We start from the raw sequence: 57,671 nt of genomic DNA, 5'->3' as shown, positions 1-57,671 counted from the left end.
AGTGTGGTGGTGTGCGGACTGTGCACAGTATTTACAGTCTTCCGGGCATCTGCCGCTGCGTCCGTTGATGATCGAGCAGAGGTCTACTTTGTCTCCGATACAGGCCTTGCGGATGCGGTTTGCACCTTCGCATAATTCATCCAGATCACAGGTGAGAAAGAAGGAAAGATCATCCTCTCTTGTGATCCTGCGTCCGTCAATGATTTCCTGGGCTAAAGTAAGTGGGTTCATTTTGCTGTCTCCTCCGTATGTAATAAAGTTGTATTGGAATCAGAAAGGTACTGGATCACGACTGGACGGACACGTCTGGCAATGATGGCACCAAGGATGCTTAAAGCGATGTCACCAGGTACTGCAAGAAGGAAGCAGTAGAGGATGAGCGGCCAGATCCCGATCGGTGTGTTGATCACATAATTGCAGATCACGTAGTAGTAGATCATGCCGCAGGCATAGACGATCATAAGTCCCGCCAGGTTTGCGAGCAGGTAGCGGAAGATCGTCTTTTTCTTCAGATGTTCTGCGATACGTCCTGTCACGTAAGTTCCGAGACAGAATCCAATGATATAGCCAAAACTTGGTTTAAAGATATACCAGAGACCGCCGCCCTCAGAGAAGATCGGAAGCCCTGCAAGCCCCAGAAGCATGTAGGCAACGACAGAGATCGTTCCACGTTTCGAACCAAGCAGCAGCCCTGCAAGCATCGTAAACAGATACTGCAAAGTAAAAGGAACCACCGGCACCGGGATCTTGATAAAAGCCCCCGCCGCGATCAGCGCAGTAAAAAGACTGCAGTAGATTAAAGTTTTCGTCTTTGACATTTGTAAACCTCCAAAATCTTTATGGTTTACAATTTTAAAAGAAAGAGTACGAATTGTCAACTTAAAAAATTAAAAAGTTTACAATTGTAACAAAAAAGTATTTTTTACGCAAGGCTGGTCATATATCGAAAGAAAAACATAAAAAGCAAATGGTACCTTATGCGAGCAAATGTATTCACGCATCGGAAAATATGCTGCATGTCATATCCGATGCCAGATGGCCATTAAGAGAGAAATCAGGATTCAGTTTTGAAATGATTTTCCTTAAAGAAAGTCAGGATTTCGTAAAAAGTGGTCAAAATATGGCTGGTATTTTTCTGGAAAAGATATTATGATAAAATTCTAAGTTATATTTTACAGGAGAAAAGGTATGAGACCATCATTCAAAAGAACCATGTACGCCTGTTTCGTGGGATACATCGTGCAGGCAATCGTCAACAATTTTGTTCCATTGCTGTTCGTAACATTCCAGAAAAGCTACCAGATCCCGCTGTCAAAGATCACGCTGCTGATCACGATCAACTTTATGATCCAGCTTCTGATCGACCTTCTGTCAGCCGGATTTGTAGATAAGATCGGATATAAGGCATCGGTAACGATCGCGCATATCTGTTCGGCGATCGGTCTGTTTTTGCTGACGATCCTTCCGGAAGTCACGGCAGATCCGTTTACCGGCATTCTGATCGCAGTTGCGATCTACGCAATCGGCGGCGGACTTCTGGAGGTACTGATCAGCCCGATCATCGAGGCCTGCCCGACAGACAACAAAGAAAAAGCAATGAGCCTTCTGCATTCGTTTTATTGCTGGGGACATGTGGGAGTCGTTCTGATTTCCACGATCTTCTTCAGTACCTTCGGAATCGCAAACTGGAAGATCCTTGCACGCATCTGGGCGGTCATCCCGGTGCTCAATGGAATCATATTTCTGACTTCCCCGATCTATTCCCTGCATGAAGAAGGAGAGAAGGGACTTTCTATCAGAGAACTCTGCTCCATGAAGATCTTCTGGGTCGTGATGCTGATGATGACCTGTGCAGGAGCGAGTGAACAGGCAGTGAGCCAGTGGGCATCCACTTTTGCAGAAGAAGGACTGAAGGTCAGCAAGACGGTCGGAGACCTCGCGGGTCCGATGGCATTTGCAGTCCTGATGGGACTTGCAAGACTTCTTTATGGGAAATACGGAGAGAAGATCGATCTGAAACGTTTTATGACCTACAGCAGCATTCTCTGCGTGATCTCTTATCTCTGCATCGCTTTCGTTCCGGTTCCGATGCTCAGTCTCGTCGGCTGTGCTGTCTGCGGATTTTCCGTAGGGATTATGTGGCCGGGAACGTTCAGCATTGCGTCGGCATCCATCAGAGGCGGCGGTACCGCAATGTTTGCATTACTTGCTCTCGCAGGAGACCTCGGCTGCTCCGGCGGTCCGACACTTGCCGGTTTCGTATCCAGCAGTGTGGGTAATAATCTGAGGATGGGAATCTTCGCGGCGATCGTGTTCCCGGTGCTTCTGCTTATCGGGATTCAGATATGTAAGAAGAGTCAGAAGAATTAAAAAAAGTCTGGACATTCGAGATTTTATAAGTCTTGATGTCCAGACTTTTTTGATGCTGAAATATTACATAGAAGCAATCGCCTCACGTGCATGCTCCACAAACATCGCACGGATTCCCGGATATTCGCCAAGTCCCTTCAAAACAGGACAAACTTCAAATCCGGCTTCTTTAAACTGACAGACCCAGGAATCCGGGGAATCTCCAGCCATATCATTGTGTGCATGATCACCCGCCACGATCATAAACGGTGTCATATAGATCTTGGATGGCTGGAAAGCAGATACCTCTCTGACAAGATCCTGGATCGTTGGTTCTGCTTCCACTGTTCCGATAAAGACGTTGGAGTGTCCTGAAGTTTTAAACTTCTTATCCAGTCCTGCATAAACAACATTAACCTGATGCGTGGTTCCATGGCCCATAAGTACCAGGGCTTCCGGATCTTTCAGATCAGAAAATTCAGAATTTACAGCTTCGATCGCTTTCTGCTCATCCTCCGGTGAGGTCAGAAGAGGAGTACCGAATACAATTTTGTCAAAAGATTCTTTATAAGAAAGAACTTCTTCCTTCATAACATGATTCTCGATACCGTCCAGGATATGTGTCGGCTGCACAGCCACTTCCCGGATCCCGTCTGCGATCATCTGTTCCATGGCTTCTTTTACCGTAGGAACGATATAATTGTCCCTTTTCTTAAGAACAGAAATGATCATCTTGCTGGTCCATGCACGATAGATTCGATGATCGCCAAAAGCATCGGCAATATCCTGCTCGATCTTTTCTATGGTAGCTTTCCTGGAGGCTTCATAACTGGTTCCGAAGCTCACGACCAGGATCGCTTTATCTGTTTGCTGATTCATAAAATGCATTCTCCTAAAGGTTTATTTTCCGCGTATAAATGGATTATACAATACTGCGAAAAAAAGTTCAATTTTTTTCCAAAAACCTATTGACATTTCGGGTAAAAAGGAATAACATACTAAACATATCAAAGAGGTATGTTAATAAAAACAGACACGAATAAATAAGAAAACAGAAAGGCGGTAAACACCATGGCAAACATTTATAAAGGAACACTTGGACTGATCGGAAATACTCCACTTGTAGAAGTAACAAATGTAGAGAAGGAACTCGGACTGGAAGCAACCATCCTTGTGAAACTCGAGTACTTCAACCCGGCAGGAAGCGTCAAGGACAGAATCGCCAAAGCGATGATCGAGGATGCTGAAGCAAAAGGAATCCTCAAGGAAGGATCCGTGATCATCGAGCCGACATCCGGAAACACAGGAATCGGTCTTGCATCCATCGCAGCAGCGAAAGGATACAGAATCATCCTCACTATGCCGGAGACCATGAGTATTGAACGTAGAAACATCCTGAAAGCATACGGCGCAGAACTGGTTCTGACAGAGGGAGCCAAGGGAATGAAAGGTGCGATCGCCAAAGCAGACGAACTTGCCAAAGAAATCCCGAACAGCTACATCCCGGGACAGTTCGTAAACCCGGCAAACCCGGCAGCACACAAAGCAACCACAGGTCCTGAAATCTGGAACGACACAGACGGAAAGGTAGACATCTTCGTAGCCGGTGTCGGCACAGGCGGAACACTTACAGGAACAGGTGAATACCTCAAAGAACAGAACCCGGACATCAAGATCGTAGCAGTAGAGCCTGCAACTTCCCCGGTACTTTCCGAAGGAAAAGGCGGTCCGCACAAGATCCAGGGTATCGGAGCCGGATTCGTTCCGGAAGTCCTCAACACACAGGTTTATGATGAGATCATGCCGATCGACAACGAAGTATGCTTCACAACAGCGAAGCTTCTTGCCAAGAAAGAAGGCGTTCTCGTAGGTATCTCCTCAGGAGCAGCTCTCTACGCAGCGATCGAACTTGCCAAACGTCCGGAAAACAAAGGAAAGACGATCGTAGCACTTCTTCCGGATACAGGTGACAGATATTACTCAACAGCACTGTTTACAGAGTAAGAAATTTCATATACAATAGACAGTCGGAAGGAAGAGTTTCTTCCTTCCCCCACAAAAAATCAAAAAAACAGAAAAGAGGATCAGATTATTATGGGCGAAAAGATCACAAGAGAAAACAGAAAATTCAAATTTGAAACACTTCAGCTTCACGTAGGACAGGAACAGCCGGATCCGGTTACCGATGCAAGAGCAGTTCCGATCTACCAGACATCTTCTTATGTATTCCGTAACTGCGATCATGCAGCAGCTCGTTTCGGACTTGCAGATGCAGGTAACATCTACGGACGTCTGACAAACCCGACAGAGGACGTTTTTGAGAAGAGAATCGCAGCACTTGAAGGCGGTACAGCAGCACTTGCAGTAGCTTCCGGTGCAGCAGCAATTACATACACGATTGAGAACCTTGCACAGAACGGAGACCACATCGTAGCAGCAAAGAACATCTACGGTGGAACAACAAACCTTCTGGAGCATACCCTTCCGGCATATGGAATCACAACAACATTCGTAGACATCTTCAATCTTGAAGAAGTAGAGAATGCGATCCAGGACAACACCAAAGCACTTTACATCGAGACTCTTGGAAACCCGAACTCTGACGTTGTTGATGTTGAAGCTTGCGCTGAGATCGCTCACAGACATCAGATCCCGCTCGTTGTAGATAACACATTCGCAACACCATACCTTGTAAGACCGATCGAGTACGGTGCAGACATCGTTGTTCATTCCGCAACCAAATTCATCGGAGGACATGGAACAACAATCGGTGGTGTCATCGTAGAAGGTGGCAAATTCGACTGGGAAGCTTCCGGTAAATTCCCGTCCCTGACAGAGCCAAACCCGAGCTACCATGGAATTAGCTTCACAAAAGCATGCGGACCGGCTGCATTTGTTACAAAGATCCGTGCGATCCTTCTTCGTGACACAGGTGCAACGATCTCTCCAGTAAGCTCCTTCATCTTCCTTCAGGGTCTTGAGACACTGTCCCTGCGTGTAGAGCGTCATGTAGAGAACGCACTCAAAGTTGTTCAGTACCTGAACAATCACCCAATGGTAGAGAAAGTACATCATCCGTCCGTAACAGATGATGAGAGCCAGAAAGCTCTGTATGCAAAATACTTCCCGAATGGCGGTGGATCTATCTTCACATTCGAGATCAAGGGAGATGCACAGACAGCCAAAGACTTTATCGACAACCTGGAACTGTTCTCTCTGCTTGCAAACGTAGCAGATGTTAAATCACTGGTTATCCATCCGGCAACCACCACCCACAGCCAGTGCACAGAAGAAGAGCTTCTGGATCAGGGTATCAAACCGAACACGATCCGTCTTTCCATCGGAACGGAAAACATCGACGATATCATCCAGGATCTGGACGAAGCTTTCAAGGCAATCCAGTAATTGAAATTTTGCAAAAAAACCAGATATGGTCTCACTGCGCTGATGGACCTGGCTGCACAGCCGTCCAGCACACCGGTAGCCCTGAAAACCATAGCTGAGAGAAATGACATTTCTCTGCAGTTTCTGGAACACATATTTGCCTCGTTCCGCAGAACAGGCATAGTAAAAAGTGTCAAAGGCTCCCAGGGAGGATATAATCTGGCGAAGGCTGCTGACGAGATCACTGTTGCATCCGTGGTGGAAGCTCTCGAAGGAAGCTACCACCTCGAAGATGAGGATGTTGTGGCGGAAAACAGCTATAAAGGAATCTCAGATACGATTCAGAAGCTGGTGGTGGATACCGTCAATCAGGAACTCGATCAGATTCTGTCAAACTTGACTTTGGCACAAATGAGCGGATATTATTCCGATCATTACGAAAAACAGGAAATGTACTATATCTGAAAAACTCTGGAGGTTTGAGGCGATGCCCTGGCCTCCGGTTTTTTTTATCGACTTCAAGAGGAAATACACATATGTCTATCAAAAAGATCGCAGAAAAAGCAGGAGTATCTATCTCAACCGTTTCCAGAATCCTTAACCGTCCTGACTACAAATGTTCGATTCCCGGCCTTCGGGAAAAAGTCTGGGCGATCGCCATGGAAATGAATTACGTCCCAAACGAGGCGGCAAGAAATCTCAAAAAAGGCAGGCAGTCCAGAGACAGCCGGATCTGGTACGTCAATGTACTGATGACAAGAACTGATGAGTCAAGGACGGATCCTTTTTTCACAGAGCTTCTCCGCGTGGTGGAGAGCGAGATCCACGAGCACAACTGCATCCTCTCCAAAGTCTGGTATATGCCGCTTTTTTCCGATGACCGAAAATGCCGGCGGGAAAATCTTGACCAGATCATCCAGGGAATGTATACTGAGACGGAGGGAAAACAGGACGGCTTGATCGTGATCGGCCGATGCAATCTTGTGGCCCTTAAGAAACTAAATCAGAAATACCGGAGCGTAGTGTCAGTCAACCGTAATTCCACCAATTATGAGGTGGATGAAGTGTTGTGTGACGGCAGAAAGATCGCGGCGATGGCAGTGGAGCATCTGATCTCACTGGGGCACCGGAATATCGGGTATGTCGGAAACTGTCGAAACGAGGACCGTTACAATGGCTATCTGGACACTCTTAAGAGAAATAACCTGGATGTGATCCCGGAGTATGTCGTGGAGACGAACCAGACAGAGAAGGAAGGCTACGAAGCGATGGAGCAGTTTCTTAAGTCTGACGACTGTCCGACAGGAATCTACTGCGCCAATGACATTACGGCTGTCGGAATGCTGAAATATCTGGGACGCTGCAGGAATCTTTATTTTACGCCGTCGATCATAGCGAGTGACGATATCGAGGAAGCGCAGTACACGAAGCCGATGCTGACAACTGTAGGACTTCCGAAGGAAGAGATGGGGAAATTTGCCCTCTACCTTCTTCTCGACCGCATGAAAGGCGGACACAGCGGTGTCGTGCGTATGGAACTTTCCGGTCACCTGATGATCCGGAACAGCTGCTCCCACGTTTCCGAGAGCACCTGGAGCGATTACTGTATATAAGAAATTTTTTATTAAGGAAGAAGCATATGTGTATTAGAACGATTGAAGAATTACAGGAAGATACAAGGGAAAAACAGATCATAGACATCCGTGACAAGGCAGATTTTGACAAGGAAACCTATCCGGGGGCTGTCAACATCTACTGGGAAGAATTAGAAGAGCATATGGACGAGATCCGCAAGGACTGTCCGGTTTATCTGCTCTGTTATACCGGGCAGAAGAGTGAGGAAATTGCGCAGGAACTGAATGAACAGGGGTATGAAGTATACAGCATCAAGAACGGCTACCGCGCATGGCTCAAGATCAAACTCAGCAAAATGATGGCGGATCACAATGCGGCAGAACAGCGCACAAAGGACATCGAGCGCAGCATCATCAAGAAATTCCGCAAGCCGATCTGGAGGAGATTTACCAAGGCGATCCGTGAGTACGAGCTTGTGCAGGACGGAGACAAGATCGCAGTCTGTATCTCAGGCGGCAAGGACTCCATGCTGATGGCGAAGCTGTTTCAGGAGCTTTCCCGCCACGGCAAGAAGAACTTTGAGGTTGTTTTCCTGGTAATGAACCCGGGCTATAATGAAATCAATTATCAGACGATCAAGGATAATGCAAAGATCCTGAATGTGCCGATCACAGTTTTTGAGTCGGATATTTTTAATATCGTTGCAGCAGAAGAACAGTCACCATGCTATCTCTGCGCGAGAATGAGAAGAGGTTATCTCTACAGCAAAGCCAAAGAACTGGGCTGCAACAAGATCGCGCTCGGACACCACTATGATGATGTCATCGAGACGATCCTGATGGGAATGCTCTATGGCGCACAGGTCCAGACCATGATGCCGAAGCTTCACAGTACGAACTTTGAGGGAATGGAGCTGATCCGCCCGCTGTATCTGATCCGTGAGGCAGATATCATTCACTGGGCGAATTACAATGACCTTCATTTCATCCAGTGTGCATGCCGCTTTACAGAGCACTGTGCATCCTGCGGCGGTACTGAGAAGGGCTCCAAGCGTGCGGAGATCAAGGAACTGATCCATGAACTTGCCAAGAAGGATCCGGTCATTGAATATAATATTTTCCGAAGCGTGGAGAATGTCAACCTGAATACCGTCATCGGATACAAGCAGGATGGCGTGAGACACAATTTCCTTGACACTTACGATGAACAGAAATAAAAATATAAAATAAAAAAGACCATCAATACAGACTGCTGTAACTCCTGGCGTACAGGGGAACAGGTGCTGTGTTGGCGGTCTTTTTTGCTGCTTGATCAATGCCCGACCAGTGCCGGAGAAACATCTGTGCAAACGTTTTCTAAAAAACATATTTAAAAAGTATGTTTATTGGTATATAATGCCTTTAACGTAAAAAAAGAAAACAACAGGGAGTGGCAGAAATGACAAAGAAAAAACTGAGAAGCCTGTGTCTGGCAGCAGTACTTGGAATTGCAGTTTTTACCGGAGTCTGTTCCTACGATGCAGGGGCAGGATCCGATGTACATATTATCAATGTTTCCTACGATCCAACGAGGGAACTGTATGAATCTTATAACAAGATCTTTCAGGAACACTGGAAGGAAGAGACCGGTCAGGATGTGGACGTGATCCAGTCCCACGGCGGTTCCGGCAAACAGGCACTGGAAGTCATCAACGGCCTGCAGGCAGATGTGGTGACACTGGCACTGGAATATGATATCAATGCGATCCAGGATGCAGGAATGATCGATGAAGGATGGAAAGAAGAACTTCCGGACGACAGTGCTCCCTACACTTCCACGATCGTATTTCTGGTAAGAAAAGGCAATCCGAAAAATATTCAGGACTGGGATGATCTGATCCGTGACGATGTTGATGTGATCACACCAAACCCGAAGACTTCCGGTGGAGCCCGCTGGAACTATCTGGCAGCCTGGGCATATGCACAGAAAGCTTATAATAACCAGGAAGACAAGATGGAAGAATTTATCAAAAAATTATACCAGAATGTACTTGTTCTGGATTCCGGTGCAAGAAGCGCGACCACTTCCTTCGTGGAGAACGGACAGGGAGATGTCCTGATCGCCTGGGAAAATGAAGCATTTCTTTCTGTACAGGATGATCCGGATGAATTTGAGATCATCAACCCGAGCATCAGTGTACTGGCACAGCCGTCTGTGGCAGTGGTCGACGAAGTGGCAGAGAACCGCGGCACAGAGGACATCGCAAAAGAATATCTGAACTATCTTTATTCCGGCGATGCACAGAGGATCGCGGCAGAAAATTATTACCGCCCGGTCAACGAGGAGATCCTGAAGGAATACAGCGATGTGTTTGACCTTACGATGGAGTTAAAAACGATCGATGATTTTGGCGGCTGGCAGGAAGTGCAGGAGAAACATTTTGCAGACGGCGGGATCTTTGATCAGATCTACGGCAACTAAAATACGAGGTGAACGATTATGAAAAAAAGCAAAAAAAGAGTAATTCCGGGATTCGGACTGACCATGGGTGTGACGATCACCATGCTCAGTATCGTGGTTCTGATCCCGCTGGCTTCTCTTGTTGTGTATTCTTCGCAGCTTGGGATGAGAGAATTTTTTGAGGTCATTACAAGAAAGAGAGTCCTGTCCAGTTTCTATGTCAGCTTTATCACCGCACTGGGCGCATCCCTTGTCAACGCCATGATGGGACTGATCCTTGCGTGGGTTCTGGTACGCTATGAATTCCCGGGCAAACGGATCATGGACGGTATGATCGAACTTCCATTCGCGCTGCCGACCGCAGTTGCCGGCATCTCTTTGACTTCCCTGACATCAGACCAGGGACTCATCGGAAGTTTTTTTGCAAAATTCGGCATCAAGATCGCCTACACGAAACTTGGGATCACATTTGCACTGATCTTTGTAGGAATTCCGTTTGTCGCAAGAGCAGTGCAGCCAGTCCTTGAAAAGCTGGACGGTTCTTATGAAGAAGCAGCAAGAGTCATGGGTGCGAAGCCTGGATATATTTTTCGAAGAGTCATTCTTCCGGAACTTCTTCCTCCGCTTCTTACCGGTACAGGACTGGCGTTCGGACGCTGCCTTGGAGAATACGGAAGCGTTGTATTTATCGCAGGAAACAGACCTTACGAGACTGAGATCACACCACTCATCATCATGTCAGAACTTCAGGAATTCGATTACAAAAGCGCAACTTCGATCGCTCTCGTCATGCTGATCGCATCGTTCCTCATCCTGTTTCTGATGAATCTGATGCAGGCACGCAATTCAAAAAGACTGAGAGGAGGCAACGTCTGATGAAAAACAGAGAAAATGAATCAAAGATCGTAAAATATCTTCTGATCGGGATCAGCGTTTTATTTCTTTTTGTGATGCTGGTACTCCCGCTGTTTGTCGTAGTCACAGAAGCTCTCAAAAAAGGCTGGGAAGTCTATGTAGAAGCGGTGACAGACTCCTATACGATCGCCGCATTGATGCTGACACTGAAAGCAACCGTGATCGCAGTCGTATGCAACACCGTTCTTGGATTATGTGCAGCCTGGGCAGTCACGAGATTTCAGTTTAAGGGCAAAAAACTGCTCACGACTCTGATCGATGTTCCGGTCACAGTCTCACCAATCATTGCCGGTCTTATCTACCTTCTGATCTTTGGAAAACAGAGCATCCTTTATCCGTATCTGCAGAAGGCGAATATCCAGATCGTCTTTGCAGTTCCAGGTATCGTTCTTGCAACGGTATTTGTTACTTTTCCATTTGTGTTCCGTGAGCTTCTTCCTGTACTGGAATCCATTGGAACAGATGAAGAAGAGGCGGCCGCACTGATGGGCGCGAAAGGCTGGACGATTTTTTCCAAAATTACATTTCCACATATCAAATGGGCACTCCTGTATGGAATCGTATTATGTACAGCGAGAGCAATGGGAGAGTTCGGAGCGGTTTCCGTTCTGTCAGGACATCTTCGCGGCCTGACCAACACACTGCCGCTACATGTGGAGATCTTATTCAATGAATTTCAGTATGTGCCGGCATTTGCGGTATCTTCGATCCTGGTGATCATGGCGGTGATCCTTCTGATCATCCGCAGCGTGATGGAGCACAGAGGAAAAAAAGAGGGGGAAGTCTAAATGTACGTCGAATTAAAGGATATCAACAAAACTTTTGGAGATTATAAAGCATCCGACCATGTTTCTTTTGGAATCGAGAAAGGAAAACTGATCGGTCTTCTGGGTCCGAGTGGAAGTGGAAAGACCACGATCCTGCGTATGATCGCAGGTCTGGAGCAGCCGGACAGCGGCGAGATCATCATTGATGGAAAAGTAGTCAACGACATTCCGGCAAGTGAGCGCGGGATCGGATTCGTATTCCAGAGTTATGCGCTGTTCCGCTATATGACCGTATACGACAACGTTGCTTTTGGCCTGAAAGTCCAGAAAGCAGACAAAAAATACATCAAAAGCAGAGTTATGGAACTGATCGAGCTGGTAGGCCTTAAGGGTCTGGAAAAAAGATATCCAAGCCAGCTTTCCGGTGGGCAGAGACAGAGAGTTGCTTTTGCGAGAGCACTTGCTCCGAATCCGCAGCTTCTCCTCCTCGATGAGCCATTTGCGGCGATCGATGCCAAGATCCGTCAGGAACTCCGTACCTGGCTCAAAGATATGATCGAACAGCTGGGGATTACCAGTATCTTCGTGACGCATGACCAGGATGAGGCGATCGAGGTGGCAGATGAGATCATCATCACAAACAGAGGCCACATCGAACAGAAGGGAAGCCCGGTCGAGGTATATCAGAGTCCGGAAACTGCATTCAGCGCATCTTTCTTCGGACAGGCAGCTGTTGTAAAAGATTATCAGATGTTCAAATATTTTGAGGACATTCCAGGGGCCGAATACGCGATCATCCGTCCGGAGTTTGTCAAAGTCACCAGAAAGACAGAGGTACAGAAGTACAAAAGCTCCGCATCCGGGGCAGAAGTCGAACGAGTGGCTTTCCGTGGAAGCTATTTTGAGCTGGAAGTGAAAGTCGGAGATGTTACGCTGACGGCAAAACGAGGCCTGGATGAGCCAATGGTGCGCCAGGGCGAAAAAGTCGACGTGTTCGTGCAGAGGCTTTTTGTGATAAAAGAAAACAAGGTTTACTCACTGGAAAACAGCTCTACAAGAGAAGATTATCTTGTAATCTGATGGGATATCGCTTGAAATCCCTATAACCTTGTGGTATAATAGGTATATGGAGGGATTTACATGAAAATTTCAACAAGAGGACGCTATGCGATCCGCGTCATGCTGGATCTTGCAGAGCATAATACAGGAGAATATATTCCGTTAATGGACATTGCGAAGAGACAGGAGATCTCAGAGAAATATCTGGAATCGATAGTTTCCGTATTAAGCAAACAGAAATTTGTCAAGGCACTCAGAGGCAAGGGCGGCGGTTATCGTCTCGCCAGGACACCTTCTGAGTATACGATTGGGAGCATCTTAAGGATTACAGAGGGATCCATGGCACCGGTTGCCTGTCTGGATGATCATCCGAACCAGTGCGAGAGAGCTGCCACCTGTAAGACACTTCAGATGTGGGAGGGCTTTTATAAGCTGATCAATGAATATTTTGACGGAATCACACTGGAGGATCTTCTGGAACAGAATTCAAACATGGGAGATTACGTGATCTGACAGCCACTCTGTGGCATAAGGCAGCAGAACATATCAAAAAAGCAAGATGTGTTCTGCTGCCTTTTTTGATATGTTCCGAAAGCTGAAAATAGAAAAATGAAAAAATTTGGAAAAAACATACATTACCTATTGACATGGTATGTTTATGGGTATATAGTAATACCATCAAAACAGCAAAGGAAAACAAAGGAGCACAGGAATGAAAGAATACGGTTTTAACACAACTTTGCTTCATGGAAGCGAGGACAGCAATCCTCACGGCGCGACACAGGTTCCGATCTACCAGTCCAGTGCATTCCGTCACGATACAGCAGAGGAGCTGGAGAAGATCTTCGCAAACAAATGCGCAGGCTACTCCTACACGAGGATCAACAATCCGACGATCGAATCCTTCGAGAAGCGGATGACGAAACTGGAAGGTGGAGTCGGAAGTGTAGCGTGTTCCTCCGGAATGGCAGCACTGACCATGGCACTGATGAACATTCTTCGAAATGGTGATCATGTTGTGGCAGCGGCAGGACTTTACGGTGGAACGGTAGAACTTCTGGATGAGCTTAAGGCATACGGGATCACCACAACCTATGTTAAGGAAAACACCCCGGATGCTTTTGAAAAGGCGATCATGCCTGAGACCAGAGCCGTTTTTGCAGAGACGATCGGCAATCCGAAGCTGGATGTCACAGACATCGAGGGAGTGGCAGAGATCGCACATAAGCATGGACTTCCGTTTCTGGTTGACAACACCGTTGCAACCCCATATCTGATCCAGCCATTACGCCTCGGAGCGGATGTTGTGATTCATTCCTCATCCAAATACATAAACGGAAGCAGTGATGCGATCAGCGGAGTTCTGGTGAGCGGAGGCAAGTTTAAATGGGACCCGGAGAAATATCCGGCGATGGCAGAATTTAAGAAGTTCGGACCATTTGCCTATCTTGCAAAACTGCGGAACGGACTTTTTCGAAGCATGGGAGCCTGTCTTGCACCGCAGAATGCTTTTCTTAACAATCTGGGACTTGAAACCCTGGGACTTCGAATGCAGCGTCACTGTAGTAACGCCATGGAGCTGGCGGAGTTCCTGAACGGATTAGGACATGGCATCACCGTTTCCTATCCGGGACTTGAGGAACATCCATATCATGAGATCGCGGCGAAACAGTTCCATGGTGGGTTTGGAGCGATCATTACCTTAAGAACAGGAAGCAAGGAGAGAGCTTTCCAGATCTTAAACGAACTAAAACTTCCCTGGCTGGTATCCAATATCGGAGACACCAAGACACTGGTGATCCACCCGTCAAGCACCATCGCAGCACACCTTTCCAATGAAGAAAAAGAGCTTTCCGGTGTGTACGATGACATGATCCGGCTCAGTGTGGGAATTGAAGATATCGAGGACTTAAAGGAAGATTTCAGACGAGTGATAGAAGGAGAATAAAATGGCAAAAGTAGATTACGCAACATTAAAAAAAGGCGGTTTCATGCGCCAGAAACAGAAAAACAACTTTTCCCTGCGTCTTGCCTGTGTCGGTGGAACACTGACAGCAGAGAACCTCAAGAAGATCGCAGAGGTAGCTGAGAAATACGGTGATGGATACGTACATCTCACTTCCAGACAGGGAGTTGAGATCCCGTTCATCAAATTAAACGACATCGATGATGTGACAGCAGATCTTGCCACAGGCGGATGTAAACCAGGTGTCTGCGGACCGAGAGTAAGAACGGTAACAGCATGTCAGGGCAATGCAGTCTGTCCAAGCGGAAATATCAACAGCTACGACATCGCTGTTAAGTTAAATGAGAGATATTTCGGAAGGGAACTTCCTCATAAATTCAAATTCGGCGTAACCGGATGCCAGAACAACTGTCTCAAAGCCGAAGAAAACGATGTAGGAATCAAAGGAGCCGCACAGGTTACCTGGCAGGAAGATGCATGTATCCATTGCGGTGTCTGTGAAAAAGCCTGCCGCGAGGAAGCGATTTCCTTCAAGGACGACAAACTTGTGATCGATACCGACAAATGCAACTACTGCGGACGTTGTGCAAAATCCTGTCCGGTAGATGCATGGGATGTAAATGAAGCGTTCCTTGTATCATTTGGAGGTACTTTTGGAAACCATATCAGCAAAGGACAGGAATTCCTGCCACTGATCACTTCCGAAGAACAGCTCTTCCGCGTGACAGATGCAGCAATCCAGTTCTTCGGAGATCACGCAAAACCAGGTGAAAGATTCAAATTCACGATCGACAGAGTTGGAGAAGGTAAACTGTACGAAGTACTGAAAGGAGCTTACGATGGCTGATTATAAAATTGATGATACCGTAGATATTACAGATGTTGTGTGCCCGGTGACCTTTGTCAAGGCAAAAGTGGCACTGGAAGAACTCGATGACGGACAGATCCTCGCCGTCCGTATGAACAACGGCGAACCGGTACAGAACGTACCGCGAAGCATCAAAGAAGAAGGACATCAGATCCTGAAGCTCACCGACAACGGCGACGATACCTTCACTCTGATCGTCAGGAAAGTAGAGGACGAATGATATGGCACTCAGGATCAACGCAGAAAACTTCGAAGAAAAAGTATTAAAGGCAGACAAACCAGTCCTCGTAGACTTCTACTCCGACACCTGCATCCCATGCAAACAAATGGCCTGCATCCTCGGAGACCTCGAAGACGAAAACGAAGACGCCCTTTACATCTATAAAGTCAACGTCAACTACGACAAAGCACTCGCCGAACAATACAAAGTCATGTCCGCTCCAACCGTCATCTGTTTCGTAAACGGCGAACAGAAAGGCAAAATAGTCGGGCTCAAAGAACCAGAAGAGATTGAAGCTTTGTTTGAAGATTATATCTAATTATCATTTCACAATTATATAACTTTGATTTGATAATTAAATTCATAAATTTTGTTATAATAAAGGAGATAAGAATCATGTTTATCAAAGTAGCAGGAGAAAAGAAAGAATATCCAGAAGGACTTACCGTAAAAGAGTTAATTGAGAAAGAGGATGTGGAAACACCTCAGTATGTAACCGTAACCATCAACGACGAATTCGTAGAAAGCGGAGCTTTCGAGACAACAGAAGTCAAAGACGGCGACGAAATCGAATTCCTGTACTTCATGGGAGGAGGCGCAAGATAATGGCATTCACAAACGAACAGTTAGAACGCTATTCCCGCCACATCATCCTCAAAGAGGTTGGTGCAAAGGGACAGAAAAAACTCCTGAACGCCAGCGTCCTCATCATCGGAGCAGGCGGACTGGGAGCACCGGCAGCCATGTATCTCGCAGCAGCCGGCGTAGGAACCATCGGAATCGCAGATGCCGATGAGGTAGACCTCTCAAACCTTCAGAGACAGGTCATCCACACAACAGCCGACCTCGGCAAAGCCAAAGTAAAATCCGCCAAAGAAACCATGCAGGCGATCAATCCAGATGTCAAAGTCAATACATACCGCAAATTCATCACATCCGAGAACATCATGGATATCATCAAAGACTACGACTTCATCATTGACGGAACCGACAATTTCCCGGCAAAATTCCTGATCAACGATGCATGTGTCATGGCAGGAAAACCATTCTCCCACGCAGGGATCATCCGCTTCAAAGGCCAGCTCATGACCTACGTCCCAGGAGAAGGACCATGCTACAGATGCGTCTTCAAAGATCCGCCGCCGAAGGATGCAGTCCCAACCTGTAAACAGGCAGGCGTCATCGGAGCCATGGGCGGAGTCATCGGAAGCCTCCAGGCAATGGAAGCAGTCAAATACATCATCGGCAAAGGAGACCTCCTCACAGGAAGACTCCTCACCTACGATGCCCTGACTATGACTTTCCGTACAATTAAACTGCCGAAAAACCATGATTGTCCGGTATGTGGTGATCATCCTACCATTACTAAATTAATCGACTACGAGCAGGTTGAGTGTGACATGCACTAAAACTGAATTAGTGAAATTGGCATTAGTCGAATATGTCAAAGAGCAATGGTCGTTCCCCATGCGGGAACGTGGATTGAAATATAAGGGGATGATCTGAGACGGCCGGTTCTTAGTGACCGTATTGTGACCGATACACTGTGGACGTAGTACACAGTGTATCCGTTGCCAGTCGAAGTCAGCGAGAGCGTGTCCCCGTTGAACTGTTTATTCATACACGTCAGAGAACAATATCGAGGAGCCCCCATTATGAAATTATATATAAAAAAATCAGACTACAACACCATCCTGGACCACTGCACTGCCGGCCTCCCAAATGAATCCTGCGGCCTCCTCGCGGGAACCAAAGAATCCGAGGAGATCACCGTCACCAAAGTCTACCTCCTCACAAACGTAGACGTCAGCAGAGAACACTTCTCCATGGATCCAAAAGAACAGCTTGCAGCACTCAAAGACGCCAGAGCCAACGGATACAAGATCATCGGAAACTTCCATTCCCATCCGGAATCCCCATCCCGCCCATCCGAAGAAGACAAACGCCTGGCATTTGACCCGACCATCGAATACCTCATCCTCTCCCTTATGGAAGAAGGAAACCCGGTACTCAAAGCATTCGGAATCGACAAAGAAAAAAACGTAACGATCCACGAGATCGAGATCACAGAATAAAGTCAGGAAGAAAAAAACATGAGCAGACCCTTACAGGTAAAACACTTACATACAGATGTCCTGATCATAGGCGGCGGTACCGCAGGCTGCTACGCAGCACTCACCATCAGCAGAAATTCTGACGCTTCCGTTCTCGTCGCAGAAAAAGCGAACATCAAACGAAGCGGCTGCCTCGCAGCAGGTGTCAACGCGATCAACGCCTACATCGTTAAAGGCCGCAAGCCACAGGACTACGTAGATTACGCAACCAAAGATGCGGCAGGAATCGTCAGAAACGACCTCCTTCTGACAGCCGCAGAAGAATTTAATGAAGTAACGGCAGATATGGAAAAACTGGGTCTCGTGATTCTCAAAGATGAAAACGGAGACTACGTGGCAAGAGGAAACCGTAACATTAAGATCAATGGCGAAAACTTCAAACCACTCCTCGCAGATGCCGTATACAAAAGCAAAAATGTAGATGTCCTCAATTACGTAAACATCACAGACCTTCTCACAGAAAACGGAAACGTTTACGGAGCTGTCGGTTTTTCCATCATGGAAGAAACAGCCTATGTGATCCATGCAAAAGCAGTCCTGATCGTAACAGGAGGAGCAGCCGGCCTCTACAAACCAAACAACCCGGGATTTTCCAGACATAAAATGTGGTATCCGCCATTCAACACAGGAGCCGGATACGCGATGGGAATCCGTTCCGGTGCAGAGATGACAACCTTTGAGATGCGTTTTATTGCACTCCGCTGCAAAGATACGATCGCTCCGACAGGAACTATCGCACAGGGCGTGCAGGCAAAGCAGGTCAACTCCAAAGGCGAAGTCTATGAGCACATTTACGGTCTGACTACCAGCCAGCGTGTATATGGAACTGTCAAAGAAAATCAGCTTGGGCATGGCCCTTGTTATCTCAAGACCTCCGGTATCACATCCGATCAGGATCAGGATCTTCTCAAAGCATACCTGAATATGGCACCGAGCCAGACCCTCAAATGGATCGAGAGCGGTAAGATGCCAAGCGAACAGGACGTAGAGATCCAGGGAACCGAGCCGTACATCGTAGGCGGTCATACAGCCAGCGGTTTCTGGGTAGATACCAGAAGAGAAACCACCATTCACGGACTTTATGCAGCCGGTGATGTGGCAGGCGGATGTCCTCAGAAATATGTGACCGGTGCTCTGGCAGAGGGCAAGATCGCCTCTCTCGCGATCATCGAACAGTTAAAAGATGATCATAACGAAGAAACATCCGAAATCGAAAAACAGGCACAGACGATCATTAAAGATTACGAAAAGATCCGCAAGGCACAGAACGGTCTGTTTACCATCGACGAACTGGAAGAAGCCATGCAGAAAGTCATGGACGAATACGCAGGCGGAATCGCCAGCAACTATCAGTTCAATGAGAAAAAGCTGGATCTTGCAGAAGAAAAGATTGTAAGACTGAGTGAACTTGCCGATCAGGTCGGTGCAGAAGATATGCATGAACTTCTTTTTGCATACGAATTAAAAGAAAGACTTCTCGTCTGTCAGGTGCTGATCGAACACCTCAGAAACAGAAAAGAAACCAGATGGCATTCTTTCAATGAGAATCTCGATCATCCGGAAACAGACCAGAATTTTGAAAAATACGTAAATTCCAGAATGGAAGACGGCAAGATCCGCATTCTGTTCAGGGATCTGGTAAAGGGGGATACTTATGAGCATACGAATTCGTGAAGACCGATGTGTCGGCTGCGGTAAATGTCAGGAAGTATGTCCTGGCACTCTGATCCAGATCAAAGACAAAAAAGCGGTCATGAAATACCCGAAGAACTGCTGGGGCTGCGTTTCCTGCGTAAAGGAATGTAAGATGGGAGCCATTGAATTTTATCTTGGCGCAGACATCGGCGGCATGGGTGGAACCATGAACGTTACCCAGAAAGGTGATCTCCTCAACTGGAACATCACCAGATCTGACGGCAGTGAACTGGTCATCAGCGTTGACCGGCGAAATTCCAATAAATATTAGTACAGGAGTAGAACTATGAGCGGATTATCACATTTAGATGAACTGGAAGCAGAAGCAATATATATCATCCGGGAAGTGGCAGCAGAGTGCGAAAAACCTGTTATGCTTTATTCCATCGGAAAAGACAGCTCAGTGATGCTTCATCTCGCACTGAAAGCCTTTTATCCGGAAAAACCACCTTTCCCGTTTTTACATGTAAACACAACCTGGAAATTCCGGGAAATGATCGAATTTCGTGACAAGACAGCCAAAGATCTTGGAATCGAGATGCTGGAATATATCAATGAGGACGGTGTGAAGCAGGGAATCAATCCTTTTGACAACGGATCCGCTTATACCGATATCATGAAGACACAGGCTCTGAAACAGGCTCTCAATAAATACGGATTTACCGCAGCATTCGGAGGCGGTCGTCGTGATGAGGAGAAGAGCCGTGCCAAAGAGAGGATCTTTTCTTTCCGTAATGAAAACCACGCCTGGGATCCGAAGAACCAGAGACCGGAGATGTGGAAACTTTACAATACAGAGATCAACAAAGGCGAGAGCATCCGTGTTTTCCCAATCTCCAACTGGACAGAGAAAGATATCTGGCAGTACATAAAAAGAGAAAATATTCCGATCGTACCTCTTTACTTTGCAAAAGAGCGTCCGGTAGTATATCGTGACGGAAATATCATCATGGTAGATGATGACCGTATGCGTCTGAAACCTGGCGAGAAACCGGAAATGAAAAAAGTTCGTTTCCGTACCCTGGGATGTTATCCTCTGACCGGTGGTATTCTTTCTGATGCAGATACACTCGATGCGATCATCGATGAGACATTAAGTTCTGTAGAATCTGAAAGAACCAGCCGAATCATTGATTCTGACGGTGGTGCAGCCAGCATGGAAAAGAGAAAGAGAGAGGGGTACTTCTAGATGAGCGGTTTACTGAAATTTATTACCTGCGGAAGTGTGGACGATGGAAAATCCACACTGATCGGACATATACTTTACGATTCCAAACTGCTTTATGCAGACCAGGAAAAAGCCCTGATCCTCGACAGTAAGGTAGGATCCAGAGGCGGCGCGATCGACTATTCACTTCTTCTGGATGGTCTGATGGCAGAGAGAGAACAGGGTATCACCATTGATGTTGCTTATCGTTATTTTACAACAGACAAGAGAAGCTTCATCGTTGCGGATACACCGGGACATGAAGAATATACAAGAAACATGGCAGTTGGTGCTTCTTTTGCACAGCTTGCGATCATCCTTGTCGATGCAAAACAGGGTGTTCTGGTACAGACAAGACGCCACAGCCGCATCTGCGCCCTGATGGGAATCCATCATTTTGTATTTGCAGTCAACAAGATGGACCTTGTAGGTTACAGCGAAGAAAGATTCAATGAGATCGTAAAAGATATCAACGAACTTTCTGAAAGCCTCGGACTTCAGGATGTTGTGATCGTTCCTGTCAGCGCGACAGAAGGAGATAACGTCACAGTCAAATCCGAGAACATGCCATGGTACACAGGCAAAACACTTCTGGATCATCTGGAAACCGTCGATGTGACAGAGACAGAGAGCGAAGCAGGATTCTATATGCCGGTACAGAGAGTCTGCCGCCCGAACCATGAATTCCGTGGCTTCCAGGGACAGATCGAAAGCGGTAAGATCAAAGTCGGACAGACCATTACCACACTTCCAAGCAACGAGACTGCAACTGTCAAATCCCTTCTGAACGGAAGCACTTCCGTAGAAGAAGCCGTGACAGGACAGGCAGTGACCATCCAGCTTGACAAAGAAGTGGATGTCAGCCGAGGCTGCGTCCTCACCGACCAGGCACAGCTTTCCGTAGCAAAGAGCTTTACCGCAACTCTGCTCTGGATGGATGACAGCAGACTGACTCTTGGAAAAGAATATCTGGTAAAACTGGGAACCAAGAGAATTCCGGGATTTATCCGCAGCATCAAATACAAGATCGATGTCAACACCGGAGAACATATCGCAGCAGATTATATCGAAAAAAATGAGATCGCACTGTGCGAGATCGAACTGGCCGAAAAGATCGTACTTGATGAGTTTAAGAAACACAAAACTCTTGGAGAGATGATTCTGATCGACCGTGTAAGCCATATGACTTCTGCATGTGGTGTACTTGAAACCGTAGAAAATGACGGAGAGAAACCGTACTTCCAGAAAGATGACATCAAAGTCGGCGGTTATGTATTCGAAGAATTCTACTTCAATCTGGAAAATGCAATGATGTCCAAAGCCGGATCCGACAAGAAGACCTATCATGTCGGTGATGAAGTACCGGTTGCCGGAGACAGCTTCAAATATCCGGAATACTTTGATATCCTTTCCGTTGAGGACGGGGCAGCAGTCCTGATCCGTGACGGCAAAGTAGAAGACATCCAGAAGATCGAAGACTACCGCTACATGGGACTCCCGGTTGTCGATGAAAGAGGAATGGCTTTGCTTGTGAAAAACAAAGAGGATCTTGAGAGATTCCTTGAAGAAGCAAAGAATGTGACCTCAGAAAACCGTTCGGAAGTACATAACAAGTGGTTCCGGTTTGAGACTTATCGGAAGGTTGTTTGTACGGATAATTTTTGGGTGATCTAAGGGTACTTCCTTAGGGACCTTCGAGTTTTGAAAAAACCATGCGAGGGGAGGGCACTCGAAGTTGCGAAGGCCGTTCTCCCCTCGCACTCCCCACCTGGCCACGCGAAAGGCGCGGGAGAAAGTATAAAAGAGAAAAGCATCTGTCTGAGCAATGTCATTAAGTTATCATAGGCAAGCTGATTTGGCGTTTGCCCAGAAACAGGTTGAGGAGTTCTCTTCAGCCTGTTTTCTATTTTTGCCAAACACAAATAGACAGATTTTCATCTGCCTCAAAAAACTATATTCACTTATTCAAATTTATGCTACTCTATATAAGAAACCATGAAATATCTTAGTAGTTGCTTTCCGTTCCCCATGACGATCGGGGCGTATGGGAATCACATTCTTTGCGATAATGGTTTCTAAATCAGGTGATGTCGTTTTCCCACGATAAAATAATCGGCACAAGTGCGACGCAACTGAGAAGTTGGCTTTATATGTATATTTTCTTTGCTTTTTTTCAATGACTACGTGCGAGGTAATCATTTGTGCAAAATTATACATGATTAGATGTGCATAGATTTCCTGTTGGATACACATCACCTTTTTTGAATGAAAATCCAACATTCCAATAGTATATTTTAAATCTCTGAAAGATGTTTCAATTCCCCATCTTAAAGCATAAAGCTGTTTTAATTTTTCAAGAGGGTATTGTTCCTTATCCAAATTTGTAAGGACGGTTTCATAAGTATCTTCTGAAATTTGGAATCTTGCAATCCTAAAAGACAATCCATAAAACGAGGCTGGATCTTTATAATTACTTTTTGCAGGTAAATAGTCGAAATTCACATTGGAAGGAAGATACCGATAATGGTTCTTATCCTTTAGCAGTTCCTTTACTTGGCTTAATAATCAGAATGTAAGAAATGAGCTAAAACTGGAAATAAAGATATGCTTAGTCAAAAATGGTTACCCGCCACAGTATAGTCCAGAAGTGTTTAATAAGGTTATGGAGCAGGTGGAGAATTTTGAAGAATTTTCGGGAAATAACACTATTTCATACTATGAAAGAAAATCAGAACCTGTGATGATGGCAGCAGAAGAAAAGAATGCGTATGGTGCTGCAAATAAAACCAAAGTCAGCAGGAAGTAATACTGGTCAAAAGAGGTGATTAACTGACTTGGTACACTACATAAGGCAAGGAGAGCAGGGATGAAAGTAATCGGAATCGATATTGGTACAACAACGATCAGTCTGGTTGTACTGGATACAGAAAAAAAGGCGGTTTTGGAATCAAGAACGGTTCCTAATGGGACATTTATAAGGACTGAAAAGGAATGGGAACGCATTCAGAATCCGGATAGAATTGTAGAAAAAGCGATGCGGGAGCTGAAAGAATTACGGAAGGCGTATAAAGATGTGGAGACAATTGGTCTTACCGGTCAGATGCATGGAATTCTGTATATTGATGAGGATGGAAATTGTGTCAGTCCACTTTATACTTGGCAGGATGGGCGAGGAAATCTTCCGGAATTTGATGGGAAGAGTGTTGTCTGTCTGGTAAAAGAAGAGACAGGTTTTTCGATTTCGACAGGCTATGGACTTGCTACACACCTGTATCACTGCAAAAAGAATCAGGTGCCGAAGAATGCAGTTTCCTTCTGTACAATTAGTGATTATCTTGGAATGAAGCTCACAGGCAGAAAAACACCAATTGTGCATATCAGTAATGCAGCAAGTTTGGGTCTTTTTGACAGTGAAAAAATGATGTTTTATATAGATACAATTCATAAACTTGGCATGGATCCGGGACAGTTGCCGGAAGTTACAGATGAGTTTAAAATCTTGGGATACTATGATGGAATACCGGTGACGGTGGCACTGGGTGATAATCAGGCAAGCTTTCTGGGAAGTGTTGGTTTTCAGGAAAATACATTGCTTTTAAACATGGGAACGGGTGGGCAGATTTCTGTATTATCGGATAAGCCATTTGAAGAAGGGGGAATCGAAGCCAGACCACTCGCAAGAGGAAAATATATTCTGGTAGGGGCATCTCTCTGTGGAGGGCGTGCTTATGCAGTGTTGGAGAAGTTTTTCAGAACTTTTGTGGTACAGGCTGGTGGTGAAGATAAGGCATTATATGAAGTTTTGAAGAAATTGGCAAGAGCTGCTATGAATCAGGAAAATCCTGTGGAAGTGTCTACTTTATTTAACGGAACAAGAACAGATCCAACGCTTCGTGGCAGTATTACCAATATCAGCGAAAACAATTTTACACCGGAAGGAATAACCTATGGTGTGTTGCATGGCATGATAAAAGAGCTTTATGACATGTATCAGCAAATTCATCAGGGGACGGGAATTCAGGTATCTCATCTGGTTGCGTCTGGTAATGGAATGAGAAAAAACAAAGTATTACAGGAAATCAGCAGTGAGATGTTTGGGGCAGATTTATCATTGGCTGTGTACCAGGAAGAGGCAGCCTGTGGAGCTGCAGTCAGCAGTGCTATGGCTTTTTAAGTTGTATAACGCATATAATATCTAAGGGGATTGTTTATGTTTGAGAGGATGCTAATATAGCAGACGGCGAAGAAGGAAAAGCTTCTGGATAATTTTCTGGAAAGGCATGAAGCGGAGCATCCGTTTCCTGAGGATGTGGAGCTGATTCGGGATATTGATTATATGGGGGATGGCATGGCCTGTCATTTTATGGATATTTACCGTGGAAAGAAGCATGATAAAAAGCATGATAAAAAGCTTCCGATCATGTTTAACCTTCATGGTGGCGGTTTCCTTCTTGGGAAAAAAGAGGAAAGTCATCTGTTCTGTGCAGAAATGAGCCAGAAGGGATTTCTTGTATTTTCTCTGGAATATCCTCTGGCACCGGAGTCTTTGTTTCCACAGATTCTTCGAGATCTGATGAAAGGAATTAAAAATTCCAGAGTGTATTTTCAGAAATATAATGGAGATGAAGAACGTATTTACCTGACAGGAACCAGTGCGGGGGCAAGCCTGTGTGTATATCTGGCTGCGATGATGCAGAGTCCGGAGCTGGCAGATGTTTTTGGAGTGGTGCCAGCAGATCTTGGGATTCGGGCAATGGGCCTGGCGAGCGGGATGTATTACACGACAAAAATGGACAGCATCGGAATTTTTCTTCCTTCCTGTATTTACGGAAAAGGGTGGAAGAAAAGTTCCTTTTATCCATACATAAATCCGGAAAACAAAGCGATTCTCGAACACTTGCCGCCGTCCTTTCTTATCACAGTTTATGGAGATTCCCTGCGAAATTACAGCAGACAATATGCCAGGGCCATACAGAAGTCAGGAGGCATCTGCCATCTGGAAGATCTGGGTCCCCACAAAAAACTTCCTCATGCATTCAGTACCGCCCTGCCGGAGATCCCGGAAAGCCAATATGTAAATGAAAAGATGGTAAAATTTCTGATGTCATATTGAATTTGATCTTCTTCAGGGGTTTTCGAAAGATTAAAAAACAATCGTAAATTTTTACGATTGTTTTTTCGCGCATTTCTGCACACAATATGGTTAAAAATCTGGAAAAAGGTGCAACTCATATGCATGAAACGAGAACAATAGATTTCCAGGACAAGTTAATTAGGAAAATTACATGTCTGGTTGCTGTCTTTCTGTAAAAATAAGCTTGCCAGATGGAGACAGATACTGTATAGTATAAAAAACAGGCAATGATCTAAAGTATCTTATCAGTTATCGTTCAGGCAAATATCTGCCACTAATTCCAAAGATAAAAGCAAATAAGTGTTTAATAGAACTCGACAAAATGTTATAATGTAGATACCAAAAGGAGTGTTATATGAATAATACGATTTTTGATGATGTGTTTCGTACTATGATTGAAAAGATGCCATATTTGGCAGTACCGTTGATCAATGAAGTATTTCACACATCCTATCCGGAAAATGTAAAGATCACACAGCTGCGTAATGAACACCAGCAGGAAGATGGAGAAATCATTACGGATTCCTGTTTGCTGATAGGGAAGAAGATGTATCATATCGAATGTCAGAGTACAGATGATACTACGATGACGATACGCATGATAGAGTATGATTTTGCGATTGCGATAGGAAATGCTGAGAAACAAAATCGGAGATATCGGATAGAGTTTCCAAAATCCTGCGTGCTGTTTTTGAGAAGCTCAGAGAATACACCGGATAATCTGGAGGCGGATGTGATTTTTCCGGATGGGCGGACGCATGTATACTCGATACCGACTATAAAAATGGCAGACTATACAAAGGACAGTATTTTCGAAAAAAATCTGTTGATGCTGCTGCCATTTTATATCATGAGATATGAGAAACAGGGACATGATCTGAGTGAAAATCCAGAATTATTTCAAATATTGTTAAACGAATATGAGGAAATCAGAGTAAATCTGGAAAAGGAACTGACAGAAACAGGAAAAGCAGAACTATATACGGATCTGACAAAACTCATTGTAAAGATTGCAGACCACATTTTTCGAAAGGAAGATAACGTTCGGAAAGGAATAGGTGATATTATGGGCGGGAAAGTTTTGGAATTGGAATCAGAAAGACTTAAGGCACTTGGAAAAGCGGAAGGAAAAGCGGAAGGAAAAGCAGAAGGAAAAGCAGAAGGAGAAGCAATTGGACAGGCAAGAGGAGAAACTCGATTAGGTAATTTAATCAGTCGGCTTATTCAGGATCAGAGAAATGAAGAAATTCTGCTGGCATCAACAGATTCTAAAAGACGTGAGCAGTTGTATAAAGAATATAATATTTAAGGGTATTCCCCACCTGGCCACGCGGAAGACTGTTTCGCTGGCGCGAAAGGCGCTTAGAACGTTTTTGATACAGGCTGGTGGAGAAGAGTATTTGAAAAATAATGCATAAAATCAGGAGGTCAGAAATGAACAGCTCTGATTTTATGCATTTTTTGTTTTATAATTACGATAAAATTCCGGTAGACTGCAGGAACAGGATGAACATCATAACCGGAGCGACAAAACGGATCATCACGCAGTAGAGTTTTTTTCTGTGGAATTTTTCGCCATTGCGTTCCATCTCATCAATTACATAATCCGGTGTTACGATCCAGCCGATCAGGATGGTGGAAAGCAGTGCAATGAACGGCATCATAACACTGTTACTGATATAATCCATGATATCCAGAAGCTGTCCCACAGAGCCATTCGGTAAATTTACTTCTACATAGAAAATGCTGTATCCCAAAGCGATAACAGCGGAGGCTGCCAGGTAGATCGCAGATAAAACAAGAACTGTTTTTTTACGACTGGTGTGGAAGATTTCCATGCAGTTTGCAGTAATAGATTCCAGTACGGATATACAGGAAGACAAGGTTGCAAAAATAGCAGTTACAAAAAACAGGACTCCCACAAATATACCGGCTTTACCCATAGCAGAAAATACTTTTGGCAAAGATACAAACATCAGGCTTGGACCTGCACCCATGCCCTCGGTTCCTGAAAATACGTATACTGAAGGGATGATCATGGCACCTGCAAGAAAGGCAACACCTGTATCAAAGATTTCAATCTGGTTGACGGCTTTGTTTAAATTTACCTCTGGCCTGACGTAAGAACCGTAAGTGATCATGATTCCCATGGACACACTGAGCGAGAAAAACAGCTGGCTCATGGCATCCAGCAGAATCTGCAGAAAACGCGGCACGGTAAGTCCTGTAAAGTCCGGTGTGAGATAATAAAGAAATCCCTGTAAGCCGGTATGCACCTGTCCGGAGGTATCGGTATGCCTGAGTGTCAGGGAGTAGACAGCGATAATTACGACCAGGATCAGCAGGATGGGCATCATCCATTTGGATACTTTTTCAATTCCTTTTTCCACACCATTGTATACAATAAGAGCCGTTACTCCCATAAAGAGCAGGGCAAAAATCACAGGTGAGGTGGAAGAGGTGATGAAGGATGTAAAATAATCATCTGTGGCAGCAGCCTGTGCCTGTCCGGTGATATATACAACGGCATATTTGGTGATCCAGCCACCGATCACAGCGTAATAAGTCATAATAAGAACGGGTACCAGGAAAGTAAGGATTCCCAGGAATTTCCATTTCGGATGCATCTGGGTATAAGCACCGATGGCACTTTTCTGAGTACGGCGGCCGATAGCGATATCAGAAGTAAGCAAGGTAAACCCGAACGTAAGCACAAGAATAAAATAAATGATCAGAAACAAACCGCCGCCATCTTTGGCTGCAAGATATGGAAACCGCCATAAATTTCCCACTCCTACAGCACTGCCGGCTGCGGCAAGGACAAAACCAAGCTGTCCTGAAAAATGATTGGATTTCTTTTCCACTGTAAATAGTTCCCCCTTTGATTGTTGTAAATATAAGATACTATATGATAAAATATTAGTAAAACAAATATTTTTACTGGTATGTATTAAAAAAAATAATATTATTCCAGTGAAGGATGAAGAAGGTAAAAATGAAAGAAATTCGAGACCGTTATGATATTTTTTTGAAAGTATGTGAGACTGGAAACTTTTCCAGAGCGGCAGAAGCATTGAATTATACGCAGTCCGGAATCAGTCAGATGATGGCAGGGCTGGAGGAAGAACTGGGTGTACAGTTATTTGCCCGGATAAAAAAAGGTGTAATCCTGACAGACAATGGAAAACGTCTGCTTCCGTATATTCAGGAAATGGTGAATCAGAAAGATAAGCTTCGCCAGGCGGCTTTCAACATTAACAATAAAGTGGAGGGGAAACTTCGAATCGGAAGTTTTACAAGCGTAACAGCCATGTGGATGCCGGATGTGATCCGCTTTTTTCAGAAAAACTATCCGCAGGTGGAAGTCCAGATTTTCGACGGGAACTATGATGAAATCCGGGACTGGATCATTCATGGGCAGGTGGATTGCGGTTTTTTATCTTCTATTGTGGCATTTGACCTGAAATTTTATCCGCTTCTGGAAGACCCTCTTTGTGCAGTCATGCCAAAAGGGCATCCTCTTGCCGGAAAAAAATGCATAAAACTGGAAGAACTGCTGGAATATCCTTTTATTATCGAAACTCCCGGATGCGATAATGATATTCTGCATCTGCTGGAAAAATGCACGAAAAAACCGCAGGTTTCTTACAGCTTCCGGGATGACACGCTGATTATGGCGTTCGTGAAAAATGGCTTTGGGGTAACGGTTTCGCAGGATCTGGTCATGAGAGCCTTTTCCGATGGAGTTGAGGTACGTCCTCTTGAACCAGAAAGTCACCGGACCATCGGCCTGTCCTTCGCCCGAACAACCAACTCCGTGGTATCAGGAGTATTACTGGATTACCTGCAGAAGTCCCTGCAGAAATACGATTCGAGCCCATCCGGCTCCTGAAAAAGACGGCAAGCTTTTATTTTATATATATCACGCATCTGTTTTTCCAGGCGGTCAGCAGTTCTATGGCATTCTGACATCTATAAAAATGGTAAATAAATCAAAGGAGCATTTTTATGAGAATATTCAGAAAGGAATAGGTGATATTATGGGAGAGACCTGGAAATGGAATAGGAAACACTGAATAAGTAGGTGGCTTTTAACATCAATAGCAACTGGACATAATGCCACAGTTCTTTCTTTATACTTTGCACATATTCCATATTGTTATTTTCGTTTATCAGTGTATAATATTTTATATCCTGAGGAGGGAGGAGGAAAGACTATGTTTGACAAAATAATTGATTTTGGAGCTTACTTAGCTGAAAGTTTTTCCATTTGGATCATCTGTTCTTTGCTGCTTTTTGCCTGCATCATGTATGTATTGCATGGAAGCATCTATTCATTTCATTTGGAAATGCTTAACAGACCAAATAAATTCAGTAAGACCCCGGTGGTGCATATGGATTCTAACAAGGTAAAGCTGGATAAAATCCTTTGCTATCTGGCAGCTTCTTTTTGTCTTATCGTGGGCTGTGGGTTATGCACGAAAATAATATTATACATATTAGGATTGGCAATTATGCTTTTATCCGGAATTGTCCAGGTTATTGTATTGGTTGTATTGTTTGTGCTGGTGGGCTGTATTCTTATCGCATTTATATAGGAAAGAGAGAATCAATATGAGTAAAGAGTATGTTTTGGCGGTAGTATGTATATTTCTTCTTTGCATATCTGCTGATTATTTTTTTAATATAAGTATTAGTTTAGCAGCAGTTTCACGTACTATTCTGAAGTCGTTGGCAGGATATTTTATTTTAAGTCTGCTTCTGGGAAAAGGCTGGTTTCTTCTTTTAAAGCTGATCCGATGGCTTTTGGAATCTACAATAGGTGTAATAGTGCTTATGCTTCTTGGCATTTCACTGGCTATTACGGTACCGGTAGCCATAGCATGGTGTATTGCAACACCAAGAAAATGAAGAATCAATCGGAAAGAAAAGGCATCTTCCAAAGGATTAGAAATCCGTTGAATCCCCACCATTTTTGCGTTACAATAAATGCATACTAAAATACCACAAAGGGGATTTTACCTATGCAGAAATACATAATGGCACTGGACGCGGGGACAACCAGCAACCGGTGCATCCTGTTTAATAAAAAAGGTGAAATGTGCAGTGTAGCACAGCGCGAGTTCCATCAGTACTTTCCGAAGCCGGGCTGGGTGGAGCATGATGCGGATGAAATCTGGGCGAGTATGCTTGGCGTAGCGGTGGAAGCCATGAATATGATCGGTGCGGAGGCTTCTGATATTGCGGCGATCGGAATTACCAATCAGAGAGAAACGGCAATTGTATGGGATAAGAATACCGGAGATCCCATTTATCATGCAATCGTCTGGCAGTGCCGCAGAACTTCCGAGTACTGCGACTCCCTCAAGGAAAAGGGACTCACAGAGAAATTCCGTCAGAAGACAGGTCTCGTGATCGATGCCTATTTTTCTGCGACCAAAATAAAATGGATTCTGGACAATGTAGAGGGTGCAAGAGAAAAGGCGGAACGTGGGGAACTCCTTTTCGGAACGGTTGAGACCTGGCTGATCTGGAAACTGACGAAGGGATCTGTGCATATCACAGATTACTCCAACGCATCCAGGACGATGCTTTTTAATATCAATACGCTTGAGTGGGATGAAGAGATTCTTGAGGAATTGAATATTCCATGCAGTATGCTTCCCGAGCCAAAGCCGTCAAGCTGTGTTTACGGAATGGCAGATCCGTCTTTCTTAGGCGGCGCGATTCCGATCGCAGGTGCAGCGGGCGATCAGCAGTCGGCACTTTTCGGGCAAACCTGCTTCCAGGCGGGAGAGGCCAAGAACACTTATGGCACAGGCTGTTTCCTTCTTATGAATACAGGAGAGAAACCGGTATTTTCGGAGAATGGTCTGGTAACAACGATTGCCTGGGGACTGAATGGCAAGGTGAATTATGCACTGGAAGGATCGATTTTTGTGGCGGGAGCTGCAATCCAGTGGCTTCGTGACGAGATGCGTCTGATCGATTCTTCAGAAGATTCAGAGTATATGGCACAGAAGGTTCAGGATACGAATGGATGCTATGTCGTTCCGGCGTTTACCGGTCTTGGTGCACCGCACTGGGATCAGTATGCGAGAGGTACGATCGTAGGAATCACCAGAGGAGTGAATAAGTATCACATTATCCGTGCAACCCTGGAATCTCTGGCTTATCAGGTAAATGATGTTTTACAGTCCATGAAAGCTGATTCCGGAATTCAGCTTGCAGCACTCAAAGTCGATGGCGGAGCCAGTGCAAACAATTTCCTGATGCAGACACAGGCAGACATCATAAATGCACCGGTCAACCGTCCGAAATGCGTGGAAACGACCGCAATGGGAGCTGCTTATCTGGCAGGTCTTGCGGTAGGATACTGGAGCAGTAAGGAAGAAGTTCTCAAGAACTGGGCGATCGACCGGACCTTTGATCCGAAGATCACGCAGGAAGAGAGAACAAAACGAATCCGTGGATGGGAAAAAGCTGTAAAATATGCGTATGGATGGGCGAAAGACGAAGAGAACTGATCGAAGAATCAAGTGGACGATAAGTTTGTATTTAAAACAATTGCACATACTGGCGTGAAGAGGAGAGCCTGACAGGAAATCCATGAAAATGGGTTTATTTGTCAGGCTCTTTTATATATACAGAAGGTTTTTACAATGAATAAATACGATATTGCGATTATCGGTGCGGGAGTTTCCGGTACGGCGATTGCACGGGAACTGTCCCGTTACCGGATAAAGGTATGCGTACTGGAGCGGGAGGAAGATGTCTGCTGCGGAACCTCCAAGGCGAACAGTGCGATCATTCATGCAGGTTATGACGCAGAGCCGGGATCACTCAAAGCAAAACTGAATCTTCGGGGAAATCAGATGATGGAGCAGCTTTCCTGTGATCTTGATTTTCCATTCCGAAGAAATGGTTCACTGGTTTTGTGCCTGGATGAAAAAGACCGCCCCGGTCTGCAGAAACTTTATGAGAGAGGAATCCAAAACGGTGTAAAGGGACTTCGAATTTTAAATAAAGAAGAAATAAGAAAAATGGAGCCGAATGTTTCTGACCAGGCTGTGGCGGCATTGTACGCACCCAGCGGAGGAATTGTATGTCCATTCAACATGACGATCGCACTGGCAGAAAATGCCTGTGCAAACGGAGTGGATTTTTATTTCAATACAGAAGTGCACAAGATCACACGGGGAGAAAAAAACTGGACGATTGAGACAACAGAGGGAATTTTTGAGGCAGACTGTATTGTAAATGCGGCAGGAGTTTATGCAGATAAATTCCACAACATGGTCAGTGAAAAGAAACTTCATATCACTCCGCGAAAAGGAGAATACTGTCTTCTTGATAAAGCTGCGGGGACACATGTAAGCTGGACGATTTTTACCCTTCCCGGCAAGTTTGGCAAAGGAGTTCTGGTCACACCAACCATTCACGGAAACCTGCTGATCGGGCCAACAGCCACAGATATAGAGAATAAAGAAGGAATCAATACCACCAGAGAAGGTCTGGAACAGGTTCTGAAAAAAGCATCCGAAAGTGTCAAAAACATTCCGGTCCGTCAGGTGATCACTTCTTTTGCCGGACTTCGAGCACATGAGGACGGAGACGATTTTATTATAGGAGAGACGGAAGAAGGATTTATCGACTGTGCCGGAATTGAATCACCGGGCCTTTCCAGTGCTCCTGCGATCGGAGAAATGGTTGCTGACATTCTGAAGAAAAAATATGATCTGAAAGAAAAAGAGGATTTTCTTTCCACAAGAAAGGGAATTACCGATGTATCAAAGTTTTCACTGGAAGAACGAAATGCGTGGATTCGACAAAATCCGGCTTATGGAACGATTGTCTGCCGCTGTGAGATGGTGACAGAAGGTGAGATCATAGATGCGATTCGAGGACCTCTGGGTGCCAGATCACTGGATGGAGTGAAACGCCGTACCAGAGCAGGCATGGGACGTTGTCAGGCAGGATTCTGTTCGCCGCGTGTTATGGAGATTTTAGCCAGAGAACTTGGAATTCCCGTGGAAGAGATCACAAAATCCGGAGGCAACTCTGGAATCATAAAAGGCAGCAACAAAGATTCTTTTGGGGAGGACGGCAAATGATAAAAAAATATGACATTGTGATCATAGGCGGCGGTCCGGCAGGACTTGCAGCGGCTATTTCAGCGAGAAAAAACGGAATCGAAAGTACTCTGATTCTGGAGCGGGACAAAGAACTGGGAGGAATTCTGAACCAGTGCATTCATAATGGTTTTGGGCTTCATACCTTTGGAGAAGAACTGACCGGACCGGAATATGCCGACCGTTTTATTCGTCAGGTCAGAGAACAAAATATAGAATACAAACTGAATACCATGGTCATAAACATCAGCAGGGAAAAAGTTATCACAGCGATGAACCGTGAGGAAGGCATGTTTCTGATTCAGGCAAAAGCGGTGATTCTGGCAATGGGCTGCCGGGAACGTTCCAGGGGAGCACTGAATATTCCGGGGTATCGTCCGGCGGGAATTTATTCTGCGGGGACGGCACAGAGACTTGTAAATATAGAAGGGTATCTTCCGGGAAGAGAAGTTGTCATCCTTGGCTCCGGGGATATCGGACTTATCATGGCCAGGCGTATGACACTGGAAGGTGCAAAAGTAAAAGTGGTAGCAGAGCTGATGCCGTACTCCGGCGGGCTTAAGCGGAATATCGTGCAGTGTCTGGATGACTTCGGAATCCCGCTGAAACTCAGTCATACTGTGGTAAATATTAAAGGAAAAGAACGTGTAGAAGGAGTTACTCTGGCACAAGTCGGAGCGGATGGAAAACCGATTCCGGGAACGGAGGAAGAATATGCCTGTGATACTCTGCTTCTTTCAGTAGGCCTGATCCCGGAGAATGAACTTTCCAGAGAGATGGGAGTGGAACTGAACCGTGTCACATCGGGGCCGGTAGTCAATGAGAGTCTGGAGACGAATATCGAAGGGGTGTTTGCCTGCGGAAATGTTCTGCACGTTCATGATCTGGTAGATTTTGTATCCGAGGAGGCAGCAGCGGCAGGAAAAAATGCGGCAGATTACATAAAATGGCAGCAGCCAGTGGAAGTTCCGGAACAAAAGCAGAATCGGACAATTATTCTGGAATCCCGAAATGGAGTTCGCTATACTGTCCCGGCAGTGATAAGACCGGAGCGCATGCCGGAAGAAATGACAGTCCGTTTCCGTGTGGGAGCTGTTTATAAAAACTGTTATATCAGCTGCTATTTTGATGAAGAACGTGTTCTTCACAAAAAACGGACAATTCTGGCACCGGGGGAGATGGAACAGATTAAACTGACAAAGGAACAGATTTTAAATGCTTCATCACTGAGAAAAATCAGCATTCTGATTGAGGAGGAATAAAGATATGGAAGAAAAAAATCTTACCTGCATCGGCTGCCCGATGGGCTGTTTCCTCACTGTAAAAATAAAAGACGGAGAAGTACAGAGTGTAGAAGGCAATAGCTGTAAGCGGGGAGCCGTCTATGGAAGAAAAGAAGTGACCAATCCGACCAGAATTGTGACAACAACCGTTCGTGTATTAAATGGCACGGAAAAGGTCGTTTCCGTCAAGACAAAAGAGGATATTCAAAAGTCCAGAATTTTGGACTGTATCCGGGAATTGAAAGAGGTCACTGTTACTGCTCCAGTAGAGATCGGAGATGTGGTTCTGCATGATGTGGCAGGAACCGGTGTGGACATTGTTGCAACGAAAAATATTTCTGTTTCCATTGACATTACAGGGTCAAACGACTATCATTAAAACAGTATGTTTTTCTGTAGGCACCTCTTGCGGATTCGACAGATTTTTACAGAAAAAGATACAGGAGGAACACAAAGGAGAACAGAAATATCATGACAATATCCATGATAGGGATAGATCACGACAGAGCACCGGTAGACGTCCGTGCCCTGTTTGCATTTACGAAGAAAAATGCCGGAGAGGCAATGGAAAAACTGAAAGAAAAAGCAGGCATCCACGGATGCATCATCCTGTCTACCTGTAACCGCCTGGAAATCTGGGCGAGCCATGAGGATGAGCAGGAACTTTCTTTATACCAGTGTCTCTGCGAGCTCAGAAATATACAGGATCCTTCTTATGAAGAATATTTTATTTCAAGAGAAGATAAAGAAGCGGTTGAGCATCTTTTTTATCTGGCAGGAGGTCTGAAATCACAGATTCTTGGAGAAGATCAGATCCTTACACAGATCAAGGATGCACTCAATCTTGCGAGAGAACATTTTACCACGGACAGTGTGCTGGAAGTCCTTTTCCGCATGGCAGTGACCGCGGGCAAAAAGATCAAGACAGAAGCTCCGCTTGCACATGGAAATCCGTCTGTGATCCATCAGGCAGTCAGCAGTCTGCGGGAACAGGGATATGACATGCATGGCAAAATCTGCATGGTTATCGGAAACGGAGAGATGGGTAAGGTTGCAGCGCAGACTCTCCGTGATGCCGGAGCGAATGTCACCGTAACCGTCCGTCAGTACAGAAGCGGAATGGTGAGCATTCCGATCGGATGCAGCAGGATCCATTATGGTGAACGAATGAACTTTCTGCCGAAATGTGATGTAGTAGTCAGTGCGACAGCCAGTCCGAACTATACACTTCGCAGAGAACTGTTTGATGATATCACGCTTACGAAACCACTGCTTCTTCTTGACCTTGCTGTGCCGAGGGATATCGAACCGGCACTTGGAGGAGAAGAGGGCGTTACCTTATATGATATGGACAGTTTCCGCACCGAGAGGATCTCTCCGGAATCCATGGAGAGCATCACAAAAGCCGGCGAGATCGTCAGGGCACAGATGGATGAATTTTTCCAGTGGCTGGATGGCAGGGATGTGATCCCGAGGATCCAGGAGATCAGGGAGGATGCAGTGCAGGATCTGAACCTGCGTATCCACAAGATCCTCAAGAATACACCAATGGATGACTCCGACCGTGCAAATCTTCTCAAAGCAGTAGATACTGCAGCAGGAAAAGTGGTCAACAAACTTATTTTCGGACTCCGGGACAGTCTGGAACAGGACACTTTCCTGGAGTGCGTGGCAGGATTGGAGAAATTATATGAAGAATAAACGTTTTTTTCCAATGTTCGTAGATCTGTCTGACAAGAAAATCGTAGTGGTAGGCGGAGGGAACATTGCGACCAGGAGGATTAAGACTCTTTTGCAGTTTACCAGGAACATTACCGCAGTAGCTCCAAAGACAACGATGGAGCTTCATGAACTTGGCAAGGCAGGATTCGTAAATCTGATCAACCGTCCGGTGAAACGGTCTGATTTTGCCATGGCATTTATGGTGATCGCGGCGACAAACGACTGGAAACTAAACGATGAGATCTATCGAGTCTGTAAGGAGCAGGGGATCTACGTCAATGTCGCAGATGACAAAAGCAAATGCGATTTTTATTTTCCGGGGATCTACATGCAGGACGAGGTTGTTGTGGGAATCACAGCGAGCGGGCTGAACCACAAGAAAGCCCGAAGAGTCCGTGTGGCGATCCAGGAGGCAATGGAGGCATCAGACAATGAAGAATAAGATCACGATCGGCAGCAGGGAAAGCAAGCTTGCAGTGCTGCAGAGTGAGATGGTGAGGGACTACATAACCAAGCATAATCCAGATCTGACAGTAGAGATCCTGACCATGAAGACAACGGGTGACAAGATCCTGGACCGCACCCTGGATAAAGTAGGCGGCAAGGGACTTTTTGTAAAAGAACTGGATCACGCACTTCTGGAAGGAAGGTCAGAACTTTCTGTTCACAGCCTGAAGGACATGCCGATGGAAGTGCCGTCAGAACTTCCTCTGCTGGCTTTTTCCAGAAGAGAAGATCCGAGGGATGTGCTGGTACTGCCGGAGGGCGTAACAGAACTTGACAGATCCAAACCGCTTGGCTGTTCCAGCCTTCGCCGGACCCTGCAGCTTCGGGAGTTATATCCGGATATGGAGGTCGCAAGTGTCAGGGGAAACCTTCAGACAAGACTCCGCAAACTGGATGAGGGACAGTATTCAGCCCTGATCCTTGCGGCGGCAGGACTTAAGAGACTTGGACTGGAATCCAGAATCAGTCGGTATTTTACAGAGGAAGAAATGCTCCCGGCAGCAGGTCAGGGAATCCTGGCAGTACAGGGACGTACCGATGTTGACTATGCATTTCTGGACGGCTACTGTGATGCAGATGCATGGAGCGCAGGAAGTGCAGAGCGTGCTTTTGTACGTTTTCTGGACGGCGGCTGTTCTTCTCCGGTGGCGGCGTTTGGTGTGGTCGAGGGAGAGGAACTTTTCCTTCGCGGACTGTATTATAATGAAGAAACAGGAAACTGGTTCAAGGACAGCATCCGCGGAAAGCGCGAGGACGCAGAGGTACTTGGCATCGCGCTTGCAAAACAAATGAAAGAATCCGACAGAACAAAGACGGATAAAGGTGAGGCAGAATGAAACAGGGAAAGGTATGGCTCGTAGGGGCAGGACCGGGAGATATCGGTCTTTTTACACTCAAAGGAATGGAGGTTCTCTCCCAGGCAGAGGTTGTCGTCTATGACAGTCTGGTGGGACAGGGCGTACTTGCAAAAGTACCTTCTTCTGCAAGACTCATCAACGTAGGAAAGCGTGCAGACAAGCACACCATGCCGCAGGAGCAGATCAATCAGGTGCTCCTTGAGGAAGCGCAGAAGGGATACCGTGTCGTGAGACTGAAAGGCGGAGATCCGTTCCTGTTCGGAAGAGGCGGAGAGGAGCTGGAACTTCTGACTGCCAATGGGATCCCGTATGAAGTGGTCCCGGGCGTGACCTCTTCGATCGCTGTGCCTGCTTATAACGGCATTCCGGTAACGCACAGAGATTTCTGCTCTTCCGTCCATATCATCACAGGACATAGAAGAGCAGGTAAGGAATATGACATCGATTTTCAGGCACTGGTCAACACAAAGGGAACACTCGTATTCCTGATGGGGATCGCTGCTCTGAATGATATCTGTCAGGGACTTCTGAATGCAGGAATGGACCCGGAGATGCCGGCGGCCGTACTGCAGAAGGGAACAACTTCCGACCAGAAAAGAGTCGTTGCCACAGTTGCAACCCTCAAAGAAGAAGTAGAGCGTCAGGGTATCGAGACTCCGGCGATCATCGTAGTTGGTAAAGTCTGCCGTCTTTCTGAGGAATTTGGCTGGTATGAGAGACTTCCGCTCGCAGACTGGAAAGTCCTTGTGACACGTCCGAAGGGCAGAAGCTCCCGCACAGCAGATGAACTTCGAAGAAAAGGTGCAGAAGTCCTGGAACTTCCGTCCATCCGTACCGTGGCACTGGAAGACCAGAGCGCACTTTATCAGGCACTTGATGAGATCAGCGAGTATCAGTGGCTGGTATTTACTAGTCCGACAGGGGCAGAGATTTTCTTTGAAGAAATGTTCTCCATGAAAAAAGACATCCGTTGTCTTTCTTCATTGAAGGTGGCAGCGATCGGACAGGGAACATCCAAAGTTCTGGAGCAGAGAGGCATTCTGGCGGATCTGATCCCGGAAATTTACGATGGAGACTCCCTGGGAGAAGCACTGGCACAGACCCTGCATGGCGGCGAAAAGATCCTGATCCCGCGTGCCTCAAAGGGAAATGCAAATCTGGTCAGGATCCTTGAAGAACACGGTGCCAGGGTGGACGATGTACCGACCTATGATACCATCTATGACAAAAATCCTCTGATCGATGTAGCAGCAGAGATCACGAGGGGCGGTATCGACTGCGTGGTATTTACCAGCGCATCTACCGTCAAAGGTTTTGTAGAAAGCACAGGACTTTCTGATTATTCAAATGTGACAGCAGCATGTATCGGCAAACAGACAAAAGCAGCAGCAGACAGCTATGGAATGAAAACATATATGGCATCCAAAGCTACGATCGACGATTTGACGACACTTGTTGAACAGATAAAAACAGATAAGGAGTGATAATAATGGATCTGATTCAAAGACCAAGAAGACTGCGTGGCAGTGAGACTCTGCGCAAAATGGTAAGAGAAACAAGAATTGACAAATCTTCTCTCATCTACCCTCTGTTTGTAAGAGAAGGACAGGGGATCGAGGAGGAGATCCCGTCTATGGAAGGACAGTTCCGCTACAGTGTGGACCGTCTCCCGTATGAACTGGAACGTCTGACGAAAGCCGGAGTCAGCAACATCATGCTGTTCGGTATTCCGGATCATAAGGATGAAGTCGGAAGCGGCGCTTACGACGAAAACGGAATCGTACAGAGAGCACTCCGTGAGGCAAAAAAACAGTTCCCGGATCTCTACTATATTACAGACGTATGCATGTGTGAGTACACTTCCCACGGACACTGCGGTGTTCTATGCGGTCATGAAGTAGAAAACGATGCAACTCTGGAACTGCTTGCAAAGACAGCTCTTTCTCATGTTGAGGCAGGTGCGGATATGGTAGCACCTTCTGATATGATGGACGGACGTGTGCGTGCGATCCGTGAATGTCTGGACAAAGCAGGACACAAGGAAGCACCGATCATGTCCTATGCAGTAAAATATGCATCTGCTTTCTACGGACCATTCCGTGATGCAGCTGGTTCCGCTCCGGCATTTGGTGACCGCAAGAGCTATCAGATGGATTACCACAACCGCCGTGAAGGAATGAAAGAAGCCCTGACAGATATCGAGGAAGGCGCAGACATCATCATGATCAAACCTGCAATGTCTTACCTTGACATGGTATCAGAAGTTTATAAGGCAACCAATGTTCCGATCGCAGCTTACAGCGTCAGCGGTGAATATGCAATGGTCAAAGCAGCAGCCAAGATGGGCTGGATCGATGAGGACAAGATTGTGTGCGAGATGGCAGCAAGTGCTTACCGTGCAGGTGTTTCTATTTATCTGACCTACTATGCAAAAGAACTTGCCCGTTTTATCGATGAAGGGAGAATTGGATAATGGGAAGATCAGAAGACTTATTTGAGCGTGCAGTCAAAAGAATCCCGGGCGGCGTCAACAGCCCGGTAAGGGCTTATGGTGCGATCGGAATGGCTCCGCGTTTTATCGAGCGTGCAGATGGCTGCTATATTTATGACGTGGATGGAAACAAATACATCGACTACATAGATTCCTGGGGACCGATGATCCTCGGCCACAACTTCCCGGCAGTCCGTGAGAGCGTGCTCAAAGCCTGCGAAAACGGGTTAAGCTTCGGCTGTGCGACAGAGATCGAGGTCGAGATGGCAGAATTTATCTGCGAGCATATCCCGCATGTGGAGATGGTTCGTATGGTCAATTCCGGTACAGAGGCCGTTATGAGTGCAATCCGTGCCGCAAGAGGTTTTACAGGAAAAGACAAGATCATCAAATTTGCAGGATGCTATCACGGACACAGTGATGCACTTCTTGTAAGTGCAGGTTCCGGCGTGATGACCAGCGGAGTTCCGGACAGTGCCGGTGTTCCGAAGGGATGCACCCAGGACACCATGACAGCAGTTTACAATGATCTGGACAGCGTCAGAGCACTTCTCGAGGAAGCTCCGGATCAGGTTGCGGCCGTGATCGTAGAGGCGGTTGGAGCAAACATGGGCGTTGTCCCGCCGAAGAAAGGATTCCTTGAGGGACTTCGTACTCTGTGCGACCAGTATGGAACACTTCTTATCTTTGATGAGGTCATCACAGGATTCCGTCTTGCATTTGGCGGGGCAGCAGAATATTTTGGCGTAAAACCGGATATGGTTACTTACGGTAAGATCATCGGCGCAGGAATGCCGGTCGGCGCTTACGGTGGAAGAAAAGAGATCATGCAGATGGTTTCCCCGGCCGGTCCGGTTTACCAGGCAGGTACCTTAAGTGGAAACCCGATCGCCATGGCAGCAGGACTGACACAGCTCAAATATCTTTATGAACATCAGGAAGTTTATAAGGATCTGGAAGCAAAAGGTCAGAAACTCTATGGAAGCATGGAAGAGATCCTCAAGGAAACAGGAAGCCCGTACCAGGTAAACCATGTTTCTTCTCTGGGAAGCATCTTCTTTGCGACAGAGGAAGTAAGGGATTACACTTCTGCAAAAGCTTCCGACACAAAGAAATTCGCAGAGTATTTCCTGCACATGCTGAAAAATGGAATCCACCTCGCACCGTCACAGTTCGAGGCAATGTTCCTTTCCACAGCACACAGTGATGCCGTGATTGAGGAAACTCTGGACAAAGTCAGAGGCTTTTTTACAAAATAAAAACTGAATAAGGATTAGGATCTGTCCGCAGGAACTCATTTTATTTATTTTTGGGAGGGCACTTATGTTTCGGATCGCAGTATGCAGCAGTCAGACGAACGATAAGAACGAAACCAGCAGGACCATACAGAAATGGATAAAACGAAATATCACAGCAGATGCAGAGCTCTGCCAGGTGGAAAGTGTAGAAGAACTTCAGAACATCATGGAAACACAGCCGGATAAGTATAACTTTTGCATTATGGATATGCCTGCCCTTAAGAGTGCTTTTGAGGCGCAGACAGAGCAGAAGAAGCATCCATTACTGATCCATGGGACAGATTCGATCCGACATATTTTTGTGGAAGATATCATGTATGCAGAGAATTCCCTGCGGCGCATCACTTACACGCTGTACAACCGGCAGAAGATCATCAGTGTCCGGCGGGCGGGAAGTTTCGAGAGCGCAGTCGGGGAAATTGCAAAGGCACAGGCTTTTATGCAGCCGCACAAGTCTTTTTTTGTCCAGCTCCGGTACATTTCCGAACTGGGGACAGATCATATCCTGATGGCAGACGGCAAGAAGATCCCGGTAGCACAGAGCCGCCTGGTCACGGTACAGAGCAGGTATCTGCATTATCTCACACAAAGAACGAAAGCATGAATAAAAACTCCACAGACTGTTTGATAAAAACGGTCTGCGGAGTTTTTTTATATGCATATCGTGGTCTGCGCAGAAACAAGGCGCAGTGCGCAGAATCAAAGAACAAGAAGTGTATAAAATCTGCTATGATAACACTACAGAAGAAAAAGAGATGCGTGACCGCTTCTTCAGAGTACCTGAATATTTTTTTGGAAAATGCCTGATGAGTTTTTCGGCAGTTCTTTGAAAATCAAACAGCAAAGGAAGGAGAGGTGGCGTTGAACGGTAAAAAAAGAATCACAAAGATACTTGCCATGATAATCTGCCTGATCTTCTGCACCAACCAGGTCGCAGTTTATGGGGCGGAACTTGTTTCGTTTTCCGATGGGGTGGAAGAGCAGGGAGAGATATCATCTGCAGGCATAGAAGAAATGGATTCTTCAGAGACAGAAGAGGAGGTATCAGCTGACAACAGTCCGGGTGATTCAGAAGGGACGGAGATTTCGGAGGAAGATTTTTTAGATAACAGCACAGAAGAGAATCCACAGGAAATGCAGGGCGATGGATCTGAAGGCACTGCGGATGCTGCGATTGAAGATGATCTGCAGGACAGTACAGAAGATGTGCAGGAAGAAGTTTCCGATGCGTCAGAAGAACTGTTTCTCTCGGAAGAAACGCAGGATGTTTTTTCGGCAGGAGCTGACAATATCCCAGCCTATTCATCCGAGATCAGCCAGGATATCTACTGGCAGGACAACAACGAAGGCGCACAGGCGGGACGTCTGAGTGCAGACGAGTATGCAGCGTGGTTTTATCAGTACGGCAAGGTGGAGGTGACATATCAGGATTCTGACAAGACACAGAAAACACAGATCATGAAGGTGAGTGAACTTCTGGTGAATGGTCAGAGCGGGATCACGATGGAAGATCTTGAGGGAACCGGACATTATGTGATGCATTTTGCACAAGATTCACTGAAAGGAAGTCTTTCCGTTACAGGAAGCGATGGCCAACTATTTAATGCGACGATTCAGACGATCACACTTCTCCCGCCGGATCCGGAGACAGACAGAGACTATCCACAGGATGATAAGCTGGCACAGAATTATAAGTTTCTGAATGTTCCGGACGAGAAAGTGAGGGAGGAATACACCTCTAATAAAAATATCGGGTTTGGATGGTATTACATCAAAAAGATGGATGTTACTACACATGTGGAGATCCGCTGTGGCGATATGAGCTGTGGCAGTGATCTGACAGATGCAGTACAAAAGGAACTGTATCTTCAGTATCAGAAAAAGAATCAGGATGTGAACACCATTTCCAGTTCGCTGGAACAGACTCGAAATGCACAGGTAAAAGAACAGAAAGACGGAAGCAAAGTTGTTTCCATGGACATCACAGTTTCCGGACTGCCGCAGTATCGTATTGACGGCACGGAGATCCTCTATGATATCCGGGAAGGTGATTCGCAGGATTATCGCCTGAACAGCTATGATCCGGGGGAGGGAGATTATTTTAGCATTGATTACAACAACACAGATCTCTCCAATCATGGCACAGATACTACAGCGGTTTATAATGGTGGAACGATCATCCTGACGCGGCGCGGCACGGCTTCCTATCAGGCAGAGAAAGAATGGAAGGATGCGGAGGACTGTACAGAGCGGCCGGAAGTATCTTTTACCCTGTGGCGTTACAGCAAGCGGGGGGATGCGAGTTACCGGAAGGCATCTCAGGTGAAAAACAAAGAAGGGGATACGCTGAAATATGTGATCCCTGCAAACAGCACTGAAGACAGCCAGAAGATCACGTTCGAATATTTGGCGAATCCTGGAGCAGGAAGTGTATGCCTGACAGAGCAGGAAGCCCTGCCGAAATATGATCCCGAAGGATATCCCTATGTGTATTTCACACGAGAACGCATGGAGAATAATGGAAAGTATGAGCAGGTTCTCGGGAAGATTACTTACAAAAAGAATGGAGACTTTGCGATAAAGGATACTCTTCCAGATGGAGTTACCCGTGAAAGCACAGACAAAAGCATCTACAACGACGGCACGGTCAGCAACGTTCTCACCGGAACGGTAACGGCTGATTACACTAAAACCTGGCGTGCTCTTGCCTGGCAGGGTGAGCTTACGGATGTGCGGGTAGAATTTGCGCTGCAGGCCAAACATGTTGAAAGTTATGGAACAGATGATGACCAGTGGTACACAGTACAGGAAAACGATGCAGATGTGACACAGAGCCTGTCTGGATTCGACGAGGAAATGACCTCCATGTCCGGGAGCAGAAGCATGCCGAAATATGACAAACTTGGACATGAACTGGAATACCGATGGATAGAGATTGGAGTATATCAGGGAAATGATACCACGAATCTGCTTAAGAAAGATGCAGATTCCGGGAATGCTTCGTTTGTCCTGACGCAGAAAAACAAAAAAGTTTCTTATACTTCTTCTGTGGAAAGTGTGCTTAAGGAAGACGGAAGTTATCATTCCGAGATCGTCAACCAGATAGAGCGAAAGGTAAATTACAAAGTTGTCAAAAAATGGCAGGAGGCCGAAGGCAATGAGACAGAAGCACCGGAAGATGCGAAGATCACACTGGCACTGCTTCGGCAGGATTCCACCAATCAGGTAAAAGAACTTGGCACACTGACTCTGGATGGAGAGAAGGACAGTGTGGAAACACAGATCCAGGATGAAGAAGGGAATGTGATCCGTGCGGCAGAGACAGAAAGCTGGCAGGGGGAATTTCTTGATCTTCCTCTCTATGATAAGGACGGACGCTGGCACGATTACCTTGTAGTGGAAAAGGACACAGATGCTTATCGTGTCATCTACGGCGAGGTTCAGTTTGATGAAGAAACTTTAACTTATTACAGGGAGATCATCAACCGTCCAGGTGCTGGGAATTTTCAGTTTATCAATGTCCGGAAGGAATGGATCGACGACAGCGACGCGGAGCATCGTGGTGACGTGACATTTACGATCTATCAGCGAATCGGAGAAAATGAGTTTCAGGAAATCCAGACAGTGACGCTTAAGGCACTGGATTTCTGGCAGAAACAGGTGGAGATCCCAACGGATCTTGATCTGAAAAATATCCTGGTGTTGGAAACGTCTGTTTCACATACCGGCAACAACGGAGAAGCAAAAGTCCCCTGTGATCTGTCATCCAACACTGCCAGAGACTATAGCGGTGAAGAAATGGAACAGATCTGGAAACGCTATCAGGACAGTTCTTCCGCGCAAAATCCGGCGATTTATTATCATTCGGATGAACACTGGTATCGTGTCATGTTCCAGACGAAAAACATCGAGGGGATTTCCTATTATACCATCACAAACCAGAGACTTGGAAGAATCCTTCTGGATGTGACAAAAGAATGGATCGATGGTGACGGAACCAGAAGGACCGAACTGCGAGAAGCTCTTAAGACGCAGGGGCTTGGTCTTTATGCGAAGCTGATCTGTGACCAGGCAGGTGTGATAGATTATCAGAAAGGGACGATCAACACCGGAACAGGTGAGCACGCTCCTGTTGATGCAGATGGAAAAACAGTTTCCATGTATCAGGAGATCAGCATTGACACGGCGGTAAAAAATCAGAAATTTTATTTCTATGATCTTCCAAAATACGATGAGAACGGATCTGTCGTTCACTATTCCGTGAAAGAAGTCTATGCAAAAAAGACTCCTGACGGCAGTTATCAGGAACTTTCCCTGAATGAATTAAAACAGACCGGGATCACAACAGAATACACTTCCCTTACTTCCAGTAAGTATCAGGTAGGAGATTCCCACACAAAAGACCAGCAGCATTTTTATCTGAGAAACAAACTCAGCGGAACGAAGAAGGTAGTCTTCCACAAGCAGTGGAAGGATCATTATCGTTTCGAAAAAGGCGACCGCCCTGACATTTATCTGAATCTTTACCGTCAGGTGCATGAAGCAGATGGAAGCGTGAAACTGGAGCTGTTTTACAAAGATCATCTCTGGCGGCCGACAGAAGAAGGAGACAGCCATTATGACTGGACTGTCGATTTTGACAATCTGCCGAAGTATGATGAGTATGGATATGAAATTTTGTATTATGCGCAGGAAAAAATGCATGTCAACGCCGAGCTTTTTGATTACACAACGGTGGAATATCTTGATCCGGAAAAAAATCTGATCGGAAATGAGGAGGGATTTTTGGAAGAAGTGACGGAGGACACCCGTCTGGCGCAGCTGTCTGATGGAAGCTGGATTCTTGGTGAGAACGGAACTTTTGTCAATCGCTTGAAGGAAGATATTCGAATCGAAGGCAAAAAGATCTGGGGAAATGTCCCGAGAGGTTTTGACAAAGCGGTACTTCCAAAAGCAACCTTTACCATTTACCAGAAACTGGAAGAAGAAAAGGGAGAAGGCAGCGAATGTGCATCCGTTACGATCAAAGACTGGTCGAAACAGTATGTCAATGCAGCATACCGTTTTCTTCTGGAATATATGGGTGAAAACCGTAACCGGATCGATACAGATGCAGATGGCAGACAGAAACTGACTGCCGAAAGTGCAGATGGAACAGATCAGAAACTTCCTCTTTATGATAAGGATGGAAGACGATATTCCTATACAGTCAAAGAAACCATGGAGGGGATACCGAAAGACCGGGAAGGAAAGGTGTTTTTACAGCCGGAGATCCATAACTTTATGGTAGAGAATTTTTATGAAAGTGAGAAAGGAAATCTCACCGTTAAGAAAATTCTGGAGGCAGAAAAGACAGAAGAAGAAAAATATCCTTCTGTAACCTATGTTCTGACCCGTTGTTATATGGGAAAAGACGAGAATGGAAAAGATGTACTGAAGCGGGATATATCCTTCAAAAAGATGTTAACGCTTGATTATAATGAGTTTTCTCCTGTTGGAAAAGATACAGGATTGGCATCCGCAGAAGGAACGTTTGAGGATCTGGAAATTTATGCACCAAGTGGCGAGAAATTTCAGTACAGAATTGAAGAGAAAAAAATATCAGAAACTTATGACAGTTACAGTCTTGCCTTTGCAAAGCCGGGAAACCGTGACAAAGCTGGCAGACTGATCCGGGGACAGACCGGAGATCAGCTACAGGGAGAAGAAAATCCACAGGAATATAGGGTAGAGAATCTGTATGCTTCGGATGATGAAGAAAAAATTCCAGATGCGACGTTTAAGAATGTTCTCAGCGATGACAGAATTGTGATCGAAGGAACCAAAAAATGGGATGACAACAATAACCTTTTTGGTTTCCGTCCGTCTGTGGATGAATTGAACAGTCAGGGACTTATTTCGTTTGAAGTGATTCGTTATGCAGAGGCACAGCCGGGAATGAGAAATGCCATCGGAAGTGCACTATATCCATTAAAAGTTGTTGATGAACAGGGACATAAACCATATCAGATTGTCTGGGAAAAAGTGAAAGGAAAAAACGACAGATATCTGTTTCAGATTACAGGAACAGATGGAGAACTGGAAAAGTATGCACCAAATGGAATGCCATGGAAATATGGTATTCGTGAAATATATGCAAGGGACAAAGAAGATGGACTTCCGGGTTATCGCGACAATACGAGAGATTACTGGTGTTATTTTTATGGAAAAAAATATTTGCTGAAAGAAGATAAAACTTATGAAGCAGAGGTAGCAGAGACAACCGTTACCAATCATGTCCGGGTAGTGACTGCACGGATTGAAAAGAGATGGCGTACACTGGATGTGAAGCATAAAGATGCAGAGAATGCAGACCAGGTATTTTCTGAAAGACCTGAAAATATCACAGACAAATCAGATATCCGGGAATCTACGGGAGCAGATTATCTGGGATATTACCTGTCATTGCAGTTTGTATTGCAGGGAAGGGTAAAAGCCTGCTATAACGCGCAGGGAGAAAATGTTGCGCTGGAAGAACCTTCTTCCTGGATGGGACTGAAAGAATTATTTAAAGGAAGCAGGAAAGAAAAAGGCTTTGCACAGACACGACCGCTTCAGGAAATTCTGAAAGATCTGGTACAGGAAGATGCATCTGTTACAGTATCTGAAAATGGCGTGAATGTTATTTTGCAGGGGTATATGAAAGATAATACATGCTGGATGCATAAGCTGCAATATCTTCCGAAATATGCAAAAGGTGGAGCTTACAATAAAGAAGGCTGTTATTATGAACTGGAATACAGGCTATGTGAAGAAAACATTTCTTTCAGGCAGTCGAAGGATGCGGAAATCTTATTTAAAGTGGATTTAAGTAAGGCATCACTTTCAGAAACACCAGATGGCATCTTGAATGAGATCATCAGCCGCGGAACAGGAAAATTTGATCCATTTTTTGTGATGGGATTTTTTAGAGGAACTTCCGGTACGGATTATTCCTATGGAAATCACGAATCAGACAGTTTATCTGTCTGGGCAAATGCATTTCCGGTTACGAGACTGAAAGTGAGTAAGGTATGGAATGATACCAGTAACGTGTATGGTACCAGGGTATTAGACAAAAATGGAAACTGGACGGTGAGCTTTGCAGTACAGAGGCGGGCAGTTAAACTGGAAGCTGGATCAACCTGGAAATCTCCCTGGCAGAATCTGTCTTCCACGGATAAAACAGGAAACAAAACAGAAGTCAGAATCACTTTGAGCGGCGAAGACAATGTAGAGGCAGAGGACATCAATGAGAAATCAACAGAACTTGGAGGGCTTCCTGTCTATGGTATTGAGAGTATTGACGGAACATATCAGGTGGTTCGATATGAATACCGTGCAAGAGAACTTAATACAGATGGAACAATGATTACTGAGCCAGAGGGAGAAACTTCTGTAAATCATGCGTATTCTGGATCTTTTTCAGGTGGGATTTATGATGTGGATTATCAGGATGGAAAGAAAAAGAATAATGAGACAGATGGTGACTGGAGATATCGTTATATAACTACAGTTATAAATTCTTTTGATCCGACCGTGCGCTATGCAGAGAAAAAATGGGATTTGTCCCAAATTCCGGAAAAATTCCGAGATGAATGGAATTGTCCGGAAATCACGTTGGAAATTCAGTATCAGAAAGCAGATGGAAGTTATCAGTCTTTCAGCAAGAGGGCAATTGTGGTGCTGAATGGAGAAAAAGATAGTGGAGTAACACAGGATACTTCGAAGGATGGACTGCTTCCGGCATATGGAGAATACGATTCCTGGAAAGCCATCTGGAAGGGGCTCCCGGAATATATTCCGGGATCTGCCACGATAAAAGAGGATGGAAAGGATGTCACTGTCTATCACGTCAGAGAAAATCATGGCGGATACTATCAGGAGGAAGAGAAAAATACAGCAGAAGGCAAAGAAAGAAACGGTGAAACGGAAAAGACGGCGTTTTGCTTTGTTAATACGCCTACAGAGATTCAGGCATCCAAAACTGCAGATCTTGGTGAAACAAAGAAGTTTAACCTGAATGACCGTATCTTCGGGTTTACACTTACGAATAATGGAAAAGTTCAGGGAACTTATCACGCAGTGATTGCTACGGAAACGGAGAAAGAAAATGGAACAGCAGTAGTAACAAAAGAGCAGAAAGATATTACTGTTGGCAGGGAATTTTACCTCAAAAACAACCAGACCATAACCATCTATGGACTGCCAATCTACGGGAATAACGATGGAAAAAACAAGATCACATATTATATAGAAGAAACAGATTCTTCAGGAAAGAAAAAAGAAGATGGAAAGGATTCCGGATATGTACCGGGATTCCGTACCGAAATTGAAGCAGAAAATACAAACCTTTCTAACTCCGTCAGTGGAAAAAGTGGCGGAGCACAATTTGCAGATACAAAAGAAACACATCCGTCATTTGCATTCAGAAATATTCTGGAAGGCAGCATTGAAATCATCAAAACAGACGGTACCGGCAAAGCACTTCAAAATGTAGAATTTTTGCTGCAGTACAGAAAAGATGATGGAAAAACAGACGAAGACAGTGAAGCGGAATACCGGAATCTGGATGCAACTGTGTGCAGTAACAGAAATCTGGTGCGAAACAACGGTATTGCAAAAACAGATAAAAATGGCCGAATTACATTCCGGGGTCTGAAACTGGGTTACAAATATCGCCTGACCGAGATCAGGCCACTTGCAGGAACCCAGGGACTTGAAAATCCGATTACGGATATAGAACTTCCAATGCTTCTGGAAACGAAATCTGGAAACGAAATCAAACCAGTAGCAGAAACTCAGGGCAGGTTTGTCTATGTAAAACTGAAATATAAGATTTCAAATAATACATTCACAATGCCGATGACCAGCGGAAACGGTTTCTTCTGGCCAGGTATTCTGGGACTTATTGCTACAGGTATCGGAGGTGCGTTCTGGATCAGCAGTGGAAGCAGAAATAGAAACAGCAAAAAGAAGGGAGAGTATGCAGAATGAAAAAAGGAATTCTGAAATTTTTGGCTGGTACGGCGGCCATCGCTACGTTGATAGGAGGAGCACCGCTTTCTGTGCAGGCAGCAGCGACAGATACACCAAAGGCGACACTAGTGACAGATAAATATTATAAAACATTGCTTGGAGAGGAGGATGAAGAATCGGAAGCTCCATCTCTGACACTTAAAAAATACAAAAATGGAAGTGAAAGTAAGGACCCTATTGATGGAGTAGAGTTCAGATATGCAAAAGTCGGTGATCTCTATCAGATCGTAGATGGAAATAAAATTTCCATGGCGTATGGTGTGGAAGCTGCGTTTGCAGCTACGTTTAAAATCACTGCAGCAGCGGATTATCACATAACTGAAAATGGCGATATGTACTATTACAAAGATATTAACGAAATTAATACACAATATTTGCAGAGTATTAATTTACAGACAGAGACTTCATTGAAAGAATATATAGGAGGAACTGCTTTTACTTCTGTAACAACAGGCTGTGATGGAAATGCCAGTGGCACAGCTAAGATCGAAAATGCGGACTATGGTCTGTATGCTGTAGTAGAGTGGAGCTCTGCAAATGCGAGTATTAATGGAGAAAAGGTATCCCTGACGAATATTCAGAGTCCTTTCCTCATTGCACTGCCTACGTATGTCACTACAAATGAGGGAGAAGCTTACTGGGAAAAAAATGTAACAGCAGAGGTCAAAAACAGCACCGACGAACCGGAAACAGAAAAGAAGATTGTGACAGCAAACGAAGATAAGACAGATGGAAGTGAAAGTGTAGACGATACAGACATTACTTCCATTGGAGACACTGTTCATTTCCGTCTGAAAGGAACAGTTCCGAATATTCCAACCGTAGCCAATGGAAATAAGGAACAGTTCAAAAAATATATTCTTGTGGATAACCTGAGCAAAGGTCTGACACCGGAAACAGAGGAAGATGGAATTCAGTTAAAAAATGTAATTGTACGTACAACAAATAATAATTATTCACTGGAGAACACCGATGAGGTACAGTATTATACTACAAAAGTCGAAAATTATACCGGAACAGAACCGGAATATATAGGTGGCAAGACAATTGCTGTTACCCTGACAGAAGAAGGCCTTAAAAGGATCAGTAACTGGGCAGCAGCTGATGCAGAGGAAACAACAAAGGAAATCTATTTCTATTACACGGCAGTAGTAAATGAAAATGTAAAGATCGGACCAGATACTCAGATCAGCGAACCGGCAGGAAACCCGAATGAAGTAAAACTCCAGTATAAGATCGGCAGCAGTGCAGACATGGAAACGGATTGGGATAAAGTTACAGAGTATACATTTGGAATCAAAGCAGATAAACAACTGGCAGGAAGTGCAGCAGCGGTAACAGATTCCAATAAAAACGCGATCACGTTCGTTCTTTATTCCACAAAAGATGGAAAGGCAGAAACAACAGGCAGAACCTATTATGAAATGAAAAAAGTAAGTGATGGTGTTTACCATGTAACTTCCAAAACAGAAACCAGTGCAGAAAACAATACAAAAATACATCCGGCAGCAGGCGGTGCACTGAATATCAAAGGTCTTGAAGAAGGAACATATTTCCTTGAAGAGCTTAGTACCGTTTCAGGCTATAATCTCCTCAAGGCACCGGTTAAGATTAAGATTACAGCAAAAACAGGAAACAATACCTATGTATTGGATGGAAAAGAAGAGAATAACAATCAGTATATTGGAACAATCAGCCAGGATGGCAACACAGACGGTATCTTCAAAGTAACGATCAACAATATCAAAGGCTTCGAACTTCCATCTACCGGCGGCAGCGGTATCTGGTTCTTCGTTCTGGCAGGTGCGTTTGCCGTGGCAGCAGGATGTGGCTACTATTCTATGACCATCCGCAAAAACCGTGCAAAATAAATGAAGACTAGGAAAAAACGCCCGCTTCTGGTCCCAGGATTTCTGATCGGAACAGGTATACTTCTGATGGCATATCCTTTTTTCAGCAATTCTCTTTATGAGCACAGGCAGGAGGAAGTCATCTACGAATATCAGAAAGAAACCGACAAAATGGATACAACACAGATCCATCAAATGCTGAAAGAAGCAGAAGAATATAATGTAAAACTGAAAAACAGAGAAGCCGTTCTGACAGATCCTTTTGACCCGGATCTTGCTGTGGATGGAACAGAAGAAAAACAGTATGAACATCTTCTGGATCTGGAAAGTGACGGGATCATGGGGTATATAGAGATCCCGGAGATCAATGTATTTTTGCCCGTGTACCACGGCACTTCACAGGAGGTGCTGCGAAAGGGTGTTGGGCATCTTGAGAACACTTCTCTGCCTGTAGGGGGAAAGGATACGCACTGTGTCCTTTCTGCCCATACAGGACTTTCTGACAAGAAACTGTTTACAGATCTGGTTCTTCTGAAAAAAGGAGATCTTTTTTATATACAGGTTCTGGACCGGCATCTTGCCTATGAGGTGGATCAGATCCGGGTCGTCAGGCCTGAGGATACGTCACTTCTTCGGATCATTCCGGAAAAAGATCTGGTAACGCTGGTAACCTGTACACCCTATGGCATCAACAGCCATCGGCTCCTGGTAAGAGGACATCGTGTCACAGAACAGAAGAATCCGCAGAAAGCAGCCAGGAAAAAGCAGACGGCAAGTCTGTGGATGCGGCAGTATGTGCTTTCGATCCTGATCGGCATGGCATTTCTGATGGTCTTTCTGACAGGGCTGTTTCTGTACAGAAGGAGGAAGATGTGAAAAGACAGAGACTGATTTTTTTCCTGTTTCTTCTGGTGGGGATGGGATTTTTGAACTATCCGTTTGTCAGTCAGTGGGTAAATCAGAGAAACCAGAGCAAAGTCATCTATGAATATGAAAAAAAGGCAGAGAAACTGTCGGACACCGGGAAACAAAAACTTCTGGGCGAAGCCAGAAACTATAATTCAAAACTTCGCGCAGGCAGAGTACTTCCGGGTGACAGTTTTGGAGGTGGCGCAGAAGAAACTTCTGCATACAGAGAATATCAGAAACTTCTGGATGTCTCCGGAGACGGGATCCTGTGTTATCTGGAAATTCCGTCGATCGAGGTCTTTCTGCCGGTTTTTCATGGAACTTCGGAGCATGTTCTGGAACAGGGGGCGGGACATCTGTTTGGTTCTTCACTTCCTGTCGGGGGAGCGGGGACACATGCTGTGATCGCGGCACATACAGGAATCGCGACCAGGATGTTTTTTACAGATCTGGATCAGATGAAGACGGGAGATCTTTTTTTCCTGAATGTTCTGGGAGAAAAGCTGGCGTATCTGGTGGACCAGATCGTTACCGTGACACCGGACCGCACAGATCTTCTGCGGATCGAAGAGGGAAAGGATCAGGTGACACTGGTGACCTGTACTCCCTATGGGATCAACTCACACAGGCTTCTTGTAAGAGGAAAGAGGATTCCATACCGGGAAGCACAGAAACGTGCAGAACAGGCAAAAGAATCCGGATTTCTGATCTGGAGAAAAAGAGTTTTTGTACTTTCCATACTGTTTCTGGGAGCAGCAGGATTCTGGCTCCTTAAGCCATCAAAAAGGAAGGAGGAAAAAGGTTGAAAAGAAAAAATAAAAAGACAGCAGGCGTTTTTCTCCTTGCTGTGATCCTGATATTTGTAGTTCTTCCGGCTGTTTCTGTGGATGCGGCAGAGAGAAAGGGAAGCATCACGGTTCAGCTGAATGAGATCGGGACAGATCGGGAAGGCACTGCACTGGAATGTTTTTATGTGGCAGAGCAGAAGGAGAATGGCTGGCATCTGACAGAGGCGTTTGAAGGCTGTAAGGTAACTCCCTGGAATCTGTCAAGATCCACAGATTACAAAGAAGCGGCAGAAAAACTTTCTTCCTGGGTGACGGCGAAGAAACTTTCGGCAGAAACAAGGATGACAGACGCAGATGGAAAACTTGTTTTTGAAGATCTCAATGAAGGAATTTACCTCATCCGCCAGAAGAACGGGAAAAAAACCTACGGGGTGATCGCGCCGTTTCTTGTCTGTGTCCCAATGGAAGAAAATGGGGAGATCCTCTACGACATCCACACAAAGACAAAGGGAGAAGAGATCCAAAAGATCACTCCCACACCGGTGATATCTGTTACACCATCGCCATCTGTAACATCCACAGCAGCATCGTCTTCTTCCGGAAATAATCCTTCTGTAAAAAGCAGCTCTTCAAGTGTGAAAACTGTAAAAACAGGAGATGACACGGCGCTCTGGGTATTCTGGGCACTTTTGATCCTGGCAGCAGGTGGGACCGTCGGCATTCTGTATTACAGAAAAAAACATTGAGTGGAAAATAAAGTACATTAAGTATAAGATAAAATACATTTCCTCCTGAATGCTAACTTGTTCTTGGAATTGGATTGTGATATAATAAGGACACCTGAGGTTGCTGGAGTGAACAGTAACCACTTAAGTTCATGCAGAGCACTGTCTCTGCGTGGACGACGACAACGCGCGATTTTAGGAGGCAATATCATGGGGAATAAGAAATATGTAGCCTATGTGGGAACATATACCCACGGCAACAGTAAAGGTATTCAGGTTTACGATGTAGATGTTGAGAAAGGTACTCTGAAAGAACGGAGCGAAGTACAGGTCAGCAATGCATCTCATACGGCAATTTCCAAGAATGGCAAGTTTTTGTATTCCATCGAGGACGAAGGTGTGGCAGTGTTCAAACGTGACGAGAACGGTGACCTGACCCGCATTAACAGAGTCAGCATCGACGGAATGAGAGGATGTTTCCTGGCAACAGACGTGGACGGCAAATATCTGTATGTGGCAGGATACCATGACGGCAAGGTGACGGTTGTACATACACGCCGCGACGGAAGTCTCGGACGTATCATGGATGGTGTTTATCACAAGGGACTTGGAAGCGTTGCAGAGCGTAACTTCCGTCCACATGTAAACTGTGTACGTCCTACACCGGACAACAAATACCTGTGTGCAGTTGACAACGGCATCGATCAGGTCAAGATCTACCGCATCAACAAGAGACAGCATAAGCTGGAACTGGTCGACATCCTCCGCTGCCCGAGAGAGAGCGGTCCTAGGATCATCCGTTTCAGTGCAGACGGCAGATTTGCATATATCCTGTTTGAGCTGAGCAATGAGATCAAGGTTTACAGCTATGACGGAAGCGGCAGTACTCCTGAGTTTGAACTGCTCCAGAGTGTCAGCACACTCAGAAAGCCGAATGACGAGGATGCGATCCACAATGCGGCATCCGGACTTGCACTTGCACCGGACGGCAGGCATCTGTTCTGTACAACTGCCGGAGAGAATTCGGTTTCCATGTATGAGATTGACCATGAGACCGGACTTCTTGAGAAGAAGTTCAATCTTCCGATCAGTGGCGATTATCCGAAGGATCTGGTAATCTTCCCAGATAATAAGCACATCGCACTTGCGAACCATGCAAGCAACTCTATCACTACGTTTACTGTAGACTATGACAAGAATATTATCGTTATGAATGATAAACCCCATCATATTGAGACACCAAACTGCATCCATATCTGGCCGGTACCGGATGAGGTAGCAGGAGATGTACATATCGACGAAGACGAAGAAATAATGTAAAGGAAATGTCGCAGTAATGATTTTTTAAATCATTACTGCGACATTTTTGTTGTTTGAAAAATATCAGATATTTATTCTTTTTTATATGTATTTGTGATTTTAGGATGATAAGCGGGAATCCTCGGCAATTCAATTACCGAGATGAAAGCGTAGAATTGTGCATATCTGCACATGGAAATAATATAATAATCCCTTAACTCCTTGATATTAATGCCGTAACCGGCATACAATTAATCGAAAATATGTTCGATTTTTTATTGTGTGTTTCCAGTTGTTATGTTATACTATATGTATGAAAGAAAATCTAATACATTATAGAACTTGTGTATGTAATATTAACTACCATATGGTATGGTCAGTGAAATACCGGCAGAAGATATTAACACCAGATATTGAGGAATACCTTCAGGAACTGGTGCAGCAGATTGCTGAGGACAAGGGCTTTGCCGTTCATTTATTTGAATGTGGTGAATGTGACCATGTCCATTGTTTTGTATCAGCTCCACCAAAGCTGTCTATAACAGCAATTGTCAAGTATCTGAAGGGAATCACCGGCAGAAAATTATTCGAACGTTTTCCGGAAATAAGAAACCAGCTATGGAAGGGAGAGCTGTGGAACCATTCCTATTATGTGGAGACAATCGGATCAGTATCTGAAGAAAATATCCGCCGTTATATTGAACATCAGAGCAAATCGTATTAAATCAGGGTGGAGTGTAAAACTCCATCTGCATAGCTGTCTGAAGGAGGGGAGAGGAATGCTGCTGTCACACAGAACATCGTTAAAGATCTGTCCGGAATATTCCAACATTATAGGGCATATGTGTTATGCGGCTTCCAAACTCTGGAATGTCTGCAACTATGAACGCCATCATTATAAAGAACTGGGACTGAAAAAGTATCCTGACTGGTATTATCAGAAAAAAGCACATAAAGGAGATCTGTGGTACAGACAGCTGCCATCACAGACAGCGCAGGAGACCTGCAAGCAGTTGGACAAAGCATGGAAATCTTTTTATGTCCTAAAAAAGACCGGAGGA

52 protein-coding genes and 1 pseudogene (1 of these 53 only partly in view) are annotated in these 57,671 nt (G+C 45.3%); 48 read left to right on the top strand and 5 right to left on the bottom strand.

The window, feature by feature from the left end:
- Together bioB and DXC01_RS02920 are read right to left on the bottom strand one after the other, a co-directional pair.
- Positions 1-231, bottom strand: the beginning of a protein-coding gene (gene bioB / locus DXC01_RS02925; RefSeq protein ID WP_118252618.1) for a biotin synthase BioB. Its footprint begins 753 nt before the window's first position; the window shows 231 of its 984 coding nt (coding positions 1-231); its start codon is at positions 229-231; the stop codon falls past the left edge of the window.
- Complete coding sequence (locus tag DXC01_RS02920) at positions 228-818, bottom strand: biotin transporter BioY (RefSeq protein ID WP_118698210.1); 591 nt, start codon at positions 816-818, stop codon at positions 228-230. Before DXC01_RS02920 ends, bioB begins: the two co-directional genes overlap by 4 nt.
- A gap of 370 nt (positions 819-1,188) precedes the next feature.
- On the opposite strand from DXC01_RS02920, the gene DXC01_RS02910 reads away from it, so the two are divergent.
- Positions 1,189-2,370, top strand: a complete 1,182-nt coding sequence (locus tag DXC01_RS02910; RefSeq protein ID WP_118698209.1) for an MFS transporter — start codon at positions 1,189-1,191, stop codon at positions 2,368-2,370.
- 63 nt (positions 2,371-2,433) lie between these two features.
- Here the strand turns inward: DXC01_RS02910 and DXC01_RS02905 are convergent, their stop codons facing one another.
- Entirely contained in the window at positions 2,434-3,228 is a 795-nt protein-coding gene (locus DXC01_RS02905) for a sirohydrochlorin cobaltochelatase (RefSeq protein ID WP_118698208.1), read from the bottom strand.
- 192 nt (positions 3,229-3,420) lie between these two features.
- On the opposite strand from DXC01_RS02905, the gene cysK reads away from it, so the two are divergent.
- The 21 genes from cysK to DXC01_RS02800 all read left to right on the top strand — a co-directional run bounded on the left by cysK (position 3,421) and on the right by DXC01_RS02800 (position 22,232).
- Positions 3,421-4,353 (top strand): cysteine synthase A, encoded by a 933-nt coding sequence (gene cysK, locus DXC01_RS02900; RefSeq protein WP_118252614.1) that lies wholly within the window; start codon positions 3,421-3,423, stop codon positions 4,351-4,353.
- A gap of 90 nt (positions 4,354-4,443) precedes the next feature.
- Positions 4,444-5,754 (top strand): O-acetylhomoserine aminocarboxypropyltransferase/cysteine synthase family protein, encoded by a 1,311-nt coding sequence (locus tag DXC01_RS02895; protein WP_022213482.1) that lies wholly within the window; start codon positions 4,444-4,446, stop codon positions 5,752-5,754.
- Positions 5,755-6,198 carry an Rrf2 family transcriptional regulator gene (locus DXC01_RS02890; RefSeq protein WP_118252613.1) on the top strand — a complete coding sequence of 148 codons (444 nt, stop codon included), beginning with the start codon at positions 5,755-5,757 and terminating at the stop codon, positions 6,196-6,198. It begins immediately after the preceding gene.
- Positions 6,199-6,269: 71 nt separating this feature from the next.
- Positions 6,270-7,346 carry a LacI family DNA-binding transcriptional regulator gene (locus tag DXC01_RS02885; protein WP_118698207.1) on the top strand — a complete coding sequence of 359 codons (1,077 nt, stop codon included), beginning with the start codon at positions 6,270-6,272 and terminating at the stop codon, positions 7,344-7,346.
- 26 nt (positions 7,347-7,372) lie between these two features.
- Positions 7,373-8,524, top strand: a complete 1,152-nt coding sequence (locus DXC01_RS02880) for an ATP-binding protein (RefSeq protein WP_118698206.1) — start codon at positions 7,373-7,375, stop codon at positions 8,522-8,524.
- A gap of 221 nt (positions 8,525-8,745) precedes the next feature.
- Positions 8,746-9,768: a sulfate ABC transporter substrate-binding protein gene (locus tag DXC01_RS02875; protein ID WP_118698205.1), complete on the top strand. Its 1,023-nt coding sequence runs from the start codon at positions 8,746-8,748 to the stop codon at positions 9,766-9,768.
- Between the two features lie 18 nt (positions 9,769-9,786).
- Complete coding sequence (cysT, locus tag DXC01_RS02870) at positions 9,787-10,623, top strand: sulfate ABC transporter permease subunit CysT (protein WP_118698204.1); 837 nt, start codon at positions 9,787-9,789, stop codon at positions 10,621-10,623.
- Positions 10,623-11,450, top strand: a complete 828-nt coding sequence (gene cysW, locus DXC01_RS02865; protein WP_022213488.1) for a sulfate ABC transporter permease subunit CysW — start codon at positions 10,623-10,625, stop codon at positions 11,448-11,450. The genes cysT and cysW overlap by 1 nt, the downstream gene beginning before the upstream one ends.
- Entirely contained in the window at positions 11,451-12,509 is a 1,059-nt protein-coding gene (locus tag DXC01_RS02860; protein ID WP_118252607.1) for a sulfate/molybdate ABC transporter ATP-binding protein, read from the top strand.
- Between the two features lie 60 nt (positions 12,510-12,569).
- Complete coding sequence (locus DXC01_RS02855; RefSeq protein ID WP_022213490.1) at positions 12,570-13,001, top strand: RrF2 family transcriptional regulator; 432 nt, start codon at positions 12,570-12,572, stop codon at positions 12,999-13,001.
- Positions 13,002-13,200: 199 nt separating this feature from the next.
- Positions 13,201-14,436: an O-acetylhomoserine aminocarboxypropyltransferase/cysteine synthase family protein gene (locus DXC01_RS02850; RefSeq protein ID WP_118698203.1), complete on the top strand. Its 1,236-nt coding sequence runs from the start codon at positions 13,201-13,203 to the stop codon at positions 14,434-14,436.
- A gap of 1 nt (position 14,437) precedes the next feature.
- Complete coding sequence (locus DXC01_RS02845) at positions 14,438-15,301, top strand: 4Fe-4S binding protein (protein ID WP_022213492.1); 864 nt, start codon at positions 14,438-14,440, stop codon at positions 15,299-15,301.
- Complete coding sequence (locus tag DXC01_RS02840) at positions 15,294-15,542, top strand: sulfurtransferase TusA family protein (RefSeq protein WP_022213493.1); 249 nt, start codon at positions 15,294-15,296, stop codon at positions 15,540-15,542. Before DXC01_RS02845 ends, DXC01_RS02840 begins: the two co-directional genes overlap by 8 nt.
- Before the next feature lies 1 nt (position 15,543).
- A complete protein-coding gene (locus DXC01_RS02835) occupies positions 15,544-15,861 on the top strand; it encodes a thioredoxin family protein (protein ID WP_022213494.1) in 318 nt (105 codons plus the stop codon).
- A gap of 77 nt (positions 15,862-15,938) precedes the next feature.
- Entirely contained in the window at positions 15,939-16,148 is a 210-nt protein-coding gene (gene thiS / locus DXC01_RS02830) for a sulfur carrier protein ThiS (RefSeq protein WP_022213495.1), read from the top strand.
- Positions 16,148-16,951, top strand: coding sequence for a HesA/MoeB/ThiF family protein (locus DXC01_RS02825; RefSeq protein WP_118252605.1), 804 nt, complete (start codon positions 16,148-16,150; stop codon positions 16,949-16,951). The genes thiS and DXC01_RS02825 overlap by 1 nt, the downstream gene beginning before the upstream one ends.
- Positions 16,952-17,197: 246 nt before the next feature.
- Entirely contained in the window at positions 17,198-17,617 is a 420-nt protein-coding gene (locus DXC01_RS02820; protein WP_118698202.1) for a M67 family metallopeptidase, read from the top strand.
- Positions 17,618-17,635: 18 nt separating this feature from the next.
- Positions 17,636-19,330, top strand: a complete 1,695-nt coding sequence (locus tag DXC01_RS02815; RefSeq protein ID WP_118698201.1) for an adenylyl-sulfate reductase subunit alpha — start codon at positions 17,636-17,638, stop codon at positions 19,328-19,330.
- A complete protein-coding gene (locus tag DXC01_RS02810; protein ID WP_022213499.1) occupies positions 19,311-19,622 on the top strand; it encodes a 4Fe-4S dicluster domain-containing protein in 312 nt (103 codons plus the stop codon). Before DXC01_RS02815 ends, DXC01_RS02810 begins: the two co-directional genes overlap by 20 nt.
- Positions 19,623-19,637: 15 nt before the next feature.
- Entirely contained in the window at positions 19,638-20,540 is a 903-nt protein-coding gene (gene cysD, locus DXC01_RS02805; protein ID WP_117591384.1) for a sulfate adenylyltransferase subunit CysD, read from the top strand.
- Positions 20,541-22,232 (top strand): sulfate adenylyltransferase subunit 1, encoded by a 1,692-nt coding sequence (locus tag DXC01_RS02800; protein ID WP_118698200.1) that lies wholly within the window; start codon positions 20,541-20,543, stop codon positions 22,230-22,232.
- A 297-nt stretch (positions 22,233-22,529) separates the two neighbouring features.
- Here the strand turns inward: DXC01_RS02800 and DXC01_RS02795 are convergent, their stop codons facing one another.
- On the bottom strand, positions 22,530-23,060 hold the full coding sequence (locus tag DXC01_RS02795) for a transposase (RefSeq protein WP_243111538.1): 531 nt from the start codon (positions 23,058-23,060) through the stop codon (positions 22,530-22,532).
- Between the two features lie 169 nt (positions 23,061-23,229).
- Here DXC01_RS02795 and DXC01_RS21180 point away from each other — a divergent pair, with 169 nt between their 5' ends.
- The 4 genes from DXC01_RS21180 (at position 23,230) to DXC01_RS02775 (ending at position 27,001) form a co-directional block, all read left to right on the top strand.
- Positions 23,230-23,364 carry a hypothetical protein gene (locus DXC01_RS21180; protein ID WP_279221565.1) on the top strand — a complete coding sequence of 45 codons (135 nt, stop codon included), beginning with the start codon at positions 23,230-23,232 and terminating at the stop codon, positions 23,362-23,364.
- Positions 23,365-23,424: 60 nt separating this feature from the next.
- Positions 23,425-24,732 carry a sedoheptulokinase gene (locus tag DXC01_RS02785; RefSeq protein WP_118698199.1) on the top strand — a complete coding sequence of 436 codons (1,308 nt, stop codon included), beginning with the start codon at positions 23,425-23,427 and terminating at the stop codon, positions 24,730-24,732.
- A gap of 162 nt (positions 24,733-24,894) precedes the next feature.
- On the top strand, positions 24,895-25,671 hold the full coding sequence (locus DXC01_RS02780) for an alpha/beta hydrolase (RefSeq protein ID WP_118698198.1): 777 nt from the start codon (positions 24,895-24,897) through the stop codon (positions 25,669-25,671).
- Between the two features lie 376 nt (positions 25,672-26,047).
- Entirely contained in the window at positions 26,048-27,001 is a 954-nt protein-coding gene (locus DXC01_RS02775) for a hypothetical protein (RefSeq protein ID WP_118698197.1), read from the top strand.
- Between the two features lie 163 nt (positions 27,002-27,164).
- Here DXC01_RS02775 and DXC01_RS02770 read toward each other — a convergent pair whose 3' ends face one another.
- Positions 27,165-28,556 (bottom strand): sodium-dependent transporter, encoded by a 1,392-nt coding sequence (locus DXC01_RS02770; protein WP_118254569.1) that lies wholly within the window; start codon positions 28,554-28,556, stop codon positions 27,165-27,167.
- Between the two features lie 131 nt (positions 28,557-28,687).
- On the opposite strand from DXC01_RS02770, the gene DXC01_RS02765 reads away from it, so the two are divergent.
- The 22 genes and pseudogenes from DXC01_RS02765 to DXC01_RS20485 all read left to right on the top strand — a co-directional run.
- On the top strand, positions 28,688-29,584 hold the full coding sequence (locus tag DXC01_RS02765; protein ID WP_118698196.1) for a LysR family transcriptional regulator: 897 nt from the start codon (positions 28,688-28,690) through the stop codon (positions 29,582-29,584).
- A 325-nt stretch (positions 29,585-29,909) separates the two neighbouring features.
- Positions 29,910-30,290, top strand: a complete 381-nt coding sequence (locus tag DXC01_RS02760) for a hypothetical protein (protein WP_118254567.1) — start codon at positions 29,910-29,912, stop codon at positions 30,288-30,290.
- 16 nt (positions 30,291-30,306) lie between these two features.
- Positions 30,307-30,603 (top strand): hypothetical protein, encoded by a 297-nt coding sequence (locus tag DXC01_RS02755; RefSeq protein ID WP_118698195.1) that lies wholly within the window; start codon positions 30,307-30,309, stop codon positions 30,601-30,603.
- 113 nt (positions 30,604-30,716) lie between these two features.
- Positions 30,717-32,219 (top strand): glycerol kinase GlpK, encoded by a 1,503-nt coding sequence (glpK, locus tag DXC01_RS02750; RefSeq protein WP_118698194.1) that lies wholly within the window; start codon positions 30,717-30,719, stop codon positions 32,217-32,219.
- A 135-nt stretch (positions 32,220-32,354) separates the two neighbouring features.
- A complete protein-coding gene (locus DXC01_RS02745; protein ID WP_118698193.1) occupies positions 32,355-33,806 on the top strand; it encodes an NAD(P)/FAD-dependent oxidoreductase in 1,452 nt (483 codons plus the stop codon).
- On the top strand, positions 33,806-35,086 hold the full coding sequence (locus DXC01_RS02740; RefSeq protein ID WP_118252422.1) for an NAD(P)/FAD-dependent oxidoreductase: 1,281 nt from the start codon (positions 33,806-33,808) through the stop codon (positions 35,084-35,086). Before DXC01_RS02745 ends, DXC01_RS02740 begins: the two co-directional genes overlap by 1 nt.
- Positions 35,087-35,090: 4 nt before the next feature.
- Positions 35,091-35,486 carry a DUF1667 domain-containing protein gene (locus tag DXC01_RS02735; RefSeq protein WP_022215630.1) on the top strand — a complete coding sequence of 132 codons (396 nt, stop codon included), beginning with the start codon at positions 35,091-35,093 and terminating at the stop codon, positions 35,484-35,486.
- Between the two features lie 92 nt (positions 35,487-35,578).
- A complete protein-coding gene (hemA, locus tag DXC01_RS02730; RefSeq protein ID WP_118698192.1) occupies positions 35,579-36,808 on the top strand; it encodes a glutamyl-tRNA reductase in 1,230 nt (409 codons plus the stop codon).
- Positions 36,798-37,271 (top strand): precorrin-2 dehydrogenase/sirohydrochlorin ferrochelatase family protein, encoded by a 474-nt coding sequence (locus DXC01_RS02725; protein WP_022215628.1) that lies wholly within the window; start codon positions 36,798-36,800, stop codon positions 37,269-37,271. The genes hemA and DXC01_RS02725 overlap by 11 nt, the downstream gene beginning before the upstream one ends.
- Complete coding sequence (gene hemC, locus DXC01_RS02720) at positions 37,261-38,172, top strand: hydroxymethylbilane synthase (protein WP_118698191.1); 912 nt, start codon at positions 37,261-37,263, stop codon at positions 38,170-38,172. Before DXC01_RS02725 ends, hemC begins: the two co-directional genes overlap by 11 nt.
- Positions 38,169-39,677 (top strand): uroporphyrinogen-III C-methyltransferase, encoded by a 1,509-nt coding sequence (gene cobA / locus DXC01_RS02715; protein ID WP_118698190.1) that lies wholly within the window; start codon positions 38,169-38,171, stop codon positions 39,675-39,677. The genes hemC and cobA overlap by 4 nt, the downstream gene beginning before the upstream one ends.
- 5 nt (positions 39,678-39,682) lie before the next feature.
- Entirely contained in the window at positions 39,683-40,666 is a 984-nt protein-coding gene (gene hemB / locus DXC01_RS02710) for a porphobilinogen synthase (protein ID WP_118698189.1), read from the top strand.
- A complete protein-coding gene (gene hemL, locus DXC01_RS02705; RefSeq protein WP_022215624.1) occupies positions 40,666-41,943 on the top strand; it encodes a glutamate-1-semialdehyde 2,1-aminomutase in 1,278 nt (425 codons plus the stop codon). The genes hemB and hemL overlap by 1 nt, the downstream gene beginning before the upstream one ends.
- A 64-nt stretch (positions 41,944-42,007) precedes the next feature.
- Complete coding sequence (locus tag DXC01_RS02700) at positions 42,008-42,586, top strand: LytTR family transcriptional regulator DNA-binding domain-containing protein (RefSeq protein WP_118698188.1); 579 nt, start codon at positions 42,008-42,010, stop codon at positions 42,584-42,586.
- 257 nt (positions 42,587-42,843) lie between these two features.
- Positions 42,844-50,997 (top strand): Cna B-type domain-containing protein, encoded by an 8,154-nt coding sequence (locus DXC01_RS02690; protein WP_118698187.1) that lies wholly within the window; start codon positions 42,844-42,846, stop codon positions 50,995-50,997.
- Positions 50,994-52,910, top strand: coding sequence for a SpaH/EbpB family LPXTG-anchored major pilin (locus DXC01_RS02685; RefSeq protein WP_118698186.1), 1,917 nt, complete (start codon positions 50,994-50,996; stop codon positions 52,908-52,910). The genes DXC01_RS02690 and DXC01_RS02685 overlap by 4 nt, the downstream gene beginning before the upstream one ends.
- A complete protein-coding gene (locus tag DXC01_RS02680; protein ID WP_118698185.1) occupies positions 52,911-53,765 on the top strand; it encodes a class C sortase in 855 nt (284 codons plus the stop codon).
- Positions 53,762-54,604: a class C sortase gene (locus DXC01_RS02675; RefSeq protein WP_118698184.1), complete on the top strand. Its 843-nt coding sequence runs from the start codon at positions 53,762-53,764 to the stop codon at positions 54,602-54,604. The genes DXC01_RS02680 and DXC01_RS02675 overlap by 4 nt, the downstream gene beginning before the upstream one ends.
- A complete protein-coding gene (locus DXC01_RS02670) occupies positions 54,601-55,332 on the top strand; it encodes a hypothetical protein (protein ID WP_118698183.1) in 732 nt (243 codons plus the stop codon). The genes DXC01_RS02675 and DXC01_RS02670 overlap by 4 nt, the downstream gene beginning before the upstream one ends.
- 189 nt (positions 55,333-55,521) lie before the next feature.
- Positions 55,522-56,631: a lactonase family protein gene (locus tag DXC01_RS02665; protein ID WP_118698182.1), complete on the top strand. Its 1,110-nt coding sequence runs from the start codon at positions 55,522-55,524 to the stop codon at positions 56,629-56,631.
- A 292-nt stretch (positions 56,632-56,923) separates the two neighbouring features.
- Entirely contained in the window at positions 56,924-57,334 is a 411-nt protein-coding gene (gene tnpA / locus DXC01_RS02660; protein WP_202029957.1) for an IS200/IS605 family transposase, read from the top strand.
- Positions 57,335-57,389: 55 nt separating this feature from the next.
- A pseudogene (locus DXC01_RS20485) lies at positions 57,390-57,671 on the top strand (RNA-guided endonuclease InsQ/TnpB family protein); the annotation flags it as partial.

The organism is Blautia sp. OM07-19, assembly GCF_003481595.1.
GTDB classification, from domain to species: Bacteria; Bacillota; Clostridia; order Lachnospirales; family Lachnospiraceae; genus Blautia_A; species Blautia_A intestinihominis.
The sequence above is the reverse complement of the archived record's forward strand: the minus strand, read 5'-3'. Positions and strand labels throughout refer to the sequence as shown.

Excerpts from the sequence above, each read along its gene's own strand:
- DXC01_RS02920 (WP_118698210.1), bottom strand. The coding sequence starts at position 818 with ATGTCAAAGACGAAAACTTTAATCTACTGCAGTCTTTTTACTGCGCTG.
- DXC01_RS02910 (WP_118698209.1), top strand. The coding sequence starts at position 1,189 with ATGAGACCATCATTCAAAAGAACCATGTACGCCTGTTTCGTGGGATAC.
- DXC01_RS02905 (WP_118698208.1), bottom strand. The coding sequence starts at position 3,228 with ATGAATCAGCAAACAGATAAAGCGATCCTGGTCGTGAGCTTCGGAACC.
- cysK (WP_118252614.1), top strand. The coding sequence starts at position 3,421 with ATGGCAAACATTTATAAAGGAACACTTGGACTGATCGGAAATACTCCA.
- DXC01_RS02895 (WP_022213482.1), top strand. The coding sequence starts at position 4,444 with ATGGGCGAAAAGATCACAAGAGAAAACAGAAAATTCAAATTTGAAACA.
- DXC01_RS02885 (WP_118698207.1), top strand. The coding sequence starts at position 6,270 with ATGTCTATCAAAAAGATCGCAGAAAAAGCAGGAGTATCTATCTCAACC.
- DXC01_RS02880 (WP_118698206.1), top strand. The coding sequence starts at position 7,373 with ATGTGTATTAGAACGATTGAAGAATTACAGGAAGATACAAGGGAAAAA.
- DXC01_RS02875 (WP_118698205.1), top strand. The coding sequence starts at position 8,746 with ATGACAAAGAAAAAACTGAGAAGCCTGTGTCTGGCAGCAGTACTTGGA.
- cysT (WP_118698204.1), top strand. The coding sequence starts at position 9,787 with ATGAAAAAAAGCAAAAAAAGAGTAATTCCGGGATTCGGACTGACCATG.
- cysW (WP_022213488.1), top strand. The coding sequence starts at position 10,623 with ATGAAAAACAGAGAAAATGAATCAAAGATCGTAAAATATCTTCTGATC.
- DXC01_RS02860 (WP_118252607.1), top strand. The coding sequence starts at position 11,451 with ATGTACGTCGAATTAAAGGATATCAACAAAACTTTTGGAGATTATAAA.
- DXC01_RS02855 (WP_022213490.1), top strand. The coding sequence starts at position 12,570 with ATGAAAATTTCAACAAGAGGACGCTATGCGATCCGCGTCATGCTGGAT.
- DXC01_RS02850 (WP_118698203.1), top strand. The coding sequence starts at position 13,201 with ATGAAAGAATACGGTTTTAACACAACTTTGCTTCATGGAAGCGAGGAC.
- DXC01_RS02845 (WP_022213492.1), top strand. The coding sequence starts at position 14,438 with ATGGCAAAAGTAGATTACGCAACATTAAAAAAAGGCGGTTTCATGCGC.
- DXC01_RS02840 (WP_022213493.1), top strand. The coding sequence starts at position 15,294 with ATGGCTGATTATAAAATTGATGATACCGTAGATATTACAGATGTTGTG.
- DXC01_RS02835 (WP_022213494.1), top strand. The coding sequence starts at position 15,544 with ATGGCACTCAGGATCAACGCAGAAAACTTCGAAGAAAAAGTATTAAAG.
- thiS (WP_022213495.1), top strand. The coding sequence starts at position 15,939 with ATGTTTATCAAAGTAGCAGGAGAAAAGAAAGAATATCCAGAAGGACTT.
- DXC01_RS02825 (WP_118252605.1), top strand. The coding sequence starts at position 16,148 with ATGGCATTCACAAACGAACAGTTAGAACGCTATTCCCGCCACATCATC.
- DXC01_RS02820 (WP_118698202.1), top strand. The coding sequence starts at position 17,198 with ATGAAATTATATATAAAAAAATCAGACTACAACACCATCCTGGACCAC.
- DXC01_RS02815 (WP_118698201.1), top strand. The coding sequence starts at position 17,636 with ATGAGCAGACCCTTACAGGTAAAACACTTACATACAGATGTCCTGATC.
- DXC01_RS02810 (WP_022213499.1), top strand. The coding sequence starts at position 19,311 with ATGAGCATACGAATTCGTGAAGACCGATGTGTCGGCTGCGGTAAATGT.
- cysD (WP_117591384.1), top strand. The coding sequence starts at position 19,638 with ATGAGCGGATTATCACATTTAGATGAACTGGAAGCAGAAGCAATATAT.
- DXC01_RS02800 (WP_118698200.1), top strand. The coding sequence starts at position 20,541 with ATGAGCGGTTTACTGAAATTTATTACCTGCGGAAGTGTGGACGATGGA.
- DXC01_RS02785 (WP_118698199.1), top strand. The coding sequence starts at position 23,425 with ATGAAAGTAATCGGAATCGATATTGGTACAACAACGATCAGTCTGGTT.
- DXC01_RS02780 (WP_118698198.1), top strand. The coding sequence starts at position 24,895 with ATGGGGGATGGCATGGCCTGTCATTTTATGGATATTTACCGTGGAAAG.
- DXC01_RS02775 (WP_118698197.1), top strand. The coding sequence starts at position 26,048 with ATGAATAATACGATTTTTGATGATGTGTTTCGTACTATGATTGAAAAG.
- DXC01_RS02765 (WP_118698196.1), top strand. The coding sequence starts at position 28,688 with ATGAAAGAAATTCGAGACCGTTATGATATTTTTTTGAAAGTATGTGAG.
- DXC01_RS02760 (WP_118254567.1), top strand. The coding sequence starts at position 29,910 with ATGTTTGACAAAATAATTGATTTTGGAGCTTACTTAGCTGAAAGTTTT.
- DXC01_RS02755 (WP_118698195.1), top strand. The coding sequence starts at position 30,307 with ATGAGTAAAGAGTATGTTTTGGCGGTAGTATGTATATTTCTTCTTTGC.
- glpK (WP_118698194.1), top strand. The coding sequence starts at position 30,717 with ATGCAGAAATACATAATGGCACTGGACGCGGGGACAACCAGCAACCGG.
- DXC01_RS02745 (WP_118698193.1), top strand. The coding sequence starts at position 32,355 with ATGAATAAATACGATATTGCGATTATCGGTGCGGGAGTTTCCGGTACG.
- DXC01_RS02735 (WP_022215630.1), top strand. The coding sequence starts at position 35,091 with ATGGAAGAAAAAAATCTTACCTGCATCGGCTGCCCGATGGGCTGTTTC.
- hemA (WP_118698192.1), top strand. The coding sequence starts at position 35,579 with ATGACAATATCCATGATAGGGATAGATCACGACAGAGCACCGGTAGAC.
- DXC01_RS02725 (WP_022215628.1), top strand. The coding sequence starts at position 36,798 with ATGAAGAATAAACGTTTTTTTCCAATGTTCGTAGATCTGTCTGACAAG.
- hemC (WP_118698191.1), top strand. The coding sequence starts at position 37,261 with ATGAAGAATAAGATCACGATCGGCAGCAGGGAAAGCAAGCTTGCAGTG.
- cobA (WP_118698190.1), top strand. The coding sequence starts at position 38,169 with ATGAAACAGGGAAAGGTATGGCTCGTAGGGGCAGGACCGGGAGATATC.
- hemB (WP_118698189.1), top strand. The coding sequence starts at position 39,683 with ATGGATCTGATTCAAAGACCAAGAAGACTGCGTGGCAGTGAGACTCTG.
- hemL (WP_022215624.1), top strand. The coding sequence starts at position 40,666 with ATGGGAAGATCAGAAGACTTATTTGAGCGTGCAGTCAAAAGAATCCCG.
- DXC01_RS02700 (WP_118698188.1), top strand. The coding sequence starts at position 42,008 with ATGTTTCGGATCGCAGTATGCAGCAGTCAGACGAACGATAAGAACGAA.
- DXC01_RS02685 (WP_118698186.1), top strand. The coding sequence starts at position 50,994 with ATGAAAAAAGGAATTCTGAAATTTTTGGCTGGTACGGCGGCCATCGCT.
- DXC01_RS02680 (WP_118698185.1), top strand. The coding sequence starts at position 52,911 with ATGAAGACTAGGAAAAAACGCCCGCTTCTGGTCCCAGGATTTCTGATC.
- DXC01_RS02665 (WP_118698182.1), top strand. The coding sequence starts at position 55,522 with ATGGGGAATAAGAAATATGTAGCCTATGTGGGAACATATACCCACGGC.
- tnpA (WP_202029957.1), top strand. The coding sequence starts at position 56,924 with ATGAAAGAAAATCTAATACATTATAGAACTTGTGTATGTAATATTAAC.